This window comes from Metapseudomonas resinovorans DSM 21078 (assembly GCF_000423545.1).
Lineage (GTDB): Bacteria > Pseudomonadota > Gammaproteobacteria > Pseudomonadales > Pseudomonadaceae > Metapseudomonas > Metapseudomonas resinovorans.
Genome location: NZ_AUIE01000024.1, coordinates 55,297 through 111,815, shown reverse-complemented (window position 1 = coordinate 111,815; position 56,519 = coordinate 55,297). Strand labels below are relative to the sequence as shown.

The window sequence follows — 56,519 nt, the reverse complement described above, 5'->3', positions numbered from 1 at the left end:
TGCCTGCGGGTGCGGACCTGGTGGAGATGCAAGAGAACGCCGAAGTCCTGGCCGATGGCCGGGTGCGTTTCCTTGAGCCGCTGAGAGCGGGACAGAACGTCCGCCCCCGTGGCCAGGAAACCCGCACCGGCGAAGCCGTGCTGCCTGCCGGTACCCGTCTGGGGCCGATCGAGATGGGCCTGTGTGCTTCCCTGGGCGCCGCAGAACTGGTGGTGCGCCGTCGTCCTGTCGTTGCCGTGATCTCCACGGGTGACGAACTGGTACCGCCCGGCCAGCCCCTGGGGCCAGGGCAGATCTACAACAGCAACCGCAGCCTGCTGATTGCCTGGCTGAAGCGCCTGGGCTGCGCGGTGGTGGATGCCGGCATCCTGGCCGACGACCTTCAGCTCACCCGAAAGGCGCTGGCGGACCTGGGCCAGGTGGACCTTATTCTCTCCACCGGCGGCGTTTCCGTGGGCGAGGCGGATTTCCTCGGCGCGGCGCTGCGGGAAGAGGGCGAGCTTTCGCTGTGGAAGCTGGCGATCAAACCGGGCAAGCCGCTGACCTTCGGGCATTTCCGCGGTGTGCCGGTGATTGGCCTGCCAGGCAATCCGGCTTCCACCCTGGTGACCTTCGGCCTGTTGGCGCGGCCTTATCTGTTGCGTCGCCTTGGCGTGGAAGATGTTGAGCCGCTGGGCTTCGTTGTGCCGGCCGGTTTTACCTGGAAGAAGCCCGGCAACCGTCGCGAGTACCTGCGTGCTCGGCTGGAGAACGGCCGCGCGGTGATCTACCCGAACCAGAGTTCCGGCGTGCTGCGCAGCGCGGCCTGGGCTGAGGGGCTGGTGGAGGTGTTGGAAGGCACCACCCTGGCCGAGGGGGATACGTTGCGGTTCATTCCGCTGAGCGAGTTGCAGGCCTGACAGCCGGGCCTTGGTACGGGTTACGTGTTGCAGGCAGCTGCATGGCCCGTAGGCGCCGGCTTGCCAGCGGATGGTCCCGTTTCGCTGGCAAGCCAGCTCCTACAAGGCTGTTGGCCCGTTGGTGAATCTCTCGCAACAGCTAACGCAGACATAGCGAATTCATTCGCCAAGCAGGCTGATGGTCTGCCCTTCAGCCCTGACGTTTCGCCTCGCGGTACTCCCCCGGCGTCTGCCCCGTCCAGGCTTTGAAGCTGCGGTGGAAGGATCGCGATTCGGTGAAGCCCAGGTAGCAGGCGATGTCCTGGATCGGCAGGTCGCTGCGCAGCAGATAGTGCTCGGCCAGATCGCGGCGCAGTTCATCGAGTATCTGTTGGTAGCTGGTGCCGGCTTGTTGCAGGTGGCGCTGCAGGGTGCGCACCGTCATGTGGAACTTCTCCGCCACGCGTTCCTTGCGTGGCAGACCGTCCTTGAGCAGCAGGCGCAAGGCGTTCTTCACCCGTTGTGGCAGCGGTTCGTCGTTATCCAACCCGGCCATCAGTGCCAGGGCGTGCTCTTCCAGGGTGCGCAGCAGGTTGGCATCCGCCTGGCGCAATGGCACTGCCAGGTACTCGTAGGGGACCAGCAGGGCATTGCAGGGTTGCTCGAAGCGTACCGGGCAGCCGAAGACCTCTTCGTAGTCTTCGATTCGAGTTGCTTCCGGCTGGACGTGCTCGAACCAGACCTCCCTCGGTGAGCGCTGCATATCGGCGATCCAGCGGGCGTAAAGCAGCCAGGAGGCGAGTACGTTTTCCACCATGTGGCGACGGATCGCCGGGTCCTGGTGGCGGCAGGTCCAGATCATCCGCACCAGTTCGCCTTCGGCCTCCATGCGGCTCACGCCCATGTCCCCCACCAGCTTCTCGTAGGGCGCAATGCGGCTCATGGCTTCGCCCAGGGTGGCGCAGTTCATGGTGATGTAGCCCAGCACGCTCCAGGAGCCGGGCTGCACGTATCGCGCCGAATGCAGGCCGAAAAGGGCGTCGCCGGATTCGCGAATCAGGTAACCCAGCAGTCGCTCGTGGATTTCACTGGGCAGGCGCCGGCCGTTGTCCGCCAGGTCCTCCGGACGAATGCCCGCCGCGGCGAGCGTGGAAGCCTGATCCAGGCCAAGCTGTTCCGCGTGGCGCAGGTACTTGAGAAGGGCGGGAACCGAGGTATAGCCGAGGGCGTGCATGCGTTTTCTTGTTATGTCCTGATTGGCGATGGCCACTGTCCCGATTCGACAGTGACGCCTTTGGGCGGCTGGCTAGTATAGGCAGCCATCGAAATCCTCCGAAACAACCCGAACAAGGAGAATGGCATGCGACGCTGGAACGGCTGGGGCGATGAGGCGACGGTGGTGGAACTGCCTGCCAATGGGGCGGCTTTCCTGGCCGAGCGCATCGGTGAAGGCCAGCCCCTGCCAGATGCCAGTCTGGAACAGGTGCTGGCCCGCGTGCCGGCCTCGCGCCTGGACGCCCACCCGCTGATCAGCCTGGATGCCGAAACGCGCGTCCGTCACGCCCGTGGCCAGAGCCTGCCGGACTGGCTGGCCATGCGCGAAGGCGACTTCGGTCAGTTTCCCGATGGCGTGGCCTTTCCGGAGACTCCGGAGCAGATCCGCCAGTTGCTGGCCCTGGCCGTCGAGCGCGACTTGGTGGTCATTCCTTATGGCGGTGGCACTTCGGTAGCCGGCCATATCAATCCCCAGGCCAGTGCTCGGCCGGTGCTGACGCTTTCCCTGGAGCGCATGAGCCGCCTGCTGGAGCTGGACGAGGAAAGCCAGATCGCCACCTTCGGCCCCGGTGCCAGTGGCCCGCAGGTGGAAAGCCAGCTTCGTGCCCGTGGCTATACCCTCGGCCATTTCCCGCAGTCGTGGGAGCTGTCCACCCTTGGCGGCTGGGTCGCCAGTCGCTCCAGTGGCCAGCAGTCCCTGCGCTATGGGCGTATCGAGCAGCTCTTTGCCGGCGGCACCCTGGAAACCTTTACCGGCTCGATGGAGTTGCCGACCTTCCCGGCATCGGCCGCGGGGCCGGACCTGCGCGAGCTGGTACTTGGCTCGGAAGGACGCTTCGGGGTGATATCCGAAGTTCGCGTACGGGTTACCCGATTGGCCGAGCGGGAATCCTTCTACGCGGTCTTCCTGCCCAGTTGGAGCCAGGCGCTCAAGGGGATTCGCAGCCTGGCCCAGGCGCGGGTGCCGCTGTCCATGCTGCGCCTGTCCAACGCCATCGAGACCGAGACGCAACTGGCCCTGGCCGGGCATCCGGGGCAGATTGCCCTGCTGAAGAAGTACCTGGCCCTGCGCGGCGCCGGGGCGGGCAAGTGCATGCTGACCTTCGGCGTGACCGGCAACCGCGCGCAGAACGCCGCGTCGCTGAAGCAGGCCAAGCGTCTGCTGAAAGGCTTCGGTGGCGTGTTTACCGGCACCTTGCTGGGCAAGAAATGGGAGCACAACCGCTTCCGTTTCCCGTACTTGCGCCACGCACTCTGGAGCGCCGGCTATGTGGTGGACACGCTGGAAACCGCGACCGATTGGGTCAATGTCGACAGCCTGCTCGGCAAGATCGAGAGCAGCTTGCGCAACGGTTTGAAGGACGAGGGTGAGCGGGTGCACGTGTTCACTCACCTGTCCCACGTGTACGGCGAGGGTTCGAGCATCTACACCACCTACGTCTACCGTCCCGGGGGCAGCTACGCCGAAGCGCTGGCACGCTGGAGCAAGCTGAAGCACGCCGCCAGTGATGTGATCGCGCAGAATCGCGGCACTATCAGCCACCAGCATGGCGTCGGTCGCGACCACGCGCCCTGGCTGCCGGTAGAGAAGGGCCCGCTGGGCATGGCTGCCCTGCGTACCCTGGCTGTGCATTTCGACCCCGAGGGCCGTCTCGCCCCGGGTGTGCTGCTCGAGGATTGAGCATGGGCGTCTGGAACGCCGAGTGGCGCACGGCTGCGTTGCCGGACCTGGCCAGCCGCGATTGGGACCTGATCGTGGTCGGTGGCGGTATTTGCGGCGCGGGCATCCTGCGGGAGGCGGCGCGCCGGGGCTGGAAATGCCTGTTGCTGGAGCAGCGCGACTTCGCCTGGGGCACGTCCAGTCGCTCCTCGAAAATGGTCCATGGCGGCCTGCGCTACATCGCCAAGGGGCAGTTCGGCCTGACACGCGCTTCCGTGCGTGAACGCCAGCGCCTGCTGGCCGAGGCACCGGGGCTGGTGGAGCCGCTGAGCTTCGTCATGCCGCATCGGGGCGGTTTCCCGGGGCCGAAGGTGTTCGGCGGTCTGCTGGCGGTCTATGACGCCCTGGCAGGACGACGCAACCACCTCTACTACCCGCTGCAGGAGTTGCGCTACCTGGTGCCAGGCCTGAGTGAAGGCGGCCTACAGGGCGGCACCCGATTCTTCGATGCCGTGACGGACGATGCCCGTCTGGTGATGCGGGTGCTGGGCGAAGCCCGCACGGATGGCGGCGAGGCGTTGAATGGTGTGCGAGTGGTGGCATTGCAGCGGGAGCAGGGCAGGGTGACTGGCCTTGAGGCCGAGGACCTGGAGAGCGGTCAGCGCTTCACGTTCCGCACTCGCGCCGTCGCCCAGGCGACCGGTGCCTGGGCGGATCGCCTGCGTGCCGCCCAGGGTACGGAGCATATCCGCCCCCTGCGGGGCAGCCATCTGCTGCTACCGGGTTGGCGCTTGCCGCTGGCCCACGCCATCAGCTTCATGCATCCGGCGGATGGGCGCCCGGTGTTCGTCTTCCCCTGGGAGGGGGCGACCGTGATCGGTACCACTGACCTCGACCATGGGGATGGGCTGGACCAGGACGCGCGCATCAGCGAAACGGAAGTGGACTATCTGCTGCAGGCTTGTGCGCTGCAGTTCCCCGCATCCGGGATCGGCCGGCGCGATGTGCTGTCCACCTGGGCGGGCGTGCGGCCGGTGGTGAGCGATGGTGAGGCGCGGCTGAAACCTTCGGATGAGAAGCGTGAGCATGTCCTCTGGGTCGAGCCCGGCTGTGTGACCCTGGCCGGCGGCAAGCTGACCACCTTCCGCCTGCTGGCGCTGGAGGTGCTACGTGCCTGCGCAGGCTTTGTCGACCGCGCCTTGGAGGCGGGCGACGATCCGGTATTCAAGCCCTGTGTAGCACCTGCAGTCCCGGCCCTGTCGCCCGCCCAGCGTCTGCGCCTGTTGGGTCGCCATGGGGGCGGCATAGCGGAGCTGGTGCGTTGGGTCGAGCTGCTGGGTAATGAACGCGTCGGCGCCACCGATACCCTGTGGGCCGAGCTGGCCTGGGCGGCTGAGGGTGAACTGGTGCTGCACCTGGATGATCTGCTGCTGCGCCGGACCCGTCTGGGCCTGCTGCTGCCGGAGGGCGCTTGCGGCGAGCTGCCACGAATCCGTGCGCTGTGCCAGCCGCTCTTGGGCTGGGACGATGCTCGCTGGGCGCGGGAAGAGGCCGATTACCTGGCCCTCTGGCGGCGCTGCTACAGCCTGCCCGAATAACAAGAACAAGGACGCATCGTGAGCGAGAAGAGTTATCTGCTGGCCATCGACAACGGCACCCAGAGCGTACGGGCTCTGTTGTTCGACCTGGAAGGCAACCTGGTGGGCAAGGGCAAGGTGCCCCTCGAGGCCTATTACTCCAGCCAGCCCGGCTGGGCCGAACAGGACCCGGAGTACTACTGGAGCAGCCTGGGCGAAGCCTGCCGGCTGCTGTGGGAATCGGTGGACATCGACCGCAGCCTGATCCGTGGCGTCTCGCTGACTACCCAGCGCGGCACCGTCATCAACGTCGACGAACAGGGTCGGCCGCTGCGCCCGGCCATTCTCTGGCTGGACCAGCGCCAGGCAGAGGTGCAGGGGCGCATCAAGGGGCCCTGGGGCTGGCTGTTCAAGGCCATCGGCCTGGAGGGCACGGTGGACTATTTTCGCGCCCAGGCCGAAGCCAACTGGGTAGCGCAGAACCAGCCTGAGGTCTGGGCAAGGACCCACAAGGTCCTGCTGCTTTCAGGTTTCCTCAGTCACCGGCTGTGCGGGCGCTTCGTCGACTCGGTGGCCTGCCAGGTGGCCTATCTGCCATTCGACTACAAGCGCCTGCAGTGGGCCGCGCCACGGGATTGGAAATGGCAGTCGATGCCGGTGTGTCGCGAACAGTTGCCCGAGCTGTTCAAGCCGGGACAGCGTCTGGGGAGCATCACTGCCGAAGCCAGTCGCCATACCGGGATTCCGGAAGGTCTGCCGCTGATCGCTGCCGGTGCCGACAAGGCCTGCGAGGTGATCGGTGCCGGCGGGGTGGAGCCGAGCGTGGCCTGCCTGTCCTATGGCACCACCGCCACTATCAACACGACGCGGCGCAAGTACCTGGAAACCATTCCGCTGATACCGCCGTATCCGGCGGCCATTCCCGATCACTTCAACACTGAAGTGATGATTTATCGCGGCTTTTGGATGGTCAGTTGGTTCAAGCAGGAGTTCGGCCTGCGCGAGATGCAGCGGGCCAAGGAGCTGGGCGTGGAGGCCGAGGTGCTGTTCGACGAGTTGGTCAACAGCGTGCCCCCCGGCTCCATGGGGCTGATGCTGCAGCCCTACTGGTCCCCCGGCATCCGTGAGCCGGGCCTGGAAGCCAAGGGTTCGATCATCGGTTTCGGCGATGTGCACACCCGCGCACATATCTATCGCGCCATCCTAGAAGGGCTCGCCTATGCCCTGCGCCAGGGCAAGGAACAGATCGAGAAGCGTTCTGGTACGGGGATCACGCGCCTGCGGGTGTCCGGGGGTGGTTCGCAGAGCGATGCGGCCATGCAACTGACCGCTGACATCTTCGGTCTGCCGGCGGAGCGGCCCCATGTCTACGAAACCTCCGGCTTGGGCGCGGCTATCGATTGCGCGGTGGGCCTGGGCCTGCATCCGGACTTCCCTACGGCGATCCGCGCCATGACGCGGGTGGGGCAGGTTTTCCAGCCCGATCCGCAGGCGCAGCGCACCTACGAGCGGTTGTATCGGGAGGTTTACCAGGGGATGTACAAGCAGTTGAGGCCGCTGTACCGGAAGATCCGGGATATCACCGGTTATCCGGCGTAGGAGCGAGCAAGCTCGCTCCTGCATGAGCCCGCGTCAGGCCACATCCACGAGGACGATTTCGCTGTCCTCGCTGGCGGTGAAGCTGAGCACCTCCACATCGCGTACCGCCACGCCATCGCGGGCTTCGGCGGCGACGCCGTTCACCTCGTAACGACCCTTGGCGGCCACCAGATAGGCCTGGCGGCCTTTCTCCAGACGGTACTCGGCGCTCTGTCCAGCCTTGAGTGTGGCGGCTGCAAGCCGGGCATTGGCGCGGATATGCAGTGCGTCGCCACCTTCATCGATACCGCTGGCCAGGGTCACGAAGCTGCCGGCACGCTCGCCCTTCGGGAACGGACGGGCACCCCAGGAGGGGGCGGCGCCGTATTCGGTTGGCATGATCCAGATCTGGAAGATCTTGGTGGTTTCGTCTTCCAGGTTGTACTCGCTGTGGGCGATACCGGTGCCCGCGCTCATCACCTGTACGTCGCCGGCCTCGGTACGGCCTTTGTTGCCCAGGTTGTCCTGGTGGGTAATGGCACCTTCGCGGACGTAGGTGATGATCTCCATGTCCTGGTGCGGGTGCGGCGGGAAACCGGAGTGGGGGGCGATTTCATCGTCGTTCCACACGCGCAACTGGCCCCAGTTCATTCGCTGGCTGTCGTAGTAGCTGGCGAAGGAAAAGTGATGTCGAGCATTGAGCCAGCCGTGGTGAGCACCACCCAGTTCGGCGAAGGGGCGTACTTCGATCATGTTCGAGTCTCCTGTCTGCTCGCGGAGGGGGTTCTCCGGGAGGAATGGGTGGCATGATCAATCATCATATAAGGCTGTAAAAGCGCAAATTATTCGGTTTTCCTATCTACAAAGTTGATTGTTTGTCCGGTCAGTAGATTGCCGATGGCGCCTTCGGTGGGGGCTTGCGGTCCTATACTCCGGCCATTCCCGAACGACGGAGGTGAGCATGGATGAGCGCAAGGCCTTGCTGATCCTGCATGGCAAGCAGGCGGCCAACGATGAGGTGCGGGCAGCCGTCCAGGCACGCCGTAAAGCGGGGTGGGAGCTGGCTGTGCGGGTTACCTGGGAAGGCGGCGATGCTCGGCGCCTGGTGGACGAGGCCCTGGCGAGAGGGTATCGCACGCTCATTGCCGGGGGCGGCGATGGCACCCTGCGGGAGGTGGCCGAAGCCATGACCCTGGCAAAGGCCGACGCCAGCCTGGTGCTGTTGCCGTTGGGGACGGCCAACGACTTCGCTCGTGCGGCCGGCGTGCCCCTGGACCCGCAGGAGGCATTGGCGTTGCTCGACGTGGCACCGCGCGCGATCGATCTGGGCGACGCCGATGGCCACCTGTTCCTCAATATGGCGACCGGCGGTTTCGGCTCGAAGATCACGGCTAACACCTCCGAAGACCTGAAGAAGGTGCTGGGTGGGGCCGCTTACTTTCTCACTGGGCTGACGCACTTTTCAGAGGTGCACTCGGCTTTCGGGCGCTTCCGTGGGCCGGACTTCGCCTGGGAGGGGGAGTTCCTTGCGCTCGGCATCGGCAATGGGCGCCAAGCGGGCGGAGGTCATCCATTGTGTCCGCAGGCGGTGGTGAATGATGGCCTGCTGGACCTCTGCATCATTCCAGCGCCCCAGGATGTGGTGGGAACCCTGGCCACGTTGCTCTCTGGCGGCATCCTCGGGTTGGAGTCGGTGTCAGTCAGCGCGCGCTTGCCCTGGGTGGACGTTGAGGCGGTGGAGGGGTTGGACCTGAATCTCGATGGCGAGCCGCTGGAAACGGTGCGCCTGCGCATCGCTGCGCGTGCCGGCGTGCTGCGAGTGCATCTGCCAGAGCATTCCCCGCTGCTGCTGCCGACTTGAAAGTCGGTGTGCTGGCGTCATGGGTTTGGCTGCGGCATGATGGCTCGGTGCCATGGCTTCAGGTTTCTGGCCTCCTGCCGAAATACTGCCAAGGCACTCCTGCCCACCACCGCATTGCAGCAGAGGAAGTTCCATGGCCGGCATTCTCGACACCGTCGATCAACGCACCCAGCTAGTGGGTGAAAACCGGCTTGAAATCCTGATGTTCCGTCTCAGTGGTCGCCAGCTTTTCGCCATCAACGTGTTCAAGGTGCAGGAAGTGCTGCAGTTGCCGAAGATGACCCTGATCCCGCAGCGGCATCCGGTGGTGTGCGGCGTGGTCAACTTGCGTGGCCAGACGCTGCCGGTGATCGATCTGTCCCAGGCCATCGGTATGCGCCCGCTGGTGCCGGATGAGCGCAGCACCATCATCGTGACCGAGTACAACCGTTCGGTGCAGGCCTTCCTGGTAGGGGGCGTGGACCGCATCCTCAACCTCAACTGGGAATCCATCATGCCGCCGCCAGGCGGCGCTGGTCGTCAGCACTATTTGACGGCCATCACCAAGGTGGACGAGCAGATCGTCGAAGTCATTGACGTCGAGAAGGTGCTGTCCGAGATCGTGCCCATGAGCACCCGTGTTTCCGCGGAGCACCTGGAGAACCCGCTGCTGCAGATGGCGGTAGGGCGCGAGGTGCTGCTGGTGGATGACTCCACCGTCGCCTTGACCCAGTTGCGGGAAACCCTGTCGCAGCTCGGGATGCGCATGCACATGGCCAGTGATGGCCTGAAGGCCCTGAAGATGCTCAAAGCCTGGGCCGATAGCGGCGAGGACATGACCGAGAAGCTGCTGATGATCTTCACGGATGCGGAAATGCCGGAGATGGACGGTTACCGCCTGACCACGGAAATACGCAACGATCCACGCCTGCGCGACCTCTATGTGGTGATGCACACCTCGCTGTCAGGCAGCTTCAACGACGCCATGGTGAAAAAGGTCGGCTGCGACAACTTCCTCTCCAAGTTCCAGCCCGACAAGCTGGTCGATGTGGTGATGGATCGTCTCAATCGGAATCAATGAGCTTGAGCTGAGCCGGGGCGGCTGAGTATAAGGGGGGCTCGCTCGAACGCCGATCAGGAAGCTGGCCATGCTGCGTCTCTCCGCCCTTTATCGTTTTCCCATGAAATCCGCCATTGGCGAACCCCTTCAGCAGGCTCGGGTTGATGCCCTGGGCCTGGCGGGCGATCGCCGCTGGATGCTGGTAGATGCCGAAAATGGCCGATTCCTGACCCAGCGCGCCTTTTCCAGGATGTCCCAGCTTTCGGCGCGCTGGAACGCTGTCGGTGGTCTGACCCTGAGTGCCGAAGGGTTGCCAGCCCTGGATGTCGCGCTGCCCGAACCCGATGCGAACCTGCGTGGGACTTTCGTCTGGGGCGCCCCTATGCATGTGCCGGATGCAGGCGACGAGGCGGCGCAATGGCTGAGTGACTTCCTCGGCAAGGCTTGCCGCCTGGTGCATGTGCCGGACCACCGCGCACGGGATATTCCCGGCAGTCTGCTGCCCGAGGAGAAAGTAGGCTTCGCCGATGGTTTTCCGCTGCTGCTGATTGGTCAGGCCTCGCTGGATGACCTCAGTGAGCGGGTGGGGCGACCGCTGGAAATGCTGCGCTTCCGTCCGAACCTGGTGGTAGAGGGCAGTGCGGCCTACGCCGAGGACAGCTGGAAGCGCATTCGCATTGGCGGTATCGAATTCAGTGTGGCCAAAGGGTGCAGTCGCTGCATCCTGACCACCATTGACCCGGCCACCGGTGAGCGGAGTGCCGACCGTGAGCCGCTCACGACCCTCAAGACCTACCGCGAGCGCGATGGTGAAGTGTATTTCGGGCAGAACCTGATCAATCGCAGCGCCGGCGTGCTGGATGTGGGGATGGAAGTCGAGGTTCTGGAGTAGTTCGAACCTCGTCAATGAAGAAGGGCGCTGATTTGCGCCCTTTCTCATGCATTACTGGTCGTCGAAGTACCGCTCGTGCCAATCCACCAGGGGCTGCGGGGCGTTCAGTTTGTGCCCGTAGATCACGGAGTAGGACAGCACGTTCTGCACATACTGGCGGGTTTCGTCGAAGGGAATTGTCTCGACCCAGACATCGTAGGCCAGGTGATCGGCCCCTTTCAGCCACTGGCGCACGCGGCCGGGCCCGGCGTTGTAGGCCGCTGAGGCCAGTACGCGGTTGCCGTTGAACTGGCCGTGCACCTGGCTCAGGTAGGCAGCGCCGAGCTGGATGTTGACGTCGGGGTTGAATGCCTGCTTCGGCGAAGCCAGCGGAATACCGTACCTGCGCGCGGTTTCCTTGGCGGTGGCCGGCATCAGTTGCATCAGGCCCATGGCGCCAGCACCGGAGCGGGCGTCGGCCATGAAGGCGCTTTCCTGGCGAGTGATGGCGAATACCCAGCTGGAGTGCAGGCCGCGAACTTTTGCCTGCTGGGTCAGCGCCGAGCGGTGGGCCATGGGGAAGCGGATATCCAGGTCGTCCCAGTACTGGGCCTGGCTGATGGTGCGAATGGCCGGGAAGTACCATTGCATGTCGTAGGCGATCTTGGCCTGGGCCACCATCTCGTCGCGGTTGAACAGGCGGCTGACGTGGTACCACTCGCGGCGACCGTTGACGATCTCGCCGCGATCATGGAACTCCAGCGCACGGCGGATGCCAGCGGTGTTGCGCACTTTCTGCATCACCTTGGGATCGAGGGCCAGCGGCTTGTTGTTCAGCTGATATGGCGCCTTGATGTGGTCGGCGGCCATGAAACCGTAGAAGTCGCGCTCGCGAGCGACCGGCTGATAGAGCGGGATCGGCTGCTGGCTCTGTGGCTGGGCCAGCTGCAGGCTGCGCGCCTGCCAGTAGCGCCAGCGATTGGTCTTGGCCAGGTCTTCGGGCATCTGCCGGGTCAACTGGTAGGCGTCGTCCCAGCGGCCCAGGCGCAGCAACAGGCGTGCGCGCCATTCGCTGACCGTGTTGTCGCGCAGCTCCGGGTCGTACTGGGTCATGATCTTGAGGGCGCGGGAGTCGAAACGCTTGGCCAGGGTCAGGCCGATTTCGCGAGCGATGGCCACCTTCTCTTCCTTGGAGAAGGGCAGGCGTGCGGCATAGACCTCCAGCAGGCTCAGGGCCTTTTCCGGGTTTTGGCGAGCCAGGCGGCGCAGGCCAAGGCCGGCGGCATCCGCCGTGTGTCGGTCAGCCGGCGTGAAACGAGCGGTCTGACTCAGCAACTGCGGCTTCTGCGCCACTTCCACCATGAGTTTGCCTTGAGTACCAAGGCGCGGCATGGTCTTTACCAAGTGGTTGGCCAGGCCATAGTTGCGCGCTTCAGCAGCCAGCTTGGCGCGCTTCCAGCGCAGTTCCTCGCTCAACTGCCCTTCGGCTTTCCACATACCAAAGAGCACGTCGCAGGCCTCGGGTTGGGACTTGCCCACCAGCCAGAGCTTTTCGGCGGTGGCATAGCCTTCCTTCTTCATGCCGTGTTTGAGCTGGTACTGGCCGAACAGGCAGTCCAGTTCGGTGAAGTTGAGCTTGGGATCGTAGTAGTTGACGAAGGTCTGCCATTCCCCGCGTTCGGCCAGCCAGCGCAGCCAGCGCAATTTCATCCAGCCGGCCTGCGGCAGGTCGCCGTGCTCGGCGAGGAACTTCTCGATCTCCTCGTTGCTTGCCCATTTCAGACGGGCGGTCAGCTCGTCGTAGGCCAGGTAGGGCTCCAGCGGATAGTCGCTCAGGGCATTGGCGTAGCGCTCATAGGGGCCGGAATCACCCTTGGCCAGGGCTCGCTTGGCCTCGTCGTACATCAGGCGCTGCTGGGCGAGCGGGGCCGCGGAGGCCTGGCTGGCGTGCAGGCCTACCGTGGAAAGGAGCAAGCAGGAAAACAGGTTGAGCAGACGACCGCGCATGACACTTCCGGGGCAGATATATCGTTATGAATGCCCGTTTCGGGGCATCGAATAGCGCCTAGCTTAGCCGTTAGGCAGGGGCGGTTAAAGCATTGCGCCAGCAGGAGAAACCGGCGGTAAAAATTGCCCGAGAGGCGGTACCGCAAGTCGGGTAGAATGCGCGCCCTGATCCAGGAGGCCCCCCCATGACACTGCTCAAGTTCACCGATGTATCCCTCGCCTACGGCGCCATGCCGCTGTTGGATAAGGTGTCCTGGCAGATCGCCCGTGGCGAGCGGGTGTGCATCATTGGTCGCAACGGCACCGGCAAATCCAGCCTGCTGCGATTGGTCAAGGGTGATCAATTCGCTGATGATGGCGAAATCTGGCGCGCACCGGCGCTGAAAATCGGTGAGCTACCGCAAGAACTGCCGCTCGCCGATGATCGCACCGTATTCGATGTGGTGGCCGAAGGCCTGGCAGAGGTCGGCAAGCTGCTCGCCGAGTACCACCACCTGAGCCTGCATATCAACGACGAGAATGACCTGGCGCGCCTGTCCCGGGTTCAACAGGACCTGGAAGCGCGCGACGGCTGGCGACTGCAGCAGTTGGTGGATAGCACCCTGAGTCGCCTGCAACTGCCGGCGGACAAGACCCTGGCGGAGCTCTCCGGTGGCTGGCGCCGTCGCGTGCTGCTGGCCCAGGCACTGGTGGCCGAGCCAGACCTGCTGCTGCTCGATGAGCCCACCAACCATTTGGATATCGGCGCCATCGCCTGGCTGGAAGAGGCCCTGCTGGGTTTCAACGGCGCCGTGTTGTTCATTACCCACGACCGTTCCTTCCTGCAGAACCTGGCCACTCGTATCCTCGAGCTGGACCGTGGTCATCTGATCGACTGGAACGGTGACTACGCCAGCTTCCTGGTGCACAAGGAGCAGCAGCTGGCGGCGGAAGAAGTGGCCAACGCCCTGTTCGACAAGCGCCTGGCCCAGGAAGAAGTCTGGATTCGCCAGGGCATCAAGGCCCGTCGTACCCGTAACGAAGGCCGGGTGCGTGCGCTCAAGGCGATGCGCAACGAGCGTTCAGAGCGTCGCGAGCGTCAGGGCAAGGCTACGTTCCAGCTGGAGGCAGCGGAAAAATCCGGCAAGCAGGTGATGGTGGCGGAAAACGTCAGCTTCGCCCATGCAGGCGAGGAGCCGCTGATCCGCGATTTCAACCTGGTGCTGCAGCGCTCCGACCGTATCGGCCTGCTGGGTGCCAACGGTACCGGCAAGACCACGCTGCTCAAGCTGCTGCTGGGCGACCTCCAGCCCACCGGTGGCAGCATTGAGGTCGGCACTCGCCTGGAAGTGGCGTATTTCGACCAGCTGCGTCACCAGCTGGATCTGGAAAAGACCGTAATCGATAACCTCTCCGAAGGCCGCGACTTCATCAGTATCGACGGTCAGAACCGCCATGTACTGAGCTACCTGGGGGACTTCCTGTTCAGTCCGCAGCGCGCCCGTACGCCGGTAAAGGCGTTGTCTGGTGGCGAGCGGGCACGACTGTTGCTGGCCAAGTTGTTCAGCAAGCCGGCGAACCTGCTGGTGCTGGACGAACCGACCAACGACCTGGATGTGGAAACCCTGGAGCTGCTCGAAGAGGTGCTGCTGAATTTCCCTGGCACGGTGCTGATGGTCAGCCACGACCGCGCGTTCCTCGACAACGTGGTCACCAGCACGCTGGTGTTCGAAGGGCAAGGCCGCGTTCGCGAGTACGTTGGTGGCTACCAGGATTGGCTGCGCCAGGGCGGCTCGCCGCGTCTGCTGGGCGTGGGTGACACGCGGGAGGCCAAGGCCGAAGCGCCCAGGGCTGCCGAGCCTGCTCCTGTTGCGGTTGAGGTACCCAAGAAGAAGCTGAGCTACAAGTTGCAGCGTGAGCTGGAGGCCATTCCCGGGCAGATCGAGGCTCTGGAAGCGGAGCAGGTGAGGGTGCAGGCGGAAGTCTCCGATCCGGCCTTCTATCAGCGCCCAGCGGAACAGACCCGCATGGTGCTGGAGCGCCTGGATGACTTGCAGAAGGAGCTGGACCGTCTGATCGAGCGTTGGGCGGAGCTGGAAGACAGTTGAGGAAGTGAGCCGGAGAGCCCATGGCCATCGAATACCGCATCAGCCTGGATGACCTGCATGAGTTCAGCTACCGCATCGAGCTGGACCGTGCGTATGACCCGGCGCGAGCAGAAGTCGCGCCGAAGTGGACGCGACTGGAACATCAGCAGTGCAGCAACTGCCCGCTAAGCCGGAATGCCTTTAGTCATTGCCCGGCGGCGGTGGATTTGCACCGGGTGATCGAGGATTTCCAAGGCCTGCCAGCCTTCAAGAAGGTACAGGTCTGGGTACGTACGCCGGAGCGCGAGTACACCAAGCTGGTGGGGCTGGAGGAGGGGTTGCGTGCTCTGTTGGGGGTGATCATGGCCACCAGCGCCTGTCCGGTGCTGGGCAAGCTCAGGCCGATGGCGCAGCAACACTTGCCGTTCGCCAGCAACCAGGAGTTCATTCTGCGGGCCGTCTCGCTCTATCTCGCGCGGCAGTACTTCAATCTCCGTGAAGGACGCCATGCGGACTGGGAGTTGAAGGGGCTCGTACGGCTGTTCCAGCAGCTGCAACTGGTGAATCAGGCTTTCTGGCAGCGTATCCACGATACCTGCGAGGGGGACTCGAACCTCAAGGCGTTCCTGACCTTCTTTTCCATGGCTTCCAGCATGACTTACTCGCTGGAGACTCAGTTGCAGAAAATCCGGCCCCTGGTGATGAGCGCGGGCGAAGGCTTCGACTGAAGCCCGCGCCCGTCAGATTATTTCAATCTATTCAGGGTTCTTCAGGCGCACCGCCAGCACGTCGCAGGGGGCGCCATGGAGGACGTCATTGGCGGTGGAGCCGAGTAGCAGGGCGAGACCGTGGCGACCATGGCTGCCAACGACGATCAGGTCGCAGCCCTGTTCCTCCGCGAGGCGGTGGATTTCCTGCCGAGGCTGGCCGTACGCCAGGTGGCGCTGGTCAGCGGTCAGCTCGGAGTAGATGCCGGCGAAGGTCTGCAGGCGTTCGCGGGCCTGCTCGAACTGCTGCTGCTGGAGCATGGAAAGGTCCATCGGTACGTCACCGCCGAAGGCCATGGCCATGGGCTCGACTATGTGCACCAGCGACAGCTTGGCATGGCTGGCCTGGGCCAGCGCCTGGGCACGACGCACCACCGGATGGCATTCATCGGTCAGGTCGACAGCGACCAGAATGTGCTGGTAGGGCATGGGTGACTCCTCCTCAAGGTTGCGCATGATCACAAGTATGGCTGGCCGGAACGTTTAACACAGGCTTTTGCGCGGGGATAACCGATATGACCTTCTGGATCGTCCTATTGCTCCTCCTGGCGGTGGTCAGCCCCTTGGTCTGGCTGGTTCCGTCGAAGGGGCAGCGGGGGCGCATGGAGCTGCGCCTGCAGGCGCGGCGCATGGGGCTGGCCATGCAGCTGTCGCGCCAGGACTGGCCCCACTGGCTGGTCCAGGAGCCGCCGCATTCCTGCGCCCAGTACCACCGGCCGCGTCTGCGTGGGCGCGAGGCCTGGTGCTATTGGCAGAGCGAGCCCGGTACGTGGCTGAACCAGTGGCGTGAGCCCTGCGAGGACGCGACATTGCTGGCACATCTGGGCGGTCTGCCGAAGGATGTCTACAAAGTTGAAGCAAGTTCGCAGATGGTTGCCCTCTACTGGGGCGAGCGCGGCACGGTGGAAGACCTGCAGCGCATCGCCGACACGCTGAAGGCGCTGGCCTGAGGAGCGGGCGCAACGGCGTTGCCGTTGCGCCGATTGCCGGCGCTTCAGCTCTGGGCGGCCGAATAGCGGGCGGAGACGTCTTCGAGGCCGTCGATGATGCGATCCGAGTACTTGTTGATGAGGAATGGAACGCTGTTCTCGTTGTAGTGTTTCAGCGATTTCTCGATGTAGCGCCACTTGGTGCTGATGCCATCCAGCGCTTGGCGGATTTCCGGCGTGTTCTGCGGTGCCTGTTCCAGGCTGGCGAGCTGGCTGGCGAACTCTCCGGCCAGTTCGTCGATTGCCTTGCCGCCGTTGCCACCGATGAAACTGCCACCGATGGAGGCGCTGCGTGAGGCGTAGTCCACCGCTATGGACTGCATCAGCAGACTCTGGTCGCGGCTGCGCTGGGTCAGGGGGGGTACCTGGGTGGCGCTTTCCTGCTGGATTCTGGCGTAAAGCTCGTTGGAGAGCTCCATCAGGCGCTTGTTGCGTTCGGTCAAGTCGGCCACCGGCTGCAGGTCGGTATAGCCCTGCTGCTTGAGGGAGGTGACCAGGCCGGTCAATTCGCTGTTGTAGTTCTGCCATTCCTGCGCCAACTGCGCGCGCAGGGCCTTCGAGGCTTCTCCGGGCATTTCCCCCAGTTCGTTCAGGCGGGCATTGGCTTTCTGCACCGACTCGTCGATCAGGCGCGCGTAGCGCTGGTCACCTTCCATGCCGTTGTACATATAGAAGTCGCCGAGGCTGCGCTGGGCGGCCAGGCGCATCTGATGGAGCTTGAGGAGGCTGTCCGCGGGGGTGGCTTGGGCGGAAGCGAAGGCGGGAAGGGTAAGCAGGGTACCCAGCAGAATGGCAAGCAAGCGGCTCGTCATTGGTGCTTCTCCGTGGGCCATTGGCCTTGATTGTTGTTGTTATGGCGCTCGAAACCTGACGGGTGCGAGTGGCACGAATGTACCCGTGGCGCAGGCAATTTGCCAGCGGCGTTCCGGGGACTTTTCCGTCTATCAGCGGTGATCGTGATAGGTCGCGATCATTCGTATGAATCTTCACCTGCTTTCGTGTTCACGCGGTGGCGAGGCTGGGGGCAGAGCCTTTCCATCGTGGCTGGTCGGTCACGTTGCGAGATTGACAAGAGCGGACTTTTCCCTGAATCTCCGCTCACCCAAATCAAACGGGCGTATGAATCGAGCGTTTGTCTTGTCAGACGCTTCCGATGCTGCCCGAATATCGCGTCGGTGGGTGTGCCGGACCGATCAGGACTATGCTCCGGCAGCGCCGGAGGCGAGTCCGCCGGTTGGCTCTGACGCGTACAGTCCAGTTTCCCAAACCGTGGAGATCAGTTGATGATTTACGAAGGTAAAGCCATCACGGTTAAGGCTCTTGAGGGCGGTATCGTCGAACTGAAGTTCGACCTCAAGGGTGAGTCCGTCAACAAGTTCAACCGTCTCACCCTGAACGAACTGCGTGATGCAGTCGCAGCCATCAAGGCCGATGCTTCGGTCAAGGGCGTGATCGTCAGCAGCGGCAAGGACGTATTCATCGTCGGCGCCGATATCACTGAATTCGTCGACAACTTCCAGTTGCCTGACGAAGAACTGGTGGCCGGCAACCTCGAAGCCAACAAGATCTTCAGCGCGTTCGAAGACCTCGAAGTTCCCACCGTTGTCGCTATCAATGGCATCGCCCTGGGTGGCGGCCTGGAAATGTGCCTGGCAGCCGACTACCGCGTGATGAGCACCGTCGCCAAGATCGGCCTGCCGGAAGTCAAGCTGGGCATCTACCCAGGCTTCGGCGGCACCGTGCGTCTGCCGCGCATCATCGGCACCGACAACGCCATCGAGTGGATCGCCTCCGGTAAGGAGAACCGCGCCGAAGACGCACTGAAAGTCGGCGCCGTCGACGCCGTGGTCGCTCCCGAGCTGCTGCAGGCCGGTGCCCTGGACCTGGTCAAGCGCGCCATTGCCGGCGAGCTGGACTTCAAGGCCAAGCGTCAGCCGAAGCTGGAAAAGCTCAAGCTCAACGCCATCGAACAGATGATGGCCTTCGAGACCGCCAAGGGTTTCGTTGCCGGCCAGGCCGGTCCGAACTACCCGGCCCCGGTAGAAGCCATCAAGACCATTCAGAAGGCCGCCAACTTCGGTCGCGAGAAGGCGCTGGAAGTCGAGGCAGCCGGTTTCGTGAAACTGGCCAAGACTTCGGTCGCCACCAGCCTGATCGGACTGTTCCTGAATGACCAGGAACTGAAGAAGAAGGGCAAGCAGTACGACGAAGCTGCCAAGGACGTGAAGCTGGCTGCTGTTCTCGGCGCTGGCATCATGGGTGGCGGCATCGCCTACCAGTCCGCCTCGAAGGGCACTCCGATCCTGATGAAGGATATCCGCGAAGAGGGTATCCAGATGGGCCTGCAGGAAGCGTCCAAGCTGCTCGGCAAGCGCGTCGAGAAGGGCCGCATGAAGCCTGAGAAGATGGCTGAAGCGCTGAACGCGATTCGTCCGACCATGTCCTACGGCGACTTCGGCAATGTCGACATCGTGGTCGAGGCTGTGGTCGAGAACCCGAAGGTCAAGCATGCCGTGCTGGCCGAGGTGGAAGGCCATGTGCGTGAAGACGCCATCATCGCCTCGAACACCTCCACCATCTCCATCAGCTACCTGGCTCAAGCCCTGAAGCGCCCGGAGAACTTCGTCGGCATGCACTTCTTCAACCCGGTGCACATGATGCCGCTGGTGGAAGTGATCCGTGGCGAGAAGTCCAGCGAAGTGGCCGTTGCCACCACCGTTGCCTACGCCAAGAAAATGGGCAAGAACCCGATCGTGGTCAACGACTGCCCCGGCTTCCTCGTCAACCGCGTCCTGTTCCCGTATTTCGGTGGCTTCGCCAAGCTGTTGGAGTTCGGCGTCGACTTCGTACGAATCGACAAGATCATGGAGAAGTTCGGCTGGCCCATGGGTCCGGCCTACTTGTCCGACGTTGTCGGCATCGACACCGGTCACCACGGTCGCGATGTGATGGCCGAAGGCTTCCCGGATCGCATGGCGGTTGAAGGCAAGACGGCCGTCGACGTGATGTACGAAGCCAATCGCCTGGGCCAGAAGAACGGCAAGGGCTTCTACGCCTACGAAACCGACAAACGCGGCAAGCCGAAAAAGGTTACCGATCCGGTTGCCTATGAAGTGCTGAAGTCGATCGTCAAGGAGCAGCGCGAGCTGACTGACGAAGACATCATCAACTTCATGATGATCCCGCTGTGCCTGGAAACCGTACGTTGCCTGGAAGATGGCATCGTAGCGACGGCTGCCGAGGCCGACATGGGCCTGATCTACGGCATCGGCTTCCCGCCCTTCCGTGGTGGTGCGCTGCGCTACATCGACAGCGTCGGTGTGGCCGAATTCGTAGCCATGGCCGACAAGTACGCCGACCTGGGCGCGCTGTATCACCCGACCGCCAAGCTTCGCGAAATGGCCAAGAACGGCCAGAAGTTTTTCGGCTAATTGAGCGAGAGTGAAGAATATGAGCCTGAATCCTAGAGATGCAGTCATTGTCGACTTCGGTCGCACCCCGATGGGTCGCTCCAAGGGTGGCATGCACCGCAACACCCGTGCCGAGGACATGTCGGCCCACCTGATCAGCAAGCTGCTGGAGCGCAACGCCAAGGTCGACCCGGCGGAAGTCGAGGACGTCATCTGGGGCTGCGTGAACCAGACCCTGGAGCAGGGCTGGAACATCGCACGCATGGCGTCGCTGATGACCCAGATCCCCCACACCAGCGCCGGCCAGACCGTCAGCCGTCTGTGCGGTTCGTCCATGAGCGCCCTGCACACCGCCGTGCAAGCCATCCAGACCGGCAACGGCGACGTGTTCGTAGTCGGTGGCGTGGAGCACATGGGCCACGTGGGCATGATGCACGGCGTCGATCCGAACCCGCATATGTCCCTGTATGCCGCCAAGGCCTCGGGCATGATGGGGCTGACCGCCGAAATGCTCGGCAAGATGCACGGCATCAGCCGCGAAGCTCAGGATCAGTTCGGTGTGCGTTCGCACCAGCTGGCCCACAAAGCTACCGTCGAAGGCAAGTTCAAGGATGAAATCATCCCGATGCAAGGCTACGACGAGAACGGCTTCCTGAAGGTGTTCGACTTCGACGAAACCATTCGTCCGGAGACGACGCTGGAAAGCCTGGCCAGCCTCAAGCCGGCGTTCAACCCGAAAGGCGGCACCGTGACTGCGGGTACTTCCTCGCAGATCACCGACGGCGCATCGTGCATGATCGTCATGTCCGCTCAGCGTGCTCAAGACCTGGGCATCCAGCCGATGGCCGTGGTTCGTGCCATGGCGGTTGCCGGTGTTGACCCGGCGATCATGGGTTACGGTCCGGTGCCATCCACTCAGAAGGCGCTCAAGCGCGCTGGCCTGACCATGGATGACATCGATTTCGTTGAGCTCAACGAAGCCTTCGCTGCTCAAGCACTGCCGGTGCTGAAAGACCTCAAACTCCTCGACAAGATGGAGCAGAAGGTTAACCTGCATGGCGGCGCCATCGCCCTGGGTCACCCGTTCGGCTGCTCTGGTGCCCGTATTTCCGGCACCTTGCTGAACGTGATGAAGCAGAACGGCGGTAATCTGGGCGTGTCCACCATGTGCGTGGGCCTCGGCCAGGGCATCACCACCATCTTCGAGCGCGTCTGAGCGTAGCGGAGATGAGGAAACCGGGGCCTTGTGCCCCGGTTTTTGCTTTTATGTGGAGAAACTTCGCAGGAAATTTCTCTCAAGGGCTGGCCTCGGGCCGAATGAAGCGGCACCATGCGCAACCTTTGCGGGATAGCCTGCATTCATCACTGTGAGGCAACCATGAGCCTGCAACCGGGTCTCTATCGTCACTACAAAGGTCAGCAATACAGGGTCATAGGTATTGCCCGGCACTCCGAAACCGAGGAGGCGCTGGTGGTTTACCAGGCCCTTTACGGTGAGTACGGCCTTTGGGTGCGTCCGCTCAGCATGTTCACCGAGACGGTTCAGGTGGACGGCGAGCAGATCGCGCGCTTCGCTTTGGTGAGTGCCGAGCCAGATCCCTTTCCGCAGCCCTGAGGGGCGTGGACAGGGCCAGGGGCGCGCTTGACCGCGCTGCGCTGGCCACTATATATAGCGGTGCCGCGACAGGCGGCTCCCGCTTTTTAAATATTTCATTCAGGAACACACCGATCCATGGGCAAATCGCTGGTCATCGTGGAATCCCCGGCCAAGGCCAAGACCATCAACAAGTACCTGGGCAACCAGTACGTGGTGAAGTCGAGCATCGGCCATATCCGTGACCTCCCCACCAGCGGTTCGGCGAGTACCGCCAAAGAGCCGGCCAAGCGTGGCAAGGCCGCTGCTGAAGCTCCCGCCCTGTCCGCCAAGGAAAAGGCCAAGCGCCAGCTGGTTGCCCGTATGGGCGTCGATCCGGACCACGGCTGGAAGGCCAAGTACGAGATCCTGCCCGGCAAGGAAAAGGTGATTGAGGAATTGCGCCGCCTGGCCAAGGATGCCGACACCATTTATCTCGCAACCGACTTGGACCGCGAAGGGGAGGCCATCGCCTGGCACCTGCGGGAATCCATCGGTGGCGATGACAGCCGCTACAAGCGCGTGGTGTTCAACGAAATCACCAAGAAGGCCATCCAGGAGGCCTTCTCCCAGCCCGGCGATCTCGATATCAATCGTGTCAACGCCCAGCAGGCTCGCCGCTTCCTCGATCGTGTAGTGGGCTACATGGTCTCGCCGCTGCTTTGGCAGAAGATCGCCCGCGGCCTGTCCGCTGGCCGCGTGCAGTCCGTAGCAGTGAAGCTGGTAGTGGAGCGCGAGCGCGAGATTCGCGCCTTCGTTCCGGAAGAGTACTGGGAAGTGCATGCCGACCTCGGCACCACCAAGGGCGCCAAGGTGCGCTTCGAAGTGGCCCGTGAGAATGGCGAGGCCTTCAAGCCGCTCAATGAAGCCCAGGCCATGGCGGCCCTGGAGAAGCTCAAGGCCTCCAGCTACACCGTGGCCAGGCGCGAGGACAAGCCGACATCCAGTCGCCCGTCCGCGCCCTTCATCACCTCTACCCTGCAGCAGGCCGCGAGCAATCGGCTGGGCTTCGGGGTGAAGAAAACCATGATGATGGCGCAGCGTCTCTACGAGGCCGGCTACATCACCTATATGCGTACTGACTCGACCAATCTCTCGGCCGACGCCATTTCCATGGTGCGTGACTTCATCGAGGGTGAGTTCGGTCAGAAGTACCTGCCGGCCAAGGCGAACGTCTATTCCAGCAAAGAAGGCGCCCAGGAGGCTCACGAGGCGATTCGCCCGTCTGATGTCAACCTGCGCCCGAACCAGCTGTCCGGCATGGAGCGTGACGCCGAGCGCCTGTACGACCTGATCTGGCGCCAGTTCGTGGCCTGCCAGATGCCGCCGGCCGAATACCTGTCCACCAGCGTCAGCGTCACTGCCAGCAAGTTCGAGCTGCGCGCGAAGGGCCGCATCCTCAAGTTCGATGGTTACACCCGCGTTCTGCCGCAGCAGAGCAAGCCGGGCGAGGACGACGTGCTGCCGGAAATGACGGAGGGCGAGCTGCTCAAACTGCACACTCTCGAGCCCAGTCAGCACTTCACCAAGCCGCCAGCGCGCTATTCCGAGGCCAGTCTGGTCAAGGAACTCGAAAAGCGTGGCATCGGCCGTCCATCCACCTACGCGGCGATCATCTCCACCATCCAGGAGCGTGGTTACGTGACGGTACATAACCGCCGTTTCTACGCGGAGAAGATGGGTGACATCGTCACTGAGCGTCTGAGCGAAAGCTTCGCCAACCTGATGGACTATGGCTTCACCGCCGGTATGGAAGAGCATCTGGACGATGTGGCTCAGGGTGAGCGCGACTGGAAGCATCTGCTGGACGAGTTCTACGGCGACTTCAAGAAAAAGCTGGAGCTGGCCGAAGGCGCCGACAATGGCATGCGCGCCAACCAGCCGACTTTGACCGACATCGCCTGCCGCGAATGCGGTCGCCCGATGATGATCCGTACTGCGTCCACTGGCGTGTTTCTTGGCTGCTCCGGCTACAGTCTGCCGCCGAAAGAGCGCTGCAAGGCCACGATCAACCTGGTGCCGGGTGATGAGATCGCCGCGGATGATGAGGGGGAGTCCGAATCTCGCGTGTTGCGTGGCAAGCACCGTTGCCCGATCTGCTCCACTGCGATGGACGCCTATCTGCTGGACGAGACTCGCAAACTGCATATCTGCGGTAACAACCCGGATTGCTCGGGCTACGAGATCGAGCAGGGTCAGTATCGCATCAAGGGCTACGAAGGTCCGAGCCTTGAGTGCGACAAATGCGGCAGCGAGATGCAGCTCAAGACAGGTCGTTTCGGCAAGTTCTTTGGCTGTACCAATGCCAGTTGCAAGAACACCCGCAAGCTGCTGAAGAGTGGCGAGGCGGCGCCGCCGAAGATCGACCCGATCCGCATGCCTGAGCTGAAGTGCGAGAAGGTCGACGATATCTATGTGCTGCGTGATGGCGCTTCGGGGCTTTTCCTGGCAGCCAGCCAGTTCCCAAAGAACCGTGAAACCCGCGCCCCGTTGGTGAAGGAGCTGATCCCCCACAAGGATGAGCTGGACGCCAAGTACCACTACCTGCTGGATGCGCCGACGAAAGACCCTGAAGGGCGTCCGTCGGTGATCCGATTCAGTCGCAAGACCAAGGAGCAGTACGTACAGACTGAGGTCGAAGGTAAGCCCACTGGCTGGCGCGCCTTCTACGATGGCGGCAAGTGGAAGGTCGAAGATAAGCGCTGACCGACTGCAGCGCGCCCGGATCCGGGCGCGCATATACTGCCCGAGTCCCCTGTGGAGGGTGCCGTCATGGCCCATGAGCTTTATACCCGCACCAACCAGAAACTCTTTTTCGCTGGTCTGTCGCTTGAGTCCTGGCGCAAGGCGGAAGAGGGTAGGGCGATGAATGCCCAGGCGCTGGTGCAGTCCGAGCGTGAGGCTTCGCTCTTCCATCTTTATGGTGCGCTGCTAGGCCTTTGTCATGAGATCGCGGGTTACTACCGCCTTCCCGAGGCCAATTCGCCGCGTGTCGAGCTTGTGTTAACCCCAGAGGTGCTGGCCGTCGCGCCCAGCCCGGAGCTGGCTGAGCTGGTGGAGCTGGCTCAGCAAAGCGAAACCTGGTTGGCCGCGCTTTTGGCAGCGTATCGTGGACTGTTCCAGCCGCCGCAGGCTCCAAAGCAGGCAAAAGTCGATCCCACACTGCCGCTGATTACCGCAGTCAGTCTGGAGGAGGAGGTGGCGCCTTTGTCGCGGGAGACGCTGGAGTCCTGGCGACAGAGTCTGAAATCCCTTGCCTTGCGTTTCCGCGAAACCCTGAGCGAGTGCTGATTTGATCGATGGGCTAGGGCGTACTGGCGGCTCGCTGTTACAATGGTCGCCTTTCGTGGAGATTTGAACTTATGCCTACGTCCTTTCTGGAAATAGTCGAGCTGCCTGATGGGCGCATTATTCTGCGCCGGGCCGAGGACGAGGAGGCGTTGGTGACGCTGGACTTCTCTGCCGATGCCAAGGCTTTCCTTCAGGGGCATCACCTGGAAGTCGCCAAGGCCATGCTGAATGTCGGCGTGCAGATGGCTGGCCGACTGGCCGAAGGCGACATGGACCATCAAGACGGTCCGCGCGTTCTGCATTGATTTCTGGAGCCTAATCTACCTTTGATTCGGTTACCGTCTGATGTCAAAGGCCTTAGGTATCACCTGGCGCCCGCTGTCCTTATCACCCCAGAAGAATGTTAAGGCTTTGCGCGCTACCCTCGCGTGCCGCGTGGGCCAGTCTGCGTTTGGCCTTTTGCCCAAGTTGCAGCCAGCTCACTACTGTGTGGCTGCGGCCCAATCGCAACGCCTCGCATGCCAGTTCCAGGGCGCTTTGTTCGCCGCGTGGTTGCAGGAGCAGTATGCGTTCGCGGTTCAGGCCGGACTCGCGCAACCAGTCACGGGTCAGGCCGGAGGGGGCGCCGATCAGTGTCAGCCAGCGTGCGTCCTGTTCTTCGCTGAGTTCCCGAAGCACCGACCCCAGCAGGCTTCGGCAGTGCCCAGTGGCGCCTCGAAGCGAGAGCTCGCTGAAGGCTTCCGGCTCTTCCGGGTGGGGTTCTTCCACTACATCGGTCAGCATCGGGACCACGGGGGTGGCCAGGATGGCGTCGTGGAACAGGGGGAGCTGAGACCGGCCAAGCGACTGCGGGAACTGCATAGAGCCTCCTTTAGCGGCGGATCACGCCGACACTCAAACCTTCGATCACCAGGTCCTGCTCATCCAGGTTCACTTCGATGGGGGCGAACTCGGGGTTCTCGGCGATTAACCAGACCTTGTCGCCTTCTCGTTTGAAGCGCTTGACCGTGACTTCTTCGCCGAGTCGAGCTACCACCACCTGGCCGTTGCGGACTTCGCGGGTGCTGTGTACGGCCAGCAGGTCGCCGTCATAGATGCCGATGTCCTTCATGGACATGCCGCGAACGCGCAGCAGGTAGTCGGCACGGGGATGGAAGAAGTCGGGATTGATGCGGCAGGATTCTTCTATGTTCTGCTGGGCAAGGATCGGCGCGCCAGCGGCGACCCGGCCGATCACCGGCAAACCATCGTCTTCGTTGCTACCAGGCTCGAAGCCAGGGATGCGGATGCCGCGGGATGCGCCCGGGGTCATCTCGATGGCGCCTTTGCGGGCGAGTGCCTTGAGGTGCTCCTCGGCGGCGTTTGGCGACTTGAAACCGAGTTCTTGGGCAATTTCCGCCCGGGTCGGGGGGAAGCCGTTATCTTCAAGGCAGCGCTTGATGAATGCGAGAATCTCGGCTTGGCGGTGCGTCAGTTTCAGCATGGCGGCGCTCTGTTTTTTTATACAGTGACTGGGATTATATACAGTGGCGTGACCTTGGCAACGCTTCTTTTTATGGAGAGAAGAGAGATTGCGGCTCAAGGTTGGGCAAGGCTGCTGTTGCGCTGGCTACGGGGAGGGTGACCATTGCGTCAGATAGTGGTGCGCATGGCTTGACAAGCTGACCGGATGAAACGTATGTTTCAAACAAGTGTTTGTCAGGCGGAGGAGCCATGGCCCAGTCGGAAACCGTTGAACGCATTCTGGATGCTGCGGAACAGCTGTTCGCGGAGAAAGGCTTTGCCGAGACTTCGTTGCGCCTGATCACCAGCAAAGCTGGGGTCAACCTGGCGGCTGTGAACTACCATTTCGGCTCTAAGAAAGCGCTGATCCAGGCAGTTTTCTCGCGTTTCCTCGGCCCGTTCTGCCAGAGCCTGGAGCGCGAACTGGACCGCCGTCAGGCCAAGGCAGAGAGCAAGGCCAGCCTTGAAGAGTTGCTGGAAATGCTCGTTGAGCAGGCGCTGGCGGTAAAGCCCCGCAGTGGCAATGACCTTTCGATCTTCATGCGTCTGCTTGGGCTTGCATTCAGTCAGAGCCAGGGGCACTTGCGCAAGTACCTCGAAGAAGTTTACGGAAAGGTTTTCCGCCGTTACATGCTGCTGGTGAACGACTCCGCTCCCAAGGTTCCGCCACTCGAGCTGTTCTGGCGAGTGCATTTCATGCTCGGAGCTGCTGCTTTCAGCATGTCGGGTATCAAGGCGTTGCGCGCCATGGCAGAAAACGACTTTGGCGTGAATACCTCGATCGAGCAGGTCATGCGTCTGATGGTGCCGTTCCTGGCAGCCGGTATGCGTGCCGAAACCGGGGTCACTGACGAAGCCCTGGCTAGTGCGGTGCTCAAACCGCGTAACAAGGCCCTGGCGGCACCTGCCAAGGCTTAAAACCATATGGGCGCAGGCGAGCTGATCGGCTAAGCTTGCGACCCATGCAAAACCTCGATCTTCTGCATATCTCCATCGCTGACCAACAGCTCTACGGCTTTGCCGGGGGGCAGTTGGTTCTGCGCATGTCTGTGTCTACTGCCCTGAATGGTGCAGGTGAGACGAATGGTTCCAACTGCACCCCCCGTGGGCTGCACCAGGTCCGCGCCCGGATCGGCGAGGGCCTGCCTCTCGGTGCAGTGCTTCGTGGTCGGCGCTGGACGGGTGAAGTCTGGAATGCCGAACTCCACGAGCGCTTTCCGGGGCGGGACTGGATCCTTAGTCGTATCCTTTGGCTGAGCGGTTGCGAGCCTGGTCACAATCGACTTGGCAAGGTGGACAGCTTCCGCCGCTACATCTACTTGCACGGTACGCCGGATACCGAGCCCATGGGGGTAGCCCGCTCGCATGGGTGCATTCGTCTGCGAAATGTCGATGTGCTGGAACTCTTCGATCGCGTACCCGTCCACTGTGCGGTACGCATTGACGAAGCACCTTGCCCGGTCTGGGCGACGGCACAACTCTCTTAAGGATTTTTCATGCAAGGTTCCCTGATGCTGGATATCGGCGGCACCTGGCTGACCGCCGAGGATCGGCAGATCCTCCGTCAGCCGGAAGTCGCCGGTCTTATCATCTTTGCCCGCAATATCGAGAGCCCGCGCCAGGTGCGCGAACTCTGCGCTGCGATTCGCGCTGTTCGGCCAGACCTGATTCTTGCTGTCGATCAGGAAGGCGGCCGTGTACAACGCCTGCGCCAAGGCTTCCTGCGCTTGCCGGCAATGCGCGCCCTGGCTGACAACGACAATGCCGAGCAACTGTCCGAGCAGTGCGGCTGGCTGATGGCGACCGAAGTGCTCGCAGTTGGCCTGGACATCAGCTTCGCCCCGGTGCTGGACCTTGACCACCAGCGCAGCGCCGTTGTCGGCAGTCGTGCCTTCGAGGGCGACCCTGAGCGTGCCGCGCGCCTGGCTGGCGCTTTTATTCGCGGTTTGCGGCAGGCGGGTATGGCTGCCACCGGCAAGCATTTCCCAGGCCACGGCTGGGCAGAGGCGGACTCCCACGTGGCGATTCCCACCGACGAGCGCAGCTTGGAGCAGATTCGCCAGGCCGACCTGGTCCCGTTCGCTCGTCTGGCCGCGGAACTGGACGGCATGATGCCTGCCCACGTCATCTACCCGCAGGTGGACGCCCAGCCTGCTGGTTTCTCCCGGCGCTGGTTGCAGGACATCCTGCGAGGCGAACTGAAATTTTCCGGTGTCATATTCAGTGATGACCTGTCCATGGCCGGCGCCCACGTGGTAGGTGATGCCGCCGAGCGCATCGAGGCTGCGCTGACAGCCGGTTGCGACATGGGGTTGGTGTGCAATGACCGCGCTTCTGCAGAGTTGGCCCTGGAGCGCCTGCAGCGCTTGAGAGCCAAGCCACCGACCAGACTGTCGCGAATGCGCCGCCGTGCCTTCCCCGGCACCGAATACCGCCAGGATCCCCGCTGGTCGCAGGCCGTTGCCGCCTTGCGCGAAGCCCAGTTGATCGATTGAGGAACTGACATGACCGTCTACGCCATTATTGGTGGTACAGGCCTGACCCAGCTCGATGGCCTGAGCATGAAAGCCCTGCTCCACCCTGATACCCCCTACGGCGCGCCGTCGGCCGGAATCGTTCATGGCGAGTACGCCGGGCACGACGTGCTGTTCCTTGCACGCCATGGCCATCCGCATCGCATTCCGCCGCACCAGGTGAACTATCGCGCCAATCTCTGGGCGCTCAAGCATGCCGGCGCGCAGGCGGTAATCGCTGTGAATGCCGTGGGCGGCATTCACGCGGCCATGGGTAGCGGCCACCTGGTGGTGCCACATCAGGTGATCGACTACACCCATGGTCGTGTCGGCACCTACTTCGAAGGCGATCTGGACCACGTCACCCACATCGACTTCAGCCATCCCTATGACGAAGCCCTGCGCGCCGAGCTGCTGGCGGCGCTGAACGCGTGCGACTACCCGCACAGTGATTTCGGCGTTTATGGCTGTACCCAGGGTCCGCGCCTGGAAACCGTGGCCGAGATCGCCCGCCTGGAGCGCGACGGCTGTGACATCGTTGGCATGACCGGCATGCCTGAAGCAGCGCTGGCCCGCGAGCTGAACCTGCCGTACGCCTGTCTCTCCCTGGTGGTGAACCCGGCTGCCGGCAAGTCGGAAGGCATCATCACCATGGCCGAGATCGAGGCTGCGCTGGCCGAGGGTATCGGCAAGGTACGCAATGTCCTCGCCCATGTGCTGAAAGGCTGAGGCCATGTCTTCCGCCGGCAGGCACACGCGTTGATGGCTGTCGGCGGCTGAGTCGTTCGCAAATGGGCGTGTCAGCGCTAAGCCGCGTCAGCTGCCAATCACGCGAGGCGGGGCAGTGGGGCGAAGAGGGCGTCGAGATCCGCTTCCCGTAGTCTCCAGCCTTCTTTCTCGCGACCGTCGAGAATGCCTCGCGCCAGCGCGTCCTTCTGGGCCTGAAGTTGCTGGATCTTCTCTTCCACCGTTCCTCGTGAAATTAGTCGATAGACGAATACCGGCTTGTCCTGGCCAATGCGATAGGCTCGGTCGGTTGCCTGGCGCTCCACGGCCGGGTTCCACCAGGGGTCGTAGTGGATCACGGTATCGGCCGCGGTCAGGTTCAGGCCGGTGCCACCGGCCTTGAGGCTGATGAGGAAAAGCGGCACCTCGCCGGCCTGGAAGCGCTGTACTGGCGTGCGTCGGTCCCGCGTGTCGCCGGTGATCTGCACATAGTCGATGGCGCGCTTGTGCAGTTCGTCTTCGATCAGCGACAGCATGCTGGTGAACTGCGAAAACAGCAGTACCTTGCGGCCCTCGGCGATCAGCTCCTCCAGCATTTCCATCAGGCTGTCCAGCTTGCCTGAGCTGCTGCCCCGTGAGCGGACGCCGCTTTCTTCGATCAATCGGGTGTCACAGCACACCTGGCGCAGCTTCAGCAGGGCTTCCAGGATCACGATCTGGCTGCGTGCCAGGCCCTTGCGGTCGATCTCGTCGCGCACTTTGTGGTCCATTGCCAGGCGCACCGTCTCGTAGAGGTCGCGCTGGCGGTCGCTGAGTTCGACCCATTGCGTGATCTCGCTCTTGGCCGGCAATTCGGTGGCCACGGCTTCCTTGCTGCGGCGCAGCAGGAAGGGCTTGAGGCGGGCATTGAGATGGGCAAGGCGGGTGGCGTCGCCATGCTTCTCGATGGGGTTTCGGTAGTTCCGCAGGAAGCTCTGGCTGTCACCCAGCCAGCCGGGCATCAGGAAGTGGAACAATGACCAGAGTTCGCCCAGGTGGTTCTCCAGTGGTGTGCCGGTGAGGCAGAGCCGCTGGCGTGCTTCCAGTTGGCGCGCCGCCTGGGCCGCTTTGCTGGTGGGGTTTTTGATGTACTGCGCCTCGTCGAGGATCAGCAGGTGCAGCGGAAGCTCCGCGAACTGCTCCAGGTCTCGGGGCAGCAGGGCGTAGGTGGTCAGTAGCAAGTCGTACTCGGCCATTCGCTCGAAGGCTTTCTTGCGGCCAGGACCGTGCAGGGCGAGGGCGCGCAGATCAGGCGCGAAGCGTTGGGCCTCGTCCAGCCAGTTGGGTATCAAACTGGTGGGCATCACCACCAGGGTCGGGCGATCCAGGCGACCGGCTTCCTTCTCCAGCAGTAGGTGGGCCAGGGTCTGCAGGGTTTTGCCCAGCCCCATGTCATCACCGAGGATGCCGCCGGCGCCAACCTCCCGCAGGGTCTGCAGCCACGCGATGCCCTCGAGCTGGTAATGGCGGAGTTCGGCATTCAGGCCCTTGGGTGGATTGATAGTGACCTTGCCGCTGTCACGCAGCTTTCGCGCCAGGTCGCGTAGCTCATCACCGCCTTGCCAGTGCAGGTCCAGGCCTTCCAGCTGGCTCAGGCGCGCTGCGTCGGGGCGGGCCAGGCGCAGTCTTTGGGTTGGGTCCTGATCGCGCTGATAGAGCTCGCCCAGGGTGGTCAGTACGGGCTTGAGTCGGGAAAACGGCAACATCACCTGCAGCGGGCGGCCATCCGCGGCGCGGGTGGCGTCCAGTTGCAGGCGCAACTGGTCATCGTCCTTGCGCCGTTGGAGGTTCTGCGGGTCGAGTAGCTCAGGGTTGCGTTGGATCAGGCGCAGAAGGACCGGTAACAGGCTGATGCGGCGACCCTCGACGACAATGCCCAGCTCCAGGTCAAACCATTCGCGGCCGGGCGCTTCGTCCACTTCGGCGTACCAGCCTTCGACCTGGCTGAGGTCGAACTGGAATCCCGGGCGAATATCGATGTGCCAGCCCTGCTCGCGAAGTGCGGGTAAGTTCTCTCGCATGAAGTGCAGCCAGTCTTCGTCGCTGGGCAGCTCGAACATCTCCGCGCTGTTGGCGGGCAGGGCCAGGCTCTGCCGCAGGGCTTCCTTGAAACCCAGTTGGCGCAGCCTGTCACGCCAGGCCTGCTCAGTCTTTGGGTGGCGGGCAATGGCAAGGCGCTCGCCATTGCTGCGGTGATGCAGTCGTTCCGGTTTCGCCGGTTTGCCGTGGGTGTGTGCGCCACCATAGTCGAACACCAGGCCGGCGCGGTGCTGCTGGCTGCCGACCATGCGTCCGCTGCGCAGGTCGTACTGGCTCTGGGCATGGCTGCCGAGGATCAGGTGCGGAAGTGGCTGCAGGTCGTCCACCTGACGCTCGCTGGGTGGCGTCGGGATTTGCCAGCCGGTGGTGGGCTGGTTAAGTAGGTAGGTGATGGCAGCGACGCAATGCTTGCAGTTGAAACTCACCGGGCAGCTGCAGCGACCGACCACTCCGAGCCCCTTCGGTGCCAGGCGGATCAGTTGGGTGTAGACGTGGCCTGCGGAGCCTTCGCAGCTCGTCTCGATGGCCTTGTCGCTCAGACTCAGCAGGCGGATGCGACCTTCGGTGGCGTACTTGAGGCCACGGGAAAGGGCGCCCGGATCGAAATCCAGGCGCCATTCCAGCTGTCTCAATTGGTCGAGCAGGGCACTCATGGCGCCTTAGAGCGGGCTAACGCGAATCAGGATGCCCAGGTTTCCGTGGTCAAGGTAGGTAAGTTCGCCGTTCTTCAGGCGAGTACCCTGGCGCAGACGTTCGCTGCTGCTGATCAGGCCACTGCTGTCGAATTGGTTGATCCAGAAGTCGGCCTGGGCGTCGACACTGCGATCGAGGGTGAGTGCCAGCGTGCCTTCCACGGGGTAATGCCCCAGCTGCTGTTCGCCGGACGTCACCGATACCGTGTTCGGAATCGCCGACAGGTTTTGCGACCAGGCCTTGTGCATTAGCACTTCGTAGCCGGCGTTGGGGTTCAGCTTGGCCGCTTCGCCATCCAGTGCGGTGCCGCGCTCGCTGCCGGCGATGGATTGGCTGCCTGCGGCCCAGTCGTCCGGAGCGGGCTGGCTGGCCGGGATGGGATCGCCGGCCTGGCGGAAGATGATCATCTCCACCGAGTAGAGACCGTCGGCAAAGGCCGCCGGGGCCAGCAGGGCGAGCAGCAGGGCGAAGTTTCGGATGGCACGCATGGGTTGTTCCTTATAGGGGCAATCATTCCGCAGACTACTGCGGGGTCAGGCGTTCGAATAGCGCCTCGAGTGTGTTGAAGCGTTCTTCCGGGCGCTCCATGGGCACCTGGAACTTGAACAGGGTGGCACCTTCGAACTTGTAGCGCTTGGGCTGGCCCTGGATCAGTTTGATCAGTACCAGCGGGTCGACGCAGGTCGAGGCGTCGAACTCGATGCGACCCCCTTGGGGGCCGGCATCGACCTTCTTGATGCCGAGTTTCTCGGCCTGCAACTTGAGCAGGGTCGTGCGCACCAGGTGCTTGGTGGGCTCGGGCAACAGGCCAAAGCGATCGATCATTTCTACTTGCAGTTCCTTCAGGCCGTCTTCGTCAGCTGCCGAGGCAATGCGTTTGTAGAGGATCAGGCGCGCATGCACGTCGGGCAGATAATCCTCGGGAATCAGCGCCGGCACCCTCAGGTTGATTTCCGGCCCGCCGCCCAGCGGCTGCTCAAGGTTCGGTTGCTCGCCCTTGCGTATGGCCTTCACCGCACGTTCGAGCATTTCCATGTAAAGCGTAAAACCGACGGCCTGGATCTGCCCGCTCTGGCCTTCGCCCAGCAGTTCGCCGGCACCGCGGATTTCCAGGTCGTGGGTGGCAAGAACGAAGCCGGCGCCCAGGTCCTGGGCGTTGGCGATGGCCTCCAGGCGCTTTTCGGCATCCGGGGTCATCTGCTTGCGCGGTGGTGTCAGTAGGTAGGCGTATGCCTGGTGATGGCTGCGGCCGACCCGGCCGCGCAACTGGTGCAGCTGGGCCAGGCCGAATTTGTCGGCGCGTTCGATGACGATGGTGTTCGCGCTGGGTACGTCGATGCCGGTTTCGATGATGGTCGACGCCACCAGCACGTTGAAGCGCTTGTGGTAGAAGTCGCTCATCACCTGTTCGAGATCGCGTTCGCGCATCTGGCCGTGGCCGACGGCAATGCGCGCTTCAGGAACCAGTTCGGCCAGTTCGGCGGCGCACTTCTCGATGGTCGCCACCTCGTTGTGCAGGTAGTAGACCTGGCCGCCACGCAGTAGCTCGCGGAGCAGGGCTTCCTTGATCGCCGTGTTCTGCCGTTCCATGACGAAGGTACGTACCGACAGGCGGCGCGCTGGCGGCGTGGCGATGATCGACAGGTCGCGCATGCCCGCCACCGCCATGTTTAGGGTGCGCGGAATCGGTGTGGCGGTCAGGGTGAGGATGTCCACCTCGCTGCGCAGGGATTTCAACTGTTCCTTCTGGCGCACGCCAAAACGGTGCTCTTCGTCGATGATCGCCAGGCCCAGGCTCTTGAAGTTCACGTCACCCTGCAGGAGCTTATGGGTGCCGATGATGATGTCGATCTTGCCTTCGGCCAGTTGCTGAGCCGCGCCTTCCACCTCCTTGGCGGACTTGAAGCGGCTCATTACCTCCACGGTTACGGGCCAATCGGCGAAGCGATCGCGGAAGCTGTTGTAGTGCTGCTGGGCGAGCAGGGTGGTGGGCACCAAGACTGCGACCTGCTTGCCGCTGTGTACCGCGACGAAGGCCGCACGCATGGCGACTTCGGTCTTGCCGAATCCAACGTCGCCGCACACCAGCCGGTCCATGGGTTTGGGCGCCAGCATGTCGGCCAGCACGGCTTCGATGGCGGCCTGCTGGTCGGGCGTTTCCTCGAAAGGGAAACCGGCGGCGAAGGTGGCGTAATCCACCGTTGGGTCCTTGAACGCATAACCCTCGCGGGCGGCGCGGCGCGCATAGATATCCAGCAATTCGGCTGCGACGTCACGGACCTGCTCGGCGGCCTTGCGCTTGGCTTTCTGCCAGGCTTCGGAGCCCAGGCGGTGCAGCGGTGCCAGGGCGTCGTCGCTGCCGGTGTAGCGAGCGATCAGGTGCAGGCTGGCCACTGGCACGTAGAGCTTGGCCTCCTCGGCGTACTGCAGGGCGAGGAACTCGGCGGCCTGGCCTTCGATTTCCAGAGTGATCAGGCCGAGGTAGCGGCCGACGCCATGGTCGATGTGCACCACGGGGGCGCCCTCGCGCAGCTCGGCGAGGTTCTTGATCACGTTGTCGCCGGCGTCGCTGCGACGTTCGCGGCGGCGTCGCTGCATCACCCGCTGGCCGAACAGCGGGCTTTCGGCGATCAGGGCCAGGCCCGGGTCGTCCAGTAGCAGCCCTTCATCCAGTGGCGCAATGGTAATGGCCAGGCGTTCGGAACTGGCTACGAACTCCGGCCAACCCTCGACTTCCTGTGGACGCAGCTTGAGGCGCGCCAGCATTTCCAGCAGCACCTCGCGGCGGCCAGCGGATTCGGCGCTGAACAGCACGCGGCCAGGGAAGTCCTCGATAAAGCGACGCAGAGCTGCAAGGGGTTCGGTGGCCTTGGCCTGGATCGCCAGGTCGGGCAGGGCGCGGGCGGAGAATCGTTCGCGACCGACGCCGGGTTCGACGTCTTCCTGGCTCAGCACCAGCCGGGGCGAGCCTTTCAGGCGGGCGAAGCAGTCTTCCACCGGCAAGAACAGCTCGGCGGGTGGCACCAAGGGGCGTTCAGGGTCGACGCGACGCTCCTCGTAGCGATTGCGCACGTCGGTCCAGAACTGCTCGGCAGCCTGCTCGATGCCCGGCAGGGAGAACACCTGGGTGTCGGTCGGCAGGTAGTCGAAGAGCGTGGCCGTTTCCTCGAAGAACAACGGCAGGTAGTACTCGATGCCGGCCGGCGTGATGCCGCTGGCCAGGTCCTGGTAGATGGGGCAGCGGCGGAAGTCGACGTCGAAGCGCTCGCGGAAGCGACCGCGAAAGTCGGTCACGGCCTTCTTGTCCAGTGGGAACTCGCGGGCCGGCAGCAGGCGGATCGATTCCACCTTGTCCACCGAACGCTGGGTTTCCGGATCGAAGGTTCGCAGGGTTTCGATCTCGTCGTCGAACAGGTCGATGCGATACGGCAGGTCGCTGCCCATGGGGAACAGATCGATCAGCGCGCCGCGCACGGCGAACTCGCCGTGTTCGTAGACCGTATCCACACAGCGATAGCCGGCTGCTTCCAGGCGCAGGCGCATCTGCTCCACGTCCAGCCTCTGGCCGACATCCAGCACCAGGCTGGACCCCAGCAGGAAGCGCGTCGGCGCAAGGCGGTGCAGGGCGGTGGTTATGGGCACCACAAGCACGCCGCGCTTGACCCCGGGCAGTCGGTAAAGGGTATCGACGCGCTGGGAAATGATGTCCTGGTGCGGCGAGAAGAGGTCGTAGGGCAGGGTTTCCCAGTCAGGAAAATGCAGAACGTCGAGGTCAGGGGCGAAAAAGGCCAGCTCCTGCTCCAGGCGTTCGGCGGTCTGGCTGTCGGCCGTCAGCAGCAGCGTGAAACGCTTGCCGGCGCTGGCGGCTTCGGCGATCGCCAGGCTCAGGGCGGCACCAGGCAGATTGCCCCAATGCTGCTTGCCGGCGGAGGAGGGGAGGAGCGGGAGGCGCAGTACGGACACGGGCAAGAGGCTCCGGTCGGAAAAAGATCGGCGGATTGTAACTATCCCGACTAGCGGATGTCAGTGTTGAGGCCGCTGCTGATTGCCGGCGCCTGCGTGCGCCGTCATAATGTAGCCCCTTTTTTCATCCCCTACATGTGGAAGGTACTGCCCGTGACTCAGAAGCCCGACCAGTGTCTCGGTGAATGGATCGATCGTGAAGCCCTCGCGGAAGCCATGATTCCGATGATTGGCCAGCTCTATCGCAACAACAACGTTGTGACCTCGATCTATGGCCGTGGCCTGATCAACCGCTCCGTGATCGCCATCCTCAAGGCCCACCGTTTTGCCCGTCATCGCCTCGCGGACGAAGCCGAGCTGTCGGTTCACGAAACCTTCCCGATCCTCAAGGCCATGAGCGAGCTCAAGCTCGGCACCGCCTCCGTGGACCTGGGCAAGATGGTTGCCAAGTACAAGGCTGAAGGTAACGGCCGTAGCATCGAGCAGTTCACCAAGGACGAGCTGGCCGACGTAGTTGGCAAGCAGAACGGCGCTGCCCGTGAAGGCACCGACGTTGTCCTGTACGGTTTTGGTCGCATCGGCCGCCTGCTGGCGCGCATCCTGATCGAGAAGACCGGTGGTGGTGACGGCCTGCGTCTGCGCGCCATCGTCGTCCGCAAGGGCGCCGAGAACGACCTGGTCAAGCGCGCCAGCCTGCTGCGCCGCGACTCTGTGCACGGTCCGTTCGACGGCACCATCGTCATCGACGAAGAAAACAACACCCTGACCGCCAACGGCAACCTGATCCAGGTGATCTACTCGAACGATCCGGCCTCGATCGACTACACCGCCTATGGCATCAAGAACGCCCTGCTGGTGGACAACACCGGCAAATGGCGTGACGCCGAGGGCCTGGGTCAGCACCTGAAGTGCCCGGGTATCGACCGCGTCGTCCTGACCGCTCCGGGCAAGGGCGCGCTGAAGAATATCGTTCACGGCATCAACCACGGCGAAATCTCGGCCGACGACAAGATCATCTCCGCCGCTTCCTGCACCACCAACGCCATCGTGCCGGTGCTCAAGGCAGTGGATGATCAGTACGGCATCGTCAACGGCCACGTCGAAACCGTTCACTCGTACACCAACGACCAGAACCTGATCGACAACTTCCACAAAGGCAGCCGTCGCGGCCGCAGCGCTCCGCTGAACATGGTGATCACCGAGACTGGTGCTGCCACCGCAGCTGCCAAGGCTCTGCCGGTTCTGAAGGGCAAGCTGACCGGTAACGCGATCCGCGTTCCGACGCCGAACGTCTCCATGGCGATCCTGAACCTGAACCTGGAGAAGGCCACCAACCGCGAAGAGATCAACGAATACCTGCGCCAGATGGCCATGCATTCGGACCTGCACAAGCAGATCGATTACGTTTCTTCCCAGGAAGTGGTGTCCAGCGACTTCGTCGGCTCCCGCCATGCGGGCGTGGTAGACGCCGAAGCCACCATCTGCAACGACAACCGCGTTGTGTTGTACGTCTGGTACGACAACGAGTTCGGTTACAGCTGCCAGGTGGTTCGGGTGATGGAAGATATGGCTGGTGTCAACCCGCCAGCATTCCCGCGCTAAGCCTGTGTAATCGGAAAACGGGAGCTTTCGGGCTCCCGTTTTTCATTTTTGCGTCTGTAATCGGATAACAAGAATCGCTTGGGGATTTCCCAGATGGAAGGACATCACCTTCACCAGGGGCCGCTCAAAAGGGGCCTGAAAAACCGCCACATCCAGCTAATCGCGCTGGGCGGCGCCATCGGTACCGGCCTGTTCCTGGGCTCGGCCGGGGTGCTCAAGTCGGCGGGTCCGTCGATGATTCTCGGCTACGCCATTGCCGGCTTCTTCGCGTTCCTGATCATGCGCCAGTTGGGCGAGATGATCGTCGAAGAGCCGGTTGCCGGTTCGTTCAGCCACTTCGCCCACAAGTACTGGGGCGGTTATGCGGGTTTCCTTTCCGGCTGGAACTACTGGGTGCTCTACGTGCTGGTGGGCATGGCTGAGCTGACTGCGGTAGGCAAATACATCCAGTTCTGGTGGCCCGAGGTGCCGACCTGGGTGTCGGCAGCTGTGTTCTTCGTGCTGATCAACCTGATCAACCTGGCCAACGTGAAAGCGTTCGGCGAGGCAGAGTTCTGGTTCGCGTTGATCAAGGTGGTGGCCATCATCGGCATGATCATTCTCGGCATCTACCTGCTGGCCAGTGGTGAGGGTGGCCCTCAGGCTGCCGTCGACAACCTCTGGAGCCATGGCGGCTTCTTCCCCAATGGTATCGAAGGCCTGGTGATGGTATTGGCCATCATCATGTTCTCCTTCGGTGGTCTGGAGTTGGTGGGTATCACCGCTGCTGAGGCCAGCGAGCCGAAGAAGGTGATCCCCAAGGCGATCAACCAGGTTATCTACCGCATCCTGATCTTCTACATCGGTGCGCTCAGTGTGCTGCTGATGCTCTATCCGTGGGACAAGCTGCTGGAGACCCTGGGGGCTGCCGGCGACCCGTACAGCGGCAGTCCGTTCGTGCAGATCTTCTCGCTGATTGGCAGCGATACGGCGGCGCATATCCTCAACTTCGTGGTGCTGACGGCTGCGCTGTCGGTCTACAACAGCGGTGTCTACTGCAACAGCCGGATGCTTTATGGCCTGGCGGAGCAGGGGGATGCACCCAAGGCGCTGATGAAGGTAGACGACCGTGGTGTGCCGGTGTTGGCTATCGGTCTCTCGGCGCTGGTTACGCTGCTCTGTGTAGTGGTCAACTACCTGGCCCCGCAAAAGGCCCTGGAGCTGCTGATGGCGCTGGTGGTGGCGGCCCTGGTGATCAACTGGGCGATGATCAGCCTGTCCCACCTGAAGTTCCGCAAGAGCCTCGATGCCCGGGGGCAGCAGCCTTTCTTCAAGGCGCTCTGGTATCCCGTCGGCAATTACCTGTGCCTGGCCTTCGTGGCGTTGATCCTCGGCGTGATGCTGATGATTCCGGGCATTAATGTGTCGGTCTACGCCATTCCCTTCTGGTTGGCCCTGATTGGCGTCTGCTACTACTTCAAGCGTTCAGCGGCGCGGGCTACTGCCCATTGATACCGTTTGCGGATCGAAAGAGCGGGAGCCCTGGGCTCCCGTTTTTTATGCGCAACGCTCAGGTAAGCGGGAAACGATAGGGCGAAGTCCAGGCCAATCGGGGATGACCCACTGTTCAGAAGTGGACGCGATGTTGCTATTTGTTTCCTAAATATCTGAAAAGAAAGGGCTTGGGTGGCGATGGTGAATCGCGCTCTCTATAATCCGTCGCTTAACCGTTCGAAATGCAGCACGCCCGCACCCGCTCCGGCAGGCGCGTCGTTGTCATTTTCGGCTCTTGAGTCGACGCGTTTCGAGCAGAAACCCTGTTCCAGGCGAAACCTATGATCAGAGTAAAGCGAGGGCTGGACCTGCCGGTGGCAGGTGAGCCGATCCAGCGAATCGAAGCGGGGCGACCGATTCGGAGCGTCGCCGTCATCGGCTTCGACTATCACGGCATGAAGCCGACCATGGATGTTCAGGTGGGGGATCGGGTCAAGCTCGGCCAGCCACTGTTCGCCGACAAGAAGACCCCGGGCGTGATCTATACCGCGCCCGGCGCCGGAGTGATCAGTGCCATCCACCGTGGTGAGCAGCGAGTGCTGCAGTCCGTGGTGATCGACCTCGACGGCGATGAGGAAGTTCAGTTCGAGCGGTTTTCCGCCGAGCAACTCGATCAGCTCGATCCGCAACTGATACGCGACGAGCTGGTGCAATCCGGCCTTTGGACCGCGTTGCGCACACGGCCGTTCAGCCGCGTGCCGACGCTCGATTCCACGCCGAGCTCCATCTTCGTTACCGCCATGGATACCCATCCCCTGGCTGCCGATCCGGCCATCGTGATTGGTGAACATGCTGCGGATTTTGAACACGGCCTCAAGGTGCTCGCTCGCCTGGCCCGTGTTTTCCTGTGCAAGGCCTCTGGTGCTGCGCTGCCGGGTGAAAACCTGGCCCAGATTCGTAGCGAATCCTTCACCGGGCCGCACCCGGCAGGCCTGCCGGGTACTCATATTCATTTCCTCGATCCGGTCAACAGCAGCAAGAGCGTCTGGCATATCGGCTATCAGGACGTGATCGCCATCGGCAAGCTGTTCACCACCGGCCGACTCTGGGTCGAGCGCGTGGTGTCCCTCGCCGGCCCGGTGGTGGACAGCCCGCGGCTGGTGCGCACCCGTTTGGGAGCAAGCCTGGACGAACTCACTGCCGGCGAACTTCAGCCGGGCGCCAATCGCGTGGTTTCGGGCTCCCTGTTGGGCGGTCGGACCTCCCGGGGTGCCTGCTCGTACCTCGGCCGCTACCACCTGCAGGTGTCTTGCTTGCGTGAAGGCAATGACCGCGAACTGCTGCATTACCTGCGCGCCGGCGTGAACAAGCACTCGGTGCTGAACATCTTCGTCTCCAAGTTGCTGGCCGGCCGTAAATTTGCCTTCAACACCAGCACCAACGGCAGCCCGCGCGCCATGGTGCCAGTGGGCAACTACGAATCGGTGATGCCCCTGGACATCCTGCCTACACAGCTCCTGCGCTACCTGATCGTTGGTGACACTGAAATGGCGCAGAAGCTCGGTTGTCTGGAGCTGGATGAAGAAGATCTGGCGCTGTGCAGCTATGTCTGCGCCGGCAAGTACGAATACGGCCCCATCCTGCGGGACAACCTCAACCGTATCGAGAAGGAGGGCTGAATGAGCCTGCGTAAATTCCTCGACCGGATCGAGCACAACTTCGAGCAGGGCGGCCGCTATGAAAAGTGGTACGCCCTCTACGAGGCGGTAGATACCTTCTTCTACCGCCCCGCGAGCGTGACTCACACCACGGCCCACGTCCGAGACGGCATCGATCTCAAACGGATGATGATCACGGTCTGGCTCTGCACCTTCCCGGCCATGTTCTTCGGCATGTGGAACGTTGGCTACCAGGCCAACCTGGTCTTCGCCCAGAGTCCTGACCTGCTGGCGGCACAGGAAGGCTGGCGCTTCGCCTTGATCGGCTCGCTGGCCGGGTTCGACCCGAATAGCCTGTGGGACAATTTCATCCAGGGCGCAGCCTGGTTCCTGCCCATCTACGCCGTGACCTTCATCGTCGGCGGCTTCTGGGAAGTGTTGTTTGCCTCCATCCGCCGCCATGAAGTGAATGAAGGTTTCTTCGTCACCTCCGTACTCTTCGCGCTGACTTTGCCGCCGAGCATTCCGCTCTGGCAGGTGGCGCTGGGCATCAGCTTCGGCGTGGTGCTGGGCAAGGAAGTCTTCGGCGGCACCGGAAAGAACTTCCTCAACCCGGCTCTGGCTGGCCGTGCGTTCCTCTTCTTCGCCTATCCGGCGCAGATTTCCGGGGACGAGGTATGGACTGCCGTGGACGGCTTCGCGGGTGCTACCTCGCTGAGCCTCGGCGCTGCCGGCGGCGTCGAGAACATCATTGGCCACGGCATCACCTGGATGGATGCCTTCCTTGGCACTATTCACGGCTCCATCGGCGAAACCAGCACCCTGGCCATCCTGATCGGTGGTGGTGTGCTGCTGGTCACCCGGATTGCGTCCTGGCGTATCGTCGCCGGCGTGATGCTGGGCATGATCGCTACCACCTGGCTGTTCAATGCGATTGGTTCAGACACCAACCCCATGTTCGCCATGCCCTGGTACTGGCACCTGGTTCTGGGTGGCTTCGCCTTCGGCATGATGTTCATGGCGACCGACCCTGTCTCCGCCTCCATGACCGACACGGGCAAGTGGCTGTTCGGCGCGCTCATCGGTCTGATGGTGGTGCTGATTCGCGTCGTCAACCCTGCGTTCCCGGAGGGCATGATGCTGGCGATTCTGTTCGCCAACCTGTTCGCGCCTCTGATCGACCATTTCGTCGTCCAGGCCAATATCAAGCGGAGGCTGGCACGCAATGGCTAACCAGAAAGAATCCACTGTCCGCACCCTGATGGTGGCCCTGGTGGTCTGCCTGGTGTGTTCCGTGTTCGTTGCCGGCGGCGCCGTAGCGCTCAAGCCCGTGCAGGTGGAGAACCGTGAGCTGGACAAGCAGCGCAGCATCCTGAGCATCGCCGGCCTGGCCCAGCCGGGCATGTCTGCTGACGAGGTGAAGAAGCTCTACGCCGAGCGCATCACTGCGAAGGTGGTGGACCTTGCCAGCGGCGATTTTTCCGATGAGATCCAGGCCGCCGGTTTCGATCCGCTGAAGGCCGCCAAGGATCCGCAGCTTTCCGACGCGCTGCCCGCCGGGCAGGACATTGCCTCCATCAAGCGACGTGAGCGTTACAGCACCGTCTACCTGGTGGAACAGGGCGGTCAGCTGCAGACCCTGATCCTGCCGGTGCGCGGTTACGGCCTCTGGTCGACCCTGTACGGCTTCCTCGCGCTCAAGGGCGACCTGAACACCGTAGTCGGACTCGGCTTCTACCAGCATGGCGAGACCCCTGGCCTTGGCGGTGAGGTGGACAACCCGAAATGGAAGGCGCTCTGGAACGGCAAGAGCCTGTTCGATGAGCAGGGGCAACTGGCCATCGAGATCATCAAGGGCAGTGTCGATGCGCAGTCGCCGAAGGCCAGTCACCAGGTCGACGGTCTGGCCGGCGCCACGCTGACCAGCAAGGGCGTCAACAATCTGCTGCATTTCTGGCTCGGCAAGAACGGCTTCGGCCCCTTCCTGGCCAAGCTGAACAACGGGGAGGCATGAGCATGGCGCAACCCACTATCCGGTCGGTCCTGCTGGACCCGATCCTGCACAACAACCCCATCGGCCTGCAGATCCTCGGTATCTGCTCGGCCCTGGCGGTCACTTCCAACCTGAAGACCGCGCTGGTGATGTCCATCGCCCTGACGCTGGTGACCGGCTTCTCCAACCTGTTCATTTCAATGATCCGCAGCCAGATCCCCAGCTCGATCCGCATGATCGTACAGATGGTGATCATCGCCTCGCTGGTGATCGTGGTGGACCAGGTGCTCAAAGCCTACGCCTTCAGCCTGTCCAAGCAGCTCTCGGTGTTCGTTGGGCTGATCATCACCAACTGCATCGTGATGGGGCGCGCCGAAGCCTTCGCCATGGCCAATCCGCCGGTCCTGTCTTTCTTCGATGGCATCGGCAACGGCCTGGGCTACAGCGCCATGCTGATTGTCCTCGGCATCGTTCGCGAGCTGTTCGGTGCTGGCAAGTTGCTGGGCTACGAGATCCTCCCGGTGATCAACGATGGCGGTTGGTACCAACCCAACGGGCTGTTGCTGCTACCGCCCTCGGCCTTCTTCCTGATCGGCCTGATCATCTGGGCGCTGCGCAGCTGGAAGACCGAGCAGAAGGAGGCGCCGGCCTACAAGATCGCGCCCCAGGTATCCAACAAGGAGGCCTACTGATGGAGCATTACCTCAGCCTCTTCGTGAAGGCGGTATTCGTCGAGAACATGGCCTTGGCCTTCTTCCTCGGCATGTGCACTTTCATTGCCATTTCGAAGAAAGTCGAAACCGCAATCGGTCTGGGTATCGCGGTGATCGTGGTGCAGGCCATCACGGTTCCGGCCAACAACCTGCTCTACACGCTGCTGCTCAAGGATGGCGCCCTGGCCTGGGCCGGATTGCCGGGCGTGGACCTGAGCTTTCTCGGTTTGCTCAGCTACATCGGTGTGATCGCGGCCATCGTGCAGATCCTCGAGATGCTGCTCGACAAGTACGTGCCCTCGCTCTACAACGCCCTCGGTGTGTTCCTGCCGTTGATCACCGTGAACTGCGCGATCATGGCCGGCTCCCTGTTCATGGTTGAACGCGACTACAACCTTGGCGAGAGCGTGGTCTACGGTGTCGGCTCCGGCTTTTCCTGGGCGCTGGCCATCGCCATGCTGGCGGGTATCCGCGAGAAGCTGAAATACAGCGACGTGCCGGAGGGTCTGCAAGGTCTCGGTATCACCTTCATCACCATCGGCCTGATGTCTCTCGGCTTCATGTCGTTTTCCGGTGTGCAGCTCTAAGGAACGGCCATGCTGAGTTTTGAAATCTTCCTCGCCATCGGCATGTTCACCGCCATCGTCCTCGCGTTGGTTGTGATCATCCTGGCGGCCCGAGCCAAGCTGGTTTCCAGCGGCGACGTGAACATCGTAATCAACGGCGAGCGGACCATCACCGTTCCCGCTGGCGGCAAGCTGCTGCAGACCTTGGCAGGGCAGAGCGTCTTCCTCTCGTCCGCTTGCGGCGGTGGTGGCACGTGCGCCCAGTGCAAATGCATTGTCGAGAGCGGTGGCGGCGAGATGCTGCCTACCGAAGAATCCCACTTCACCCGCCGTCAGGCGAAGGAAGGCTGGCGCCTGTCCTGCCAGACGCCGGTGAAGCAGGACATGCACATCGAAGTGCCGGAAGAAGTCTTCGGCGTGAAGAAGTGGGAATGCACGGTGGAGTCCAACCCCAACGTCGCCACCTTCATCAAGGAGCTGACCTTGCGCCTGCCGGAAGGGGAAAGCGTGGACTTCCGCGCCGGCGGCTATGTGCAGCTGGAATGCCCGCCGCACCAGGTGGCCTACAAGGACTTCGACATCCAGCCCGAGTACCGTGGCGACTGGGACAAGTTCAACCAGTGGAAGTACGTGTCCAAGGTTGAAGAGACGGTGATCCGCGCCTACTCGATGGCTAACTACCCGGACGAGAAGGGCATCGTGAAGTTCAACATCCGTATCGCCTCTCCGCCACCGGGCAAGGATGACCTGCCGCCGGGGCAGATGTCGTCCTGGGTCTTCAGCCTCAAGCCGGGCGACAAGGTCACCGTGTACGGTCCCTTCGGCGAGTTTTTCGCCAAGGACACTGATGCTGAGATGGTCTTCATCGGCGGCGGTGCAGGCATGGCGCCTATGCGCTCGCACATTTTCGACCAGCTAAAGCGCCTGGGTTCCAAGCGCAAGATCAGCTTCTGGTACGGCGCACGCTCACTGCGCGAGGCCTTCTACACCGAAGAGTACGACCAGCTGCAGGCAGAGAACCCCAACTTCCAGTGGCACCTGGCGCTGTCCGATCCGCAGCCGGAAGATAACTGGACCGGCCTCAAGGGCTTCATCCACAACGTGCTGTTCGAGAACTACCTCAAGGACCACCCGGCCCCTGAGGATTGCGAGTTCTACATGTGCGGCCCGCCGATGATGAACGCGGCCGTGATCAAGATGCTGCTGGATCTGGGCGTTGAGCGGGAGAACATCCTGCTTGACGACTTTGGTGGCTAGGGCGCTCGCTTCGCTTCTCGCGGCCAGCCTGCTGTTGGCTGGCTGCGGTGGCGACTCGCTGGAGCAGTTCGGCGGCCCGACCATGGGCAGCAGCTACTCGGTCAAATACGTGCGCAGCGCCTCCGGTCCGTCGGTGGAGGAGGCGCGGGGTGAAGTGGAAGGGATTCTCGCCGAGATCGACCAGCAGATGTCCACCTATCGGGCGGACTCCGAGGTCGAGCGCTTCAATGCACTGCCGGCCGGCAGTTGCCTGACGCTGCCAGCGGCCATGCTGGAGCTGGTGGCCTTTGGCAGCAAGTTGTCCCGGGACAGTGGCGGCGCCTTCGATATGACGGTCGAGCCGCTGCTCAACCTCTGGGGTTTTGGCCCGCAATCACGCGGCGATCAGGTACCCAGCCCCGAAGCCATTGCTGCGGCGAAGGCGGAAGTCGGCCAGCAACACCTGTCCATTCGTGGTCACGAGTTGTGCAAGGACGCGCCGGTCCAGCTGGACTTCAACAGTATCGCCGCCGGTTACGCGGTTGACCGCGTCGTGGCGCGGCTGGGCGAGTTGGGTGTCAGCAGTGCCCTGGTGGAGATCACGGGCGAGCTCAAGGCCTTCGGCCGCAAACCCGACGGCGCGCCCTGGCGTATCGCTGTCGAGGCGCCGAGGGATGATCGCCAGGTGGCACAGAAGATCATCACGCTCGATGGACTAGGGGTTTCCACGTCCGGCGACTATCGCAACTACTTTGAGAAGAATGGCAAACGCTATTCCCACACGCTGGACCCCAAGACTGGCACGCCCATCAGCCACAACCTGGCTGCGGTCACGGTGGTGGATGAGTCGGCGCTGAGAGCGGACGGTCTGTCGACATTACTGATGGTGCTGGGGCCGGAAGCAGGCGAAGCCTATGCTGAAACTCATGGCATCGCCGCATTGTTCGTGACCCGCGACGGCCAGGGTTTCGTCAGCCATGTCAGCAGCCGCTATCGGCAGCTGTTCGAGAAAGAGGAGAACTGAACATGACCTTCCTGCTGGTATTCCTGATCATGCTGTTGGTAGTGCTGGGCATGGCCGTGGGCGTGATCATGGGGCGCAAACCCATTGCCGGGTCCTGCGGTGGTATCGCCAACCTCGGCATCGAGAAGGAATGCTCGATTTGCGGTGGTAATCGTGAGAAGTGCGAAGAGGTAAGTCGCGACGGCGATGTAGTGGATTCAAACCTCGCCTACGACGCGACCAAGCGCTAATGTGCAGCGCCAAGCCGCTCGGCTAAGCTGCACGCCAGTTCAAGGTCCCGCCCGGGATCGTCGAAACAGGTTCCGAATTCCGCGGTGTCGAGAGCCGCGGACCTTGCCGGGGGCGCCAGAGGGCGCCCCGGCCCGTTATGAGGAGTAAGCATGGCTGTCTACAACTACGACGTAGTGGTGCTGGGTTCCGGCCCGGCGGGTGAGGGGGCAGCGATGAACGCTGCCAAGGCCGGGCGCAAGGTTGCAGTAGTGGACAACCGCCCGCTGGTCGGCGGCAACTGCACCCACTTGGGCACCATCCCGTCCAAGGCCCTGCGTCACTCGGTACGGCAGATCATGCAGTACAACACCAACCCGCTGTTCCGCCAGATTGGTGAACCGCGTTGGTTCTCCTTCCCTGACGTGTTGAAGAGCGCGGAGCGGGTGATCGCCAAGCAGGTGGCCTCGCGCACCGGCTTTTACGCGCGTAACCGCGTCGACGTGTTCTTCGGCACCGCCAGCTTCTCCGATGAGCAAACCGTGGAAGTCGTCTGCGCCAGCGGAGTGGTGGAAAAGCTGGTGGCCAAGCAGGTCATCGTCGCCACGGGCTCGCGCCCCTACCGCCCGGCAGATGTCGACTTCAACCACCCGCGCATTTACGACAGCGACACCATTCTCAGCCTCACCCATACACCGCGCCGCATCATCATTTACGGCGCTGGGGTGATCGGCTCCGAATACGCCTCGATCTTCAGCGGCCTGGGTGTGCTGGTGGACCTGATCGACAACCGTGACCAGTTGCTCAGCTTCCTCGACGACGAAATCTCCGACGCCCTCAGCTACCACCTGCGCAACAACAACGTGCTGATCCGCCATAACGAGGAGTACGAGCGCATCGAGGGGCTGGAGAACGGCGTGATCCTGCACCTCAAGTCCGGCAAGAAGATCAAGGCCGACTGCCTGCTGTGGTGCAACGGCCGTACCGGCAATACCGACAAGCTGGGCCTGGAGAACATTGGCATCAAGGTCAACAGCCGCGGCCAGATCAATGTCGACCAGTACTACCGCACCGAGGTCAGCAACATCTTTGCCGCTGGCGACGTGATCGGTTGGCCGAGCCTGGCCAGCGCCGCCGCCGACCAGGGGCGCTCGGCAGCCGGTAGCGCGGTTGAGAACGACAGCTGGCGATTCGTCGACGACGTGCCCACCGGCATCTACACCATTCCGGAGATCAGCTCTATCGGCAAGAACGAAAAGGAGCTGACCCAGGCGAAGATCCCCTACGAGGTGGGCAAAGCCTTCTTCAAGGGCATGGCGCGTGCGCAAATCTCCCATGAGCCGGTAGGGATGCTGAAGATCCTGTTCCACCGCGAGACCCTGGAGATCCTCGGTGTGCACTGCTTCGGCTACCAGGCCTCGGAAATCGTGCACATTGGCCAAGCGATCATGAACCAGAAGGGCGAGGCGAACTCCATCAAGTACTTCATCAACACCACATTCAACTACCCGACCATGGCTGAAGCCTACCGGGTGGCGGCGTTCGACGGCCTCAACCGGCTTTTTTGAGCGGCACCGGCCGGGCGCCTGAGCCGGCCGGGGAGGACCCTCTCGGCGATCCACGCCTGTGGCGTTGGCCGAACCGGGAGAGCTTCTGATCAGGCGACGCCATGAATGAAGAACCGGCCCTTGAGGCCGGTTCTTCTTTATGGCTCAGCGCACCCCGACGGTCGCGCTCGCCAGGCCGGGGAAGTCGGTGATGATGCTATCCGCACCGAAGTCGGCGAGGCGGCGCATCAGCGCCGGTTCGTTGACCGTCCACACAGAGACGTGCAGCCCTTCCTTTTGAGCGCGCAGCAGGCGCTCCGGGGTGCATAGCGTCCAGTTCAACGCCAGGACGTTGCAGCCGTGGTGCTTGGCCACCTTCAGCGGGTCCAGCCAGGCGTATTCCGCCACCAATCCACGGGACAGCGTTGGCGTCAGCCTGTTCAGCGCGCGCAGTACCTCCCGCGAACTTGAGGTGACCGTCACCTTGTCCGTCACGCCGTAGCGTTCGGCCAGCTCCTGGATCGCCAGTACGGTTCGCGCTGCTCGCACCCGTGAGGCGCTCTTCACCTCCAGTTGCCAGTGTTCGAAGTCGCAATGCTCGAACAAGGTCGCCAGTCGCGGGATGGGGCAGGGCTGTTGCCAGGCCGGGCCACCCAGTCGGGCGTCATAGGTCACCAGCTCCTCGGCGTCATGCTCCGCCACTTTGCCGCGGCGGCCAGTAGTGCGTTTCAGGCTGGGGTCGTGGATCACCATCAGCTCGCCGTCACGCGACAGGTGCAGGTCCAGCTCGCAACGCTTCACACCATGTGATAGGCATTGCCGGAAGCTGGCCAGGGTGTTTTCCGGGCATTCGCCCTTGGCGCCTCGATGGCCGTAGATCAGGGTCACGTTTATTCCCTTGGTGCTCTGGGTTGATGGTGGCGGACGCTATCGATGACGCGTCCGCTTTCGAAATAGACCGAGAATTCGCGGTAGTCCCAGCGACTGATGGGTGGCTTGCCCACCGCGGCATGCTCTTCGTCGGGCAGACCGAAACGCTGTAGGACGCTACGCTGGCTCTCACCGCGAGCTGGTAGCGAAACACGCTGGTCGCCCTGATTGCCGACGGGGATTTCGATGGTTTCGGCACCGACGGGCAGTGCGAGGAGAAGGCAGGTCAGCAACAGGCCGGGGCGCATCATGCGAGGGTCTCAGGGAGTAGGGGAGGAGCGTTCGCGAGCCTGGCGTCGCTGCTGGGCCTGCTTTTGCAGAATGTGTCGTGCCAGCAACTGGCGCTGAGCGTCGGTCAGTGCCTCGAACTCAGTGCCGATGTCGAACTGGCCGTCATCACGGGGCTGGCTGTGGATCACCACGGCGCGCAGCAGCAGGCCGAGGGCCTGGGGCATCAGGACGATCTTGATCGCCAGGTGGGTGCCCAACTCGATGGATTGGTCGCTGCTGAAACCGATGCCGCCTTCGGACAGGGTGACCTGGCGTGCCGGGCCTATGTCGCGCAACAGGCTGTGGGCCACGGCTTGGCCAAGCAGATCGATGCGCTTGTTGATGACCTTGAGGTAGCTGGCCAGCGTCCGATCGCGCTCATGGATATGCCGCAACAAGTGCTGGGATTCGAAGTCCATAAGATGCAATTCGCTGAGCAGATTGAACAGCTGCGAAGCACTGTCCACGCCGCTTCCATCAGCTGTTTCGCCCTGTTTCAGCGGGCGAAATTCCAGTGCGATCGTATCTTCGATGCGGTAGTATTCGCGGCGGTCATCCGCGTCTCGTGTCGACATGGCGAACCCATGGCAGCAGTGGTGGTCGAAGAGCTGTTCCGTATTTGCAAGTCCGTTTGTGTCGCCCGGGGCGTCGCAGCAGATCACGAACAGAATTTGAGTGTAAACGCTGCTTGCCAAGCCCCGCCACAAGGACGTCCCTTCTTTCGCCAGCGAACTCCACTTCCATGTTCAGACCGCTGTCCCTGTATATAGGCGCCCGGTACACGCGCGCCAAGCGCCGCAACTACTTCGTCTCCTTCATTTCCCTGACTTCCATGATCGGTCTGGCACTCGGCGTGCTGGTCATGATCCTGGTGCTGTCGGTCATGAACGGTTTCGATCACGAGATGCGCACCCGTGTGTTGGGCATGGTGCCCCACGCCACCGTGGAGTCCGCGGTGCCGATCAACGACTGGCGCAAGCTGGCCGAAGATGTTGCACGTCATCCCGAAGTGAAGGCCGTGGCGCCCTACACGCAGGTGCAGGGGCTGCTGACCGCCGACGGCAAGGTGCAGAAGGTGCTGGTCAACGCCGTGGACCCGCAGGAAGAATCCAAGGTTTCCATCATCGGCGACTTCTTCCGCCAGGGCAGCCTGGCCGCCCTGAAGCCCGGTGAATTCGGCATCGTCATCGGCGATCGCGCCGCCAGCAAGCTGGGCGTAGGCATGGGTGACAAGGTCACCTTCGTGCTCCCCGAAGTGGCGGTGACCCCGGCCGGCGTCTTTCCGCGCATGAAGCGCTTCACCGTGGTCGGTATCTTCCATGTCGGCGCGGGTGAACTGGATGGCTTCCTGGCCATTGCCAACCTGTCCGACGTCGCCCGCCTGAAGCGCTGGCGGCCTGACCAGGTGCAAGGGCTGCGCCTGAAGCTCGATGACTTGTTCCAGGCGCCCCAGCTGGCTTGGCAGATCGCTGGCGAGTTGAAGGGCGAAGACTTCTATGCCCGCGACTGGACCCGTACCCACGGCAACCTTTACCAGGCAATCAAGATGGAGAAGGCCATAATCGGCCTGCTCCTGCTGCTGATCGTGGCCGTCGCCGCCTTCAACATCATTTCCACCCTGGTGATGGTGGTGACCGACAAGCGCGGTGACATCGCCATCCTGCGCACTCTTGGCGCCACGCCCAGGCAGATCATGGGCATCTTCATGGTCCAGGGCACGGTGATCGGCGTCGTCGGCACCGTCATCGGCGGTGTACTGGGCATTCTTGCGGCGCTGAAGGTGAGCGATGCCATTGCCCTGCTGGAACGCCTGATGGGGCACAAGTTCCTCAGTGCCGAGGTCTATTTCATCGATTACCTGCCATCCCAGCTGATGGTCGAGGACGTGGTGCTGGTCTGTTCGGCCGCGCTGGTCCTGAGCTTCCTTGCCACCCTTTATCCCGCCTGGCGTGCCGCCCGCACCCAGCCAGCAGAGGCTTTGCGCTATGAGTAACAAGGCAGTCCTGAGTTGCCGCAATCTGGGCAAGAGCTACGACGAAGGCCCTCAGTCTGTCGAGGTGCTGTCGGGCGTCGAACTGGAGCTGCATCCGGGGGAACGAGTGGCCATCGTCGGCAGCTCCGGTTCCGGCAAGAGCACGCTGCTGAACATGCTGGGCGGGCTGGATACTCCGAGCAAAGGGAGTGTCTGGCTGGCTGGCGAGGAACTGTCCGCCCTCAGCGAGACCGCTCGTGGCCTGCTGCGCAATCGCGCCCTGGGTTTCGTTTACCAGTTCCACCACCTGCTGCCGGAGTTCACCGCCCTGGAGAACGTCTGCATGCCGCTGCTGATCGGTCGTACTGCCATTGGCGAAGCGCGCCAGCGCGCCACCGCACTGCTGGAGCGAGTGGGGCTGGGCCATCGCCTGTCGCACAAACCGGCAGAGCTCTCTGGCGGTGAGCGTCAGCGCGTGGCCATCGCACGAGCCCTGGTCAACAACCCGGCCCTGGTGCTGCTCGACGAACCCACGGGTAACCTCGACCAGCACACTGCCCATGGCATCCAGGAGCTGATGCTCGAGTTGAGCGGCTCTGTGCAGACTGCCTTCCTGGTGGTGACCCACGACCTGCAACTGGCCCGCCAGATGGATCGGGCGCTGCGCCTTGAAGACGGCCGGCTGGTGGCTGCCTGAGATGTTCAGACCTCTTCCGATCTTCATCGGCACGCGCTATACCCGCGCCAAACGCCGTAACCACTTCATTTCCTTCATCTCGCTGACCTCGATGATCGGTCTGGCGCTGGGCGTGCTCGCCATGATCGTGGTGCTCTCGGTGATGAACGGTTTCCAGAAGGAGATGCGCTCGCGCATCCTCGGCATGGTTTCCCACGCCACCCTGAGCGCGGAACAGCCGCTGGAGGACTGGCGCCGGGTGGCCGATGCGGCGATGAAGCACCCGGAAGTGGTCGGTGCGGTGCCCTTCGCCGAGCTGGAAGGCATGCTGTCCTACAAGGGCATGATGCAGCCCGTGCAGATCAATGGTGTCGATCCGGCCGAGGAGCCCAAGGTTTCCATTATCGGCAAGCACATGGTTCAGGGTGACCTGAATGCCCTGAAGCCTGGCGAATCCGGCATCGTCATCGGCGAGATCACTGCACGGCGTTTCCGCCTCAACGTCGGCGACAAACTGACCCTGATCGTCCCCGAGGTGAGCAGTGCGCCAGGCGGCATCACCCCGCGCATGCAACGCCTCAATGTGGTAGGTGTGTTCAAGGTTGGCGCGGAGCTGGACAGCTCCCTGGCGCTGATCAATATTGCCGATGCTTCGGCTATCCAGCGTCTGCCGGAAGGGCAGGTGCAAAGCGTACGGATTGCACTTGAGGATCTGTTCCTGGCACCTGAGGTGTCGAAGCAGATCGCCGCAGAGCTGGGGCAGGGCTACCGTGCAGATGACTGGACTCACACCCAGGGCAGCCTGTTCAGCGCCATGAAGATGGAGAAAACCATGATCGGCCTGCTCCTGCTGCTGATCGTGGCCGTTGCCGCCTTCAACATCATCGCCACGCTGATCATGGTTGTGGCCGACAAGCGCGCGGATATCGCTATCCTCCGCACCTTGGGTGCGACGCCGCGGCAGATCATGGCCGTGTTCATGGTTCAAGGCAGTGTGATCGGCGTCATCGGTACTCTGATCGGTACTGTTCTGGGCGTCATCACCGCGCTCAACGTCAGTCAGTGGATCGCCGCCCTGGAGCGTGCTAGCGGCCGGCAGATCTTCAGCTCAGACGTCTACTTCGTGAGCTACCTACCGTCCGAACTGCAGCTGGGCGATGTGATGTTGATCTGCACGGCTGCCCTGGTGCTGAGCTTCCTGGCCACCCTCTATCCAGCGTGGCGGGCGGCCCAGACCCAGCCAGCCGAGGCCTTGCGCTACGAATAATCGGCTGTGACGGCAAGTAAAAACGCCGCTTTCGAAGCGGCGTTTTTCATTTCAGCGGCTGGTTTCTCGGCGCGCCTTCTGGCGCTTGCGCCAGCTATGGGCGACCCACCAACGCCAATAGAGCATGGTCAGCATGTAGGCCAGTGCCCCGACCAATACGCCGCAGACCAGCGAGCCTAGGAGAAATGGCTGCCAGAGCGTGGAAAGTTCCTGGGTGATCCATTCCCAAGTCAGTTCATCGGGTAGGGCGCGCGGAGAAATCTGCATGATCCAGGCCCCCATCTTGTAGGTGCAGTAGAAGACCGGCGGCATGGTGATGGGGTTGGTCAGCCAGACCAGACCCACCGAGATCGGCAGGTTCGCGCGGACCGCGATGGCCAGGCCGGCGGCCAGCAGCATCTGCATGGGAATGGGGACGAACGCCGCGAACAGGCCCATGGCCATGGCGCGGGCGACCGAGTGGCGATTGAGGTGCCAGAGGTTCGGGTCGTGGATGAGCGTGCCGAGAAAACGCAGGGACTTGTGTTCCCTGATAGTGTCCGGATTCGGCATGTAGCGTTTGAAGATGCGACGCGGCATGAGCGGTCTCTGGCGGACGAAAGCGCCGGGTATTATGCACACCCGGAAATGACAGCGCCGGGTCAGATTGTGTCGGCAAGTTTAACGGGAATTGCACCGGTCTGATCGACCCGTGCAGGGTGGCACAGGATGTTGCCGCGCTTTTCATCCCAGGGAAAGGGAGTTGGATACCCATGGTGTCGGGTCTGGCGACGCTTGCCGTCGGCCTTCTTCTACTGCGTTGGATACCCAGTCTGCCGCCTGTCTGGTGGCTCTATTTTCAGCTGGTTCTCGGTTTCGGGTTGCTGATGTCACGCGCCTGGCGCCTCGGCCTCTTTCTCCTCGGCCTTGGCTGGGCGTGTCTGAGTGTCCAGTGGGCGCTGGATGACCGCTTGGACTCCCGTCTGGATGGCCAGGTGCGCTGGCTGGAAGGGCGGGTAGTCGGTTTGCCGAGTACGGCCGACGGTGTGGTGCGTTTCGAGCTCACCGATCTTCATTCCGCGCGGGCACAGCTGCCTGGCCGCCTGCGCTTGTCCTGGCACGATGGGCCGCGTGTGCTCGCCGGTGAGCGCTGGCGCCTGGCGGTCCGTCTCAAGCGGCCGCGGGGTTTGGTGAACCCGGCGACTTTCGATTACGAAGCCTGGTTGCTGGCGCGGCGTATAGGTGCGACCGGCTCGGTGAAGGCTGGCGAACGTGTCCAGCCGGCTGACGGCCTCGTTGCCTGGCGTGATGCACTGCGTCAACGTTTGCTGGAAGTGGATGCCAACGGGCGGGCCGGAGGACTTGCCGCCCTGGTGCTGGGCGATGGTTCCGGCTTGCAGGATCGGGATTGGCGACTGCTGCAGGACACCGGTACCACTCACCTGATGGTGATTTCAGGCCAGCACATAACCCTCTTTGCCGGCGTGCTCTATGGCGTGGTCGCGGCACTTGCGCGATTCGGACTCTGGCCCCGGCGCCTGCCCTGGCTGCCCTGGGCCTGCTTCATGGCTTTCGCCGGAGGCCTTGGCTACGGCGTGATGGCCGGCTTCGACGTGCCGGTGCAGCGGGCGTGTGTGATGCTCGCTGTCGTTCTGCTCTGGCGTTTGCGTTTTCGCCACCTGGGCTTCCTCACGCCGCTGCTGGTTGCTCTTTGCGTCGTGTTGTCAGTGGAACCACTGGTGATCCTGCAGCCGGGTTTCTGGTTGTCCTTCGGTGCAGTGGTCTTGCTGATCCTGGCTTTCGCCGGCCGTCTCGGCGCGTGGCCCTGGTGGCACACCTGGTGGCGTGCCCAGTGGGTGATGGGCCTGGGGCTTGCGCCGCTGCTGCTGGCCCTGGCTTTGCCCATCAGTCTCAGTGGGCCATTGGCCAACCTGGTGGCGGTGCCCTGGATCAGCCTGGTGGTATTACCGCTGGCGCTGCTGGGTACCTTGCTGCTGGGCATTCCTGTTGTGGGAGACGCGCTGCTCTGGTTGGCTGGAGGCGCACTGGACCTTCTGTTTCAGATGCTGGCCTGGATGGCGGCGCAGTTACCCGCCTGGATCCCGGAGCAGGTCCCCCTTTGGGCCTGGCTCCTGGGGGCATCAGGCGTCCTGCTTCTGATTGCTCCGGCGGGTGTGCCGCTGCGGGCACTTGGCCTGGCGTTGCTGATGCCGATGCTGTTTCCGTCGAATGAGCCCCTCGCGTACGGTCAGGCCGAGGTGCGGGTGCTGGATGTGGGGCAGGGTCTTTCAGTGTTGGTGCGCACCCGCGAGCATGCGCTGCTCTACGATGCCGGACCACGCCGGGGTGACTTCGACATCGGCGAGCGGGTGGTGGTGCCGACCTTGCGCGGCCTCGGGGTCTCCAGGCTTGACCTGATGCTGATCAGCCATGCCGACTCCGACCACGCTGGGGGCGCCCTGGCGGTGCAGCGGGGGGTGGCCGTGGAGCGCGTGCTGGCCGGCGAATTGGAGCGTTTATCTCCTGAGTTGGGGGCCGAACGCTGTTCGGCGGGGGATGCCTGGACCTGGGAAGGGGTGGACTTCCTGGTCTGGCAGTCGCCGCTGACCGGGGACAGTAACGACGCTTCATGCGTGCTGGCGATCGAGGCCCTTGGTGAGCGCATTCTGCTCAGCGGCGATCTGGGCACCCGTGGCGAAGCGGCCTGGGTTGCGAGCGGCCAACCTCTTGCTGCGCGCTGGCTGGTAGCCGGTCACCATGGCAGTCGGACGTCTTCCAGCAGTGCCTTCCTGCGTATCGTGGCACCTGAGAAGGTGCTGATCTCCCGCGGCCACCTGAATTCCTACGGTCACCCGCATCCACTGGTCGTTTCGCGTATTCGCGCGCTGCCGGCCGATATCCATGACACCGCGGAACAGGGCCACTTGCTGCTGCGTCTGGGGGCGAACAGCGAGCCCGAAAGCGGGCGAGAAAAGTCCGTGTTCTGGAGGGAAAAATGAGAACAGCGACGGTCGGCGCAGGCCCGAC

49 protein-coding genes (1 of these 49 running past the window's edge) are annotated in these 56,519 nt (G+C 62.8%); 35 read left to right on the top strand and 14 right to left on the bottom strand.

Annotation, left to right across the window (positions count from 1 at the left end; translation table 11 throughout):
• Window positions 1–899: the 3' portion of a molybdopterin molybdotransferase MoeA gene (locus G559_RS0117595; RefSeq protein ID WP_028629499.1), read on the top strand. It extends 316 nt beyond the left edge of the window; only the last 899 of its 1,215 coding nucleotides appear in the window; the start codon falls outside the window, past its left edge; it ends in the stop codon at window positions 897–899.
• A 190-nt stretch (window positions 900–1,089) separates the two neighbouring features.
• On the opposite strand, the gene gliR is transcribed toward G559_RS0117595, so the two are convergent.
• The gene (gliR, locus tag G559_RS0117590; protein WP_028629498.1) at window positions 1,090–2,112 is read right to left on the bottom strand and encodes an AraC family transcriptional regulator GliR; all 1,023 of its coding nucleotides are present in this window, start codon (window positions 2,110–2,112) and stop codon (window positions 1,090–1,092) included.
• Window positions 2,113–2,238: 126 nt separating this feature from the next.
• Between gliR and G559_RS0117585 the strand changes: the two genes are divergently transcribed.
• Genes G559_RS0117585 through G559_RS0117575 form a run of 3 tightly spaced genes read left to right on the top strand, consistent with a single transcriptional unit; the run spans window position 2,239 to window position 6,989 of the window.
• Window positions 2,239–3,834 (top strand): FAD-binding oxidoreductase, encoded by a 1,596-nt coding sequence (locus tag G559_RS0117585; RefSeq protein WP_028629497.1) that lies wholly within the window; start codon window positions 2,239–2,241, stop codon window positions 3,832–3,834.
• A 2-nt stretch (window positions 3,835–3,836) separates the two neighbouring features.
• Window positions 3,837–5,411 carry a glycerol-3-phosphate dehydrogenase/oxidase gene (locus tag G559_RS0117580; protein WP_028629496.1) on the top strand — a complete coding sequence of 525 codons (1,575 nt, stop codon included), beginning with the start codon at window positions 3,837–3,839 and terminating at the stop codon, window positions 5,409–5,411.
• An 18-nt stretch (window positions 5,412–5,429) separates the two neighbouring features.
• On the top strand, window positions 5,430–6,989 hold the full coding sequence (locus G559_RS0117575) for an FGGY-family carbohydrate kinase (protein WP_028629495.1): 1,560 nt from the start codon (window positions 5,430–5,432) through the stop codon (window positions 6,987–6,989).
• A gap of 33 nt (window positions 6,990–7,022) precedes the next feature.
• Here the strand turns inward: G559_RS0117575 and G559_RS0117570 are convergent, their stop codons facing one another.
• The gene (locus G559_RS0117570; protein WP_028629494.1) at window positions 7,023–7,721 is read right to left on the bottom strand and encodes a pirin family protein; all 699 of its coding nucleotides are present in this window, start codon (window positions 7,719–7,721) and stop codon (window positions 7,023–7,025) included.
• 208 nt (window positions 7,722–7,929) lie between these two features.
• Between G559_RS0117570 and yegS the strand changes: the two genes are divergently transcribed.
• From yegS to G559_RS0117555, 3 genes are all read left to right on the top strand, one after another.
• Window positions 7,930–8,829, top strand: a complete 900-nt coding sequence (yegS, locus tag G559_RS0117565; protein WP_028629493.1) for a lipid kinase YegS — start codon at window positions 7,930–7,932, stop codon at window positions 8,827–8,829.
• 133 nt (window positions 8,830–8,962) lie between these two features.
• Window positions 8,963–9,889 carry a chemotaxis protein CheV gene (locus tag G559_RS0117560; protein ID WP_028629492.1) on the top strand — a complete coding sequence of 309 codons (927 nt, stop codon included), beginning with the start codon at window positions 8,963–8,965 and terminating at the stop codon, window positions 9,887–9,889.
• A gap of 67 nt (window positions 9,890–9,956) precedes the next feature.
• Window positions 9,957–10,760, top strand: a complete 804-nt coding sequence (locus G559_RS0117555; RefSeq protein ID WP_028629491.1) for an MOSC domain-containing protein — start codon at window positions 9,957–9,959, stop codon at window positions 10,758–10,760.
• Between the two features lie 51 nt (window positions 10,761–10,811).
• Here G559_RS0117555 and G559_RS0117550 read toward each other — a convergent pair whose 3' ends face one another.
• Window positions 10,812–12,746 (bottom strand): transglycosylase SLT domain-containing protein, encoded by a 1,935-nt coding sequence (locus tag G559_RS0117550; protein WP_028629490.1) that lies wholly within the window; start codon window positions 12,744–12,746, stop codon window positions 10,812–10,814.
• Window positions 12,747–12,931: 185 nt separating this feature from the next.
• Here G559_RS0117550 and G559_RS0117545 point away from each other — a divergent pair, with 185 nt between their 5' ends.
• The gene (locus G559_RS0117545) at window positions 12,932–14,833 is read left to right on the top strand and encodes an ATP-binding cassette domain-containing protein (RefSeq protein ID WP_028629489.1); all 1,902 of its coding nucleotides are present in this window, start codon (window positions 12,932–12,934) and stop codon (window positions 14,831–14,833) included.
• Window positions 14,834–14,853: 20 nt separating this feature from the next.
• Window positions 14,854–15,540, top strand: a complete 687-nt coding sequence (locus G559_RS0117540; protein ID WP_028629488.1) for a DUF6901 family protein — start codon at window positions 14,854–14,856, stop codon at window positions 15,538–15,540.
• 27 nt (window positions 15,541–15,567) lie between these two features.
• Here the strand turns inward: G559_RS0117540 and G559_RS0117535 are convergent, their stop codons facing one another.
• Window positions 15,568–16,008, bottom strand: coding sequence for a universal stress protein (locus G559_RS0117535; protein ID WP_028629487.1), 441 nt, complete (start codon window positions 16,006–16,008; stop codon window positions 15,568–15,570).
• 86 nt (window positions 16,009–16,094) lie between these two features.
• Here G559_RS0117535 and G559_RS0117530 point away from each other — a divergent pair, with 86 nt between their 5' ends.
• Entirely contained in the window at window positions 16,095–16,529 is a 435-nt protein-coding gene (locus G559_RS0117530) for a hypothetical protein (RefSeq protein ID WP_028629486.1), read from the top strand.
• Between the two features lie 44 nt (window positions 16,530–16,573).
• On the opposite strand, the gene G559_RS0117525 is transcribed toward G559_RS0117530, so the two are convergent.
• On the bottom strand, window positions 16,574–17,380 hold the full coding sequence (locus G559_RS0117525) for a hypothetical protein (protein WP_028629485.1): 807 nt from the start codon (window positions 17,378–17,380) through the stop codon (window positions 16,574–16,576).
• Between the two features lie 471 nt (window positions 17,381–17,851).
• Here G559_RS0117525 and fadB point away from each other — a divergent pair, with 471 nt between their 5' ends.
• From fadB to G559_RS0117495, 6 genes are all read left to right on the top strand, one after another.
• Window positions 17,852–19,999: a fatty acid oxidation complex subunit alpha FadB gene (fadB, locus tag G559_RS0117520; protein WP_028629484.1), complete on the top strand. Its 2,148-nt coding sequence runs from the start codon at window positions 17,852–17,854 to the stop codon at window positions 19,997–19,999.
• A gap of 19 nt (window positions 20,000–20,018) precedes the next feature.
• Window positions 20,019–21,194, top strand: coding sequence for an acetyl-CoA C-acyltransferase FadA (gene fadA, locus G559_RS0117515; protein ID WP_028629483.1), 1,176 nt, complete (start codon window positions 20,019–20,021; stop codon window positions 21,192–21,194).
• Between the two features lie 162 nt (window positions 21,195–21,356).
• Window positions 21,357–21,593, top strand: coding sequence for a DUF1653 domain-containing protein (locus G559_RS0117510; RefSeq protein ID WP_028629482.1), 237 nt, complete (start codon window positions 21,357–21,359; stop codon window positions 21,591–21,593).
• Between the two features lie 117 nt (window positions 21,594–21,710).
• Window positions 21,711–24,317 (top strand): type I DNA topoisomerase, encoded by a 2,607-nt coding sequence (gene topA, locus G559_RS0117505; RefSeq protein WP_028629481.1) that lies wholly within the window; start codon window positions 21,711–21,713, stop codon window positions 24,315–24,317.
• 66 nt (window positions 24,318–24,383) lie between these two features.
• Window positions 24,384–24,902 (top strand): DUF6586 family protein, encoded by a 519-nt coding sequence (locus G559_RS0117500; protein WP_028629480.1) that lies wholly within the window; start codon window positions 24,384–24,386, stop codon window positions 24,900–24,902.
• Window positions 24,903–24,973: 71 nt separating this feature from the next.
• Window positions 24,974–25,207: a hypothetical protein gene (locus G559_RS0117495; protein ID WP_028629479.1), complete on the top strand. Its 234-nt coding sequence runs from the start codon at window positions 24,974–24,976 to the stop codon at window positions 25,205–25,207.
• An 82-nt stretch (window positions 25,208–25,289) separates the two neighbouring features.
• Here the strand turns inward: G559_RS0117495 and sulA are convergent, their stop codons facing one another.
• Together sulA and lexA are read right to left on the bottom strand one after the other, a co-directional pair.
• Window positions 25,290–25,763 (bottom strand): SOS-induced cell division inhibitor SulA, encoded by a 474-nt coding sequence (gene sulA, locus G559_RS0117490; protein WP_028629478.1) that lies wholly within the window; start codon window positions 25,761–25,763, stop codon window positions 25,290–25,292.
• A 10-nt stretch (window positions 25,764–25,773) separates the two neighbouring features.
• Window positions 25,774–26,385, bottom strand: coding sequence for a transcriptional repressor LexA (gene lexA, locus G559_RS0117485; RefSeq protein ID WP_028629477.1), 612 nt, complete (start codon window positions 26,383–26,385; stop codon window positions 25,774–25,776).
• A 230-nt stretch (window positions 26,386–26,615) separates the two neighbouring features.
• On the opposite strand from lexA, the gene G559_RS0117480 reads away from it, so the two are divergent.
• From G559_RS0117480 to G559_RS0117465, 4 genes are read left to right on the top strand one after another with little or no spacing between them, the layout of a single operon-like run.
• Window positions 26,616–27,323, top strand: coding sequence for a TetR/AcrR family transcriptional regulator (locus G559_RS0117480; protein ID WP_028629476.1), 708 nt, complete (start codon window positions 26,616–26,618; stop codon window positions 27,321–27,323).
• Window positions 27,324–27,367: 44 nt separating this feature from the next.
• Window positions 27,368–27,892, top strand: coding sequence for a L,D-transpeptidase (locus G559_RS29950; RefSeq protein WP_081668104.1), 525 nt, complete (start codon window positions 27,368–27,370; stop codon window positions 27,890–27,892).
• Window positions 27,893–27,901: 9 nt separating this feature from the next.
• Complete coding sequence (gene nagZ / locus G559_RS0117470; protein WP_028629474.1) at window positions 27,902–28,900, top strand: beta-N-acetylhexosaminidase; 999 nt, start codon at window positions 27,902–27,904, stop codon at window positions 28,898–28,900.
• 9 nt (window positions 28,901–28,909) lie between these two features.
• The gene (locus G559_RS0117465) at window positions 28,910–29,647 is read left to right on the top strand and encodes an S-methyl-5'-thioinosine phosphorylase (protein ID WP_028629473.1); all 738 of its coding nucleotides are present in this window, start codon (window positions 28,910–28,912) and stop codon (window positions 29,645–29,647) included.
• Window positions 29,648–29,745: 98 nt separating this feature from the next.
• Here the strand turns inward: G559_RS0117465 and G559_RS0117460 are convergent, their stop codons facing one another.
• The 3 genes from G559_RS0117460 to mfd are packed head-to-tail and all read right to left on the bottom strand — an operon-like array spanning window position 29,746 to window position 36,379.
• Complete coding sequence (locus tag G559_RS0117460) at window positions 29,746–32,376, bottom strand: DEAD/DEAH box helicase (protein ID WP_028629472.1); 2,631 nt, start codon at window positions 32,374–32,376, stop codon at window positions 29,746–29,748.
• A 6-nt stretch (window positions 32,377–32,382) separates the two neighbouring features.
• Window positions 32,383–32,904, bottom strand: a complete 522-nt coding sequence (locus G559_RS0117455) for a CsiV family protein (protein ID WP_028629471.1) — start codon at window positions 32,902–32,904, stop codon at window positions 32,383–32,385.
• 34 nt (window positions 32,905–32,938) lie between these two features.
• Entirely contained in the window at window positions 32,939–36,379 is a 3,441-nt protein-coding gene (gene mfd / locus G559_RS0117450; protein WP_028629470.1) for a transcription-repair coupling factor, read from the bottom strand.
• A 135-nt stretch (window positions 36,380–36,514) separates the two neighbouring features.
• On the opposite strand from mfd, the gene G559_RS0117445 reads away from it, so the two are divergent.
• From G559_RS0117445 to sthA, 11 genes are all read left to right on the top strand, one after another.
• Window positions 36,515–37,981 carry a glyceraldehyde-3-phosphate dehydrogenase gene (locus G559_RS0117445; RefSeq protein WP_028629469.1) on the top strand — a complete coding sequence of 489 codons (1,467 nt, stop codon included), beginning with the start codon at window positions 36,515–36,517 and terminating at the stop codon, window positions 37,979–37,981.
• A gap of 93 nt (window positions 37,982–38,074) precedes the next feature.
• On the top strand, window positions 38,075–39,472 hold the full coding sequence (locus G559_RS0117440; RefSeq protein WP_028629468.1) for an amino acid permease: 1,398 nt from the start codon (window positions 38,075–38,077) through the stop codon (window positions 39,470–39,472).
• 323 nt (window positions 39,473–39,795) lie between these two features.
• Window positions 39,796–41,133: a Na(+)-translocating NADH-quinone reductase subunit A gene (locus G559_RS0117435; RefSeq protein ID WP_028629467.1), complete on the top strand. Its 1,338-nt coding sequence runs from the start codon at window positions 39,796–39,798 to the stop codon at window positions 41,131–41,133.
• Complete coding sequence (locus tag G559_RS0117430; protein WP_028629466.1) at window positions 41,134–42,345, top strand: NADH:ubiquinone reductase (Na(+)-transporting) subunit B; 1,212 nt, start codon at window positions 41,134–41,136, stop codon at window positions 42,343–42,345.
• Entirely contained in the window at window positions 42,338–43,126 is a 789-nt protein-coding gene (locus tag G559_RS0117425; RefSeq protein WP_028629465.1) for a Na(+)-translocating NADH-quinone reductase subunit C, read from the top strand. Before G559_RS0117430 ends, G559_RS0117425 begins: the two co-directional genes overlap by 8 nt.
• A complete protein-coding gene (locus G559_RS0117420; RefSeq protein WP_211228802.1) occupies window positions 43,123–43,797 on the top strand; it encodes an NADH:ubiquinone reductase (Na(+)-transporting) subunit D in 675 nt (224 codons plus the stop codon). The genes G559_RS0117425 and G559_RS0117420 overlap by 4 nt, the downstream gene beginning before the upstream one ends.
• Window positions 43,797–44,405 carry an NADH:ubiquinone reductase (Na(+)-transporting) subunit E gene (nqrE, locus tag G559_RS0117415; protein WP_028629463.1) on the top strand — a complete coding sequence of 203 codons (609 nt, stop codon included), beginning with the start codon at window positions 43,797–43,799 and terminating at the stop codon, window positions 44,403–44,405. Before G559_RS0117420 ends, nqrE begins: the two co-directional genes overlap by 1 nt.
• A 9-nt stretch (window positions 44,406–44,414) precedes the next feature.
• Complete coding sequence (gene nqrF, locus G559_RS0117410; RefSeq protein WP_028629462.1) at window positions 44,415–45,641, top strand: NADH:ubiquinone reductase (Na(+)-transporting) subunit F; 1,227 nt, start codon at window positions 44,415–44,417, stop codon at window positions 45,639–45,641.
• Window positions 45,634–46,644 carry an FAD:protein FMN transferase gene (locus G559_RS0117405; protein WP_028629461.1) on the top strand — a complete coding sequence of 337 codons (1,011 nt, stop codon included), beginning with the start codon at window positions 45,634–45,636 and terminating at the stop codon, window positions 46,642–46,644. Before nqrF ends, G559_RS0117405 begins: the two co-directional genes overlap by 8 nt.
• Before the next feature lie 2 nt (window positions 46,645–46,646).
• Window positions 46,647–46,874 (top strand): (Na+)-NQR maturation NqrM, encoded by a 228-nt coding sequence (nqrM, locus tag G559_RS0117400; protein WP_028629460.1) that lies wholly within the window; start codon window positions 46,647–46,649, stop codon window positions 46,872–46,874.
• 150 nt (window positions 46,875–47,024) lie between these two features.
• The gene (gene sthA / locus G559_RS0117395; RefSeq protein WP_028629459.1) at window positions 47,025–48,419 is read left to right on the top strand and encodes a Si-specific NAD(P)(+) transhydrogenase; all 1,395 of its coding nucleotides are present in this window, start codon (window positions 47,025–47,027) and stop codon (window positions 48,417–48,419) included.
• Window positions 48,420–48,563: 144 nt separating this feature from the next.
• Here sthA and G559_RS0117390 read toward each other — a convergent pair whose 3' ends face one another.
• Genes G559_RS0117390 through G559_RS0117380 form a run of 3 tightly spaced genes read right to left on the bottom strand, consistent with a single transcriptional unit; the run spans window position 48,564 to window position 50,173 of the window.
• A complete protein-coding gene (locus G559_RS0117390) occupies window positions 48,564–49,286 on the bottom strand; it encodes a glycerophosphodiester phosphodiesterase (protein WP_028629458.1) in 723 nt (240 codons plus the stop codon).
• 2 nt (window positions 49,287–49,288) lie between these two features.
• A complete protein-coding gene (locus tag G559_RS0117385; protein ID WP_028629457.1) occupies window positions 49,289–49,579 on the bottom strand; it encodes a hypothetical protein in 291 nt (96 codons plus the stop codon).
• Window positions 49,580–49,588: 9 nt separating this feature from the next.
• The gene (locus G559_RS0117380; RefSeq protein ID WP_028629456.1) at window positions 49,589–50,173 is read right to left on the bottom strand and encodes a PilZ domain-containing protein; all 585 of its coding nucleotides are present in this window, start codon (window positions 50,171–50,173) and stop codon (window positions 49,589–49,591) included.
• 167 nt (window positions 50,174–50,340) lie between these two features.
• Between G559_RS0117380 and G559_RS0117375 the strand changes: the two genes are divergently transcribed.
• From G559_RS0117375 to G559_RS0117365, 3 genes are read left to right on the top strand one after another with little or no spacing between them, the layout of a single operon-like run.
• Window positions 50,341–51,591 carry a lipoprotein-releasing ABC transporter permease subunit gene (locus G559_RS0117375; RefSeq protein WP_028629455.1) on the top strand — a complete coding sequence of 417 codons (1,251 nt, stop codon included), beginning with the start codon at window positions 50,341–50,343 and terminating at the stop codon, window positions 51,589–51,591.
• Window positions 51,584–52,267: a lipoprotein-releasing ABC transporter ATP-binding protein LolD gene (gene lolD, locus G559_RS0117370; RefSeq protein WP_028629454.1), complete on the top strand. Its 684-nt coding sequence runs from the start codon at window positions 51,584–51,586 to the stop codon at window positions 52,265–52,267. The genes G559_RS0117375 and lolD overlap by 8 nt, the downstream gene beginning before the upstream one ends.
• A 1-nt stretch (window position 52,268) precedes the next feature.
• On the top strand, window positions 52,269–53,513 hold the full coding sequence (locus G559_RS0117365) for a lipoprotein-releasing ABC transporter permease subunit (RefSeq protein WP_028629453.1): 1,245 nt from the start codon (window positions 52,269–52,271) through the stop codon (window positions 53,511–53,513).
• Between the two features lie 51 nt (window positions 53,514–53,564).
• Here G559_RS0117365 and G559_RS0117360 read toward each other — a convergent pair whose 3' ends face one another.
• Window positions 53,565–54,092 carry a DUF2062 domain-containing protein gene (locus G559_RS0117360; protein WP_028629452.1) on the bottom strand — a complete coding sequence of 176 codons (528 nt, stop codon included), beginning with the start codon at window positions 54,090–54,092 and terminating at the stop codon, window positions 53,565–53,567.
• Between the two features lie 173 nt (window positions 54,093–54,265).
• Between G559_RS0117360 and G559_RS0117355 the strand changes: the two genes are divergently transcribed.
• The gene (locus G559_RS0117355; protein ID WP_028629451.1) at window positions 54,266–56,491 is read left to right on the top strand and encodes a DNA internalization-related competence protein ComEC/Rec2; all 2,226 of its coding nucleotides are present in this window, start codon (window positions 54,266–54,268) and stop codon (window positions 56,489–56,491) included.
• Window positions 56,492–56,519: the final 28 nt, after the last annotated feature.

Coding starts and splice junctions, on each gene's coding strand:
- gliR (WP_028629498.1), bottom strand. CDS start 2,112: ATGCACGCCCTCGGCTATACCTCGGTTCCCGCCCTTCTCAAGTACCTG.
- G559_RS0117585 (WP_028629497.1), top strand. CDS start 2,239: ATGCGACGCTGGAACGGCTGGGGCGATGAGGCGACGGTGGTGGAACTG.
- G559_RS0117580 (WP_028629496.1), top strand. CDS start 3,837: ATGGGCGTCTGGAACGCCGAGTGGCGCACGGCTGCGTTGCCGGACCTG.
- G559_RS0117570 (WP_028629494.1), bottom strand. CDS start 7,721: ATGATCGAAGTACGCCCCTTCGCCGAACTGGGTGGTGCTCACCACGGC.
- yegS (WP_028629493.1), top strand. CDS start 7,930: ATGGATGAGCGCAAGGCCTTGCTGATCCTGCATGGCAAGCAGGCGGCC.
- G559_RS0117560 (WP_028629492.1), top strand. CDS start 8,963: ATGGCCGGCATTCTCGACACCGTCGATCAACGCACCCAGCTAGTGGGT.
- G559_RS0117555 (WP_028629491.1), top strand. CDS start 9,957: ATGCTGCGTCTCTCCGCCCTTTATCGTTTTCCCATGAAATCCGCCATT.
- G559_RS0117550 (WP_028629490.1), bottom strand. CDS start 12,746: ATGCGCGGTCGTCTGCTCAACCTGTTTTCCTGCTTGCTCCTTTCCACG.
- G559_RS0117545 (WP_028629489.1), top strand. CDS start 12,932: ATGACACTGCTCAAGTTCACCGATGTATCCCTCGCCTACGGCGCCATG.
- G559_RS0117540 (WP_028629488.1), top strand. CDS start 14,854: ATGGCCATCGAATACCGCATCAGCCTGGATGACCTGCATGAGTTCAGC.
- G559_RS0117535 (WP_028629487.1), bottom strand. CDS start 16,008: ATGCCCTACCAGCACATTCTGGTCGCTGTCGACCTGACCGATGAATGC.
- G559_RS0117530 (WP_028629486.1), top strand. CDS start 16,095: ATGACCTTCTGGATCGTCCTATTGCTCCTCCTGGCGGTGGTCAGCCCC.
- G559_RS0117525 (WP_028629485.1), bottom strand. CDS start 17,380: ATGACGAGCCGCTTGCTTGCCATTCTGCTGGGTACCCTGCTTACCCTT.
- fadB (WP_028629484.1), top strand. CDS start 17,852: ATGATTTACGAAGGTAAAGCCATCACGGTTAAGGCTCTTGAGGGCGGT.
- fadA (WP_028629483.1), top strand. CDS start 20,019: ATGAGCCTGAATCCTAGAGATGCAGTCATTGTCGACTTCGGTCGCACC.
- G559_RS0117510 (WP_028629482.1), top strand. CDS start 21,357: ATGAGCCTGCAACCGGGTCTCTATCGTCACTACAAAGGTCAGCAATAC.
- topA (WP_028629481.1), top strand. CDS start 21,711: ATGGGCAAATCGCTGGTCATCGTGGAATCCCCGGCCAAGGCCAAGACC.
- G559_RS0117500 (WP_028629480.1), top strand. CDS start 24,384: ATGGCCCATGAGCTTTATACCCGCACCAACCAGAAACTCTTTTTCGCT.
- G559_RS0117495 (WP_028629479.1), top strand. CDS start 24,974: ATGCCTACGTCCTTTCTGGAAATAGTCGAGCTGCCTGATGGGCGCATT.
- sulA (WP_028629478.1), bottom strand. CDS start 25,763: ATGCAGTTCCCGCAGTCGCTTGGCCGGTCTCAGCTCCCCCTGTTCCAC.
- lexA (WP_028629477.1), bottom strand. CDS start 26,385: ATGCTGAAACTGACGCACCGCCAAGCCGAGATTCTCGCATTCATCAAG.
- G559_RS0117480 (WP_028629476.1), top strand. CDS start 26,616: ATGGCCCAGTCGGAAACCGTTGAACGCATTCTGGATGCTGCGGAACAG.
- G559_RS29950 (WP_081668104.1), top strand. CDS start 27,368: ATGCAAAACCTCGATCTTCTGCATATCTCCATCGCTGACCAACAGCTC.
- nagZ (WP_028629474.1), top strand. CDS start 27,902: ATGCAAGGTTCCCTGATGCTGGATATCGGCGGCACCTGGCTGACCGCC.
- G559_RS0117465 (WP_028629473.1), top strand. CDS start 28,910: ATGACCGTCTACGCCATTATTGGTGGTACAGGCCTGACCCAGCTCGAT.
- G559_RS0117460 (WP_028629472.1), bottom strand. CDS start 32,376: ATGAGTGCCCTGCTCGACCAATTGAGACAGCTGGAATGGCGCCTGGAT.
- G559_RS0117455 (WP_028629471.1), bottom strand. CDS start 32,904: ATGCGTGCCATCCGAAACTTCGCCCTGCTGCTCGCCCTGCTGGCCCCG.
- G559_RS0117445 (WP_028629469.1), top strand. CDS start 36,515: ATGTGGAAGGTACTGCCCGTGACTCAGAAGCCCGACCAGTGTCTCGGT.
- G559_RS0117440 (WP_028629468.1), top strand. CDS start 38,075: ATGGAAGGACATCACCTTCACCAGGGGCCGCTCAAAAGGGGCCTGAAA.
- G559_RS0117435 (WP_028629467.1), top strand. CDS start 39,796: ATGATCAGAGTAAAGCGAGGGCTGGACCTGCCGGTGGCAGGTGAGCCG.
- G559_RS0117430 (WP_028629466.1), top strand. CDS start 41,134: ATGAGCCTGCGTAAATTCCTCGACCGGATCGAGCACAACTTCGAGCAG.
- G559_RS0117425 (WP_028629465.1), top strand. CDS start 42,338: ATGGCTAACCAGAAAGAATCCACTGTCCGCACCCTGATGGTGGCCCTG.
- G559_RS0117420 (WP_211228802.1), top strand. CDS start 43,123: ATGAGCATGGCGCAACCCACTATCCGGTCGGTCCTGCTGGACCCGATC.
- nqrE (WP_028629463.1), top strand. CDS start 43,797: ATGGAGCATTACCTCAGCCTCTTCGTGAAGGCGGTATTCGTCGAGAAC.
- nqrF (WP_028629462.1), top strand. CDS start 44,415: ATGCTGAGTTTTGAAATCTTCCTCGCCATCGGCATGTTCACCGCCATC.
- nqrM (WP_028629460.1), top strand. CDS start 46,647: ATGACCTTCCTGCTGGTATTCCTGATCATGCTGTTGGTAGTGCTGGGC.
- sthA (WP_028629459.1), top strand. CDS start 47,025: ATGGCTGTCTACAACTACGACGTAGTGGTGCTGGGTTCCGGCCCGGCG.
- G559_RS0117385 (WP_028629457.1), bottom strand. CDS start 49,579: ATGATGCGCCCCGGCCTGTTGCTGACCTGCCTTCTCCTCGCACTGCCC.
- G559_RS0117380 (WP_028629456.1), bottom strand. CDS start 50,173: ATGTCGACACGAGACGCGGATGACCGCCGCGAATACTACCGCATCGAA.
- G559_RS0117375 (WP_028629455.1), top strand. CDS start 50,341: ATGTTCAGACCGCTGTCCCTGTATATAGGCGCCCGGTACACGCGCGCC.
- lolD (WP_028629454.1), top strand. CDS start 51,584: ATGAGTAACAAGGCAGTCCTGAGTTGCCGCAATCTGGGCAAGAGCTAC.
- G559_RS0117365 (WP_028629453.1), top strand. CDS start 52,269: ATGTTCAGACCTCTTCCGATCTTCATCGGCACGCGCTATACCCGCGCC.
- G559_RS0117360 (WP_028629452.1), bottom strand. CDS start 54,092: ATGCCGCGTCGCATCTTCAAACGCTACATGCCGAATCCGGACACTATC.
- G559_RS0117355 (WP_028629451.1), top strand. CDS start 54,266: ATGGTGTCGGGTCTGGCGACGCTTGCCGTCGGCCTTCTTCTACTGCGT.